Source organism: Chryseobacterium sp. WG14 (genome assembly GCF_024586945.1).
Classification (GTDB): Bacteria; Bacteroidota; Bacteroidia; order Flavobacteriales; family Weeksellaceae; genus Chryseobacterium.
The window spans coordinates 57,672-115,342 of sequence record NZ_JALCZD010000014.1 but is presented as its reverse complement, the minus strand read 5'-3'; the positions used below and the strand labels follow the sequence as shown (position 1 = coordinate 115,342).

The 57,671-nt window shown below is 37.0% G+C and carries 48 protein-coding genes (2 of these 48 cut by a window edge); 31 read left to right on the top strand and 17 right to left on the bottom strand.

Features of this window, described 5'->3' with window-relative positions; translation table 11 throughout:
- Positions 1 to 1,308 carry the 5' portion of a PQQ-dependent sugar dehydrogenase gene (locus MP478_RS19715; protein WP_257201410.1) on the bottom strand. Its footprint begins 57 nt before the window's first position, so the window shows 1,308 of its 1,365 coding nt (coding positions 1–1,308); the start codon lies at positions 1,306 to 1,308; its stop codon lies beyond the left edge, outside the window.
- 216 nt (positions 1,309 to 1,524) lie between these two features.
- On the opposite strand from MP478_RS19715, the gene secD reads away from it, so the two are divergent.
- The 8 genes from secD to MP478_RS19675 all read left to right on the top strand — a co-directional run bounded on the left by secD (position 1,525) and on the right by MP478_RS19675 (position 11,413).
- On the top strand, positions 1,525 to 4,419 hold the full coding sequence (gene secD, locus MP478_RS19710; RefSeq protein WP_230034715.1) for a protein translocase subunit SecD: 2,895 nt from the start codon (positions 1,525 to 1,527) through the stop codon (positions 4,417 to 4,419).
- 633 nt (positions 4,420 to 5,052) lie between these two features.
- Positions 5,053 to 5,625: a hypothetical protein gene (locus tag MP478_RS19705; protein WP_257191048.1), complete on the top strand. Its 573-nt coding sequence runs from the start codon at positions 5,053 to 5,055 to the stop codon at positions 5,623 to 5,625.
- Between the two features lie 83 nt (positions 5,626 to 5,708).
- Positions 5,709 to 6,977: a hypothetical protein gene (locus MP478_RS19700; RefSeq protein ID WP_257201409.1), complete on the top strand. Its 1,269-nt coding sequence runs from the start codon at positions 5,709 to 5,711 to the stop codon at positions 6,975 to 6,977.
- A gap of 211 nt (positions 6,978 to 7,188) precedes the next feature.
- Positions 7,189 to 8,409, top strand: coding sequence for a TCR/Tet family MFS transporter (locus MP478_RS19695; protein WP_257201408.1), 1,221 nt, complete (start codon positions 7,189 to 7,191; stop codon positions 8,407 to 8,409).
- 53 nt (positions 8,410 to 8,462) lie between these two features.
- Complete coding sequence (locus MP478_RS19690; RefSeq protein ID WP_257201407.1) at positions 8,463 to 9,365, top strand: AraC family transcriptional regulator; 903 nt, start codon at positions 8,463 to 8,465, stop codon at positions 9,363 to 9,365.
- A gap of 72 nt (positions 9,366 to 9,437) precedes the next feature.
- Positions 9,438 to 10,094: a hypothetical protein gene (locus tag MP478_RS19685; RefSeq protein ID WP_257201406.1), complete on the top strand. Its 657-nt coding sequence runs from the start codon at positions 9,438 to 9,440 to the stop codon at positions 10,092 to 10,094.
- A 41-nt stretch (positions 10,095 to 10,135) separates the two neighbouring features.
- The gene (locus MP478_RS19680; RefSeq protein WP_257191052.1) at positions 10,136 to 10,600 is read left to right on the top strand and encodes a DoxX family protein; all 465 of its coding nucleotides are present in this window, start codon (positions 10,136 to 10,138) and stop codon (positions 10,598 to 10,600) included.
- A 9-nt stretch (positions 10,601 to 10,609) separates the two neighbouring features.
- Positions 10,610 to 11,413 (top strand): arylamine N-acetyltransferase, encoded by an 804-nt coding sequence (locus MP478_RS19675; protein ID WP_257201405.1) that lies wholly within the window; start codon positions 10,610 to 10,612, stop codon positions 11,411 to 11,413.
- A 65-nt stretch (positions 11,414 to 11,478) separates the two neighbouring features.
- On the opposite strand, the gene MP478_RS19670 is transcribed toward MP478_RS19675, so the two are convergent.
- The gene (locus tag MP478_RS19670; RefSeq protein ID WP_257201404.1) at positions 11,479 to 12,423 is read right to left on the bottom strand and encodes a hypothetical protein; all 945 of its coding nucleotides are present in this window, start codon (positions 12,421 to 12,423) and stop codon (positions 11,479 to 11,481) included.
- Between the two features lie 326 nt (positions 12,424 to 12,749).
- On the opposite strand from MP478_RS19670, the gene MP478_RS19665 reads away from it, so the two are divergent.
- From MP478_RS19665 to MP478_RS19650, 4 genes are all read left to right on the top strand, one after another.
- Positions 12,750 to 13,085: a twin-arginine translocase TatA/TatE family subunit gene (locus MP478_RS19665; RefSeq protein WP_047485241.1), complete on the top strand. Its 336-nt coding sequence runs from the start codon at positions 12,750 to 12,752 to the stop codon at positions 13,083 to 13,085.
- A 3-nt stretch (positions 13,086 to 13,088) separates the two neighbouring features.
- Complete coding sequence (locus tag MP478_RS19660; protein WP_230034733.1) at positions 13,089 to 13,655, top strand: phosphatase PAP2 family protein; 567 nt, start codon at positions 13,089 to 13,091, stop codon at positions 13,653 to 13,655.
- Positions 13,652 to 14,467: a tetratricopeptide repeat protein gene (locus tag MP478_RS19655; protein WP_257201403.1), complete on the top strand. Its 816-nt coding sequence runs from the start codon at positions 13,652 to 13,654 to the stop codon at positions 14,465 to 14,467. Before MP478_RS19660 ends, MP478_RS19655 begins: the two co-directional genes overlap by 4 nt.
- 395 nt (positions 14,468 to 14,862) lie before the next feature.
- Positions 14,863 to 15,318 (top strand): tRNA (cytidine(34)-2'-O)-methyltransferase, encoded by a 456-nt coding sequence (locus tag MP478_RS19650; protein ID WP_257201402.1) that lies wholly within the window; start codon positions 14,863 to 14,865, stop codon positions 15,316 to 15,318.
- A gap of 75 nt (positions 15,319 to 15,393) precedes the next feature.
- Here MP478_RS19650 and MP478_RS19645 read toward each other — a convergent pair whose 3' ends face one another.
- Together MP478_RS19645 and MP478_RS19640 are read right to left on the bottom strand one after the other, a co-directional pair.
- Entirely contained in the window at positions 15,394 to 15,867 is a 474-nt protein-coding gene (locus MP478_RS19645) for a 23S rRNA (pseudouridine(1915)-N(3))-methyltransferase RlmH (protein ID WP_047485233.1), read from the bottom strand.
- 166 nt (positions 15,868 to 16,033) lie between these two features.
- The gene (locus MP478_RS19640) at positions 16,034 to 17,020 is read right to left on the bottom strand and encodes a GlxA family transcriptional regulator (RefSeq protein ID WP_257201401.1); all 987 of its coding nucleotides are present in this window, start codon (positions 17,018 to 17,020) and stop codon (positions 16,034 to 16,036) included.
- Between the two features lie 119 nt (positions 17,021 to 17,139).
- On the opposite strand from MP478_RS19640, the gene MP478_RS19635 reads away from it, so the two are divergent.
- Both MP478_RS19635 and MP478_RS19630 read left to right on the top strand, forming a co-directional pair.
- Complete coding sequence (locus MP478_RS19635; RefSeq protein WP_257201400.1) at positions 17,140 to 17,589, top strand: DUF1569 domain-containing protein; 450 nt, start codon at positions 17,140 to 17,142, stop codon at positions 17,587 to 17,589.
- Between the two features lie 252 nt (positions 17,590 to 17,841).
- Positions 17,842 to 18,855 carry a YihY/virulence factor BrkB family protein gene (locus MP478_RS19630; protein WP_230034744.1) on the top strand — a complete coding sequence of 338 codons (1,014 nt, stop codon included), beginning with the start codon at positions 17,842 to 17,844 and terminating at the stop codon, positions 18,853 to 18,855.
- On the opposite strand, the gene nhaA is transcribed toward MP478_RS19630, so the two are convergent.
- From nhaA to MP478_RS19570, 12 genes are all read right to left on the bottom strand, one after another.
- Entirely contained in the window at positions 18,852 to 20,030 is a 1,179-nt protein-coding gene (gene nhaA, locus MP478_RS19625; RefSeq protein WP_257201399.1) for a Na+/H+ antiporter NhaA, read from the bottom strand. The genes MP478_RS19630 and nhaA overlap by 4 nt on opposite strands.
- Before the next feature lie 2 nt (positions 20,031 to 20,032).
- Entirely contained in the window at positions 20,033 to 22,243 is a 2,211-nt protein-coding gene (locus MP478_RS19620) for a bifunctional (p)ppGpp synthetase/guanosine-3',5'-bis(diphosphate) 3'-pyrophosphohydrolase (protein ID WP_257191059.1), read from the bottom strand.
- Positions 22,244 to 22,353: 110 nt separating this feature from the next.
- On the bottom strand, positions 22,354 to 22,719 hold the full coding sequence (locus MP478_RS19615) for a hypothetical protein (RefSeq protein ID WP_230034751.1): 366 nt from the start codon (positions 22,717 to 22,719) through the stop codon (positions 22,354 to 22,356).
- Between the two features lie 634 nt (positions 22,720 to 23,353).
- Complete coding sequence (gene acs / locus MP478_RS19610) at positions 23,354 to 25,261, bottom strand: acetate--CoA ligase (protein WP_257191060.1); 1,908 nt, start codon at positions 25,259 to 25,261, stop codon at positions 23,354 to 23,356.
- A gap of 58 nt (positions 25,262 to 25,319) precedes the next feature.
- Positions 25,320 to 27,203 (bottom strand): AMP-binding protein, encoded by a 1,884-nt coding sequence (locus MP478_RS19605; RefSeq protein WP_257201398.1) that lies wholly within the window; start codon positions 27,201 to 27,203, stop codon positions 25,320 to 25,322.
- A gap of 179 nt (positions 27,204 to 27,382) precedes the next feature.
- Complete coding sequence (locus tag MP478_RS19600; RefSeq protein ID WP_257201397.1) at positions 27,383 to 27,745, bottom strand: response regulator transcription factor; 363 nt, start codon at positions 27,743 to 27,745, stop codon at positions 27,383 to 27,385.
- Positions 27,746 to 27,754: 9 nt separating this feature from the next.
- Positions 27,755 to 30,457, bottom strand: a complete 2,703-nt coding sequence (locus MP478_RS19595; protein ID WP_257201424.1) for an ATP-binding protein — start codon at positions 30,455 to 30,457, stop codon at positions 27,755 to 27,757.
- Positions 30,450 to 30,644, bottom strand: coding sequence for a hypothetical protein (locus MP478_RS19590; protein ID WP_230034759.1), 195 nt, complete (start codon positions 30,642 to 30,644; stop codon positions 30,450 to 30,452). Before MP478_RS19590 ends, MP478_RS19595 begins: the two co-directional genes overlap by 8 nt.
- A gap of 62 nt (positions 30,645 to 30,706) precedes the next feature.
- On the bottom strand, positions 30,707 to 30,934 hold the full coding sequence (locus MP478_RS19585; RefSeq protein ID WP_047485203.1) for a DUF6814 family protein: 228 nt from the start codon (positions 30,932 to 30,934) through the stop codon (positions 30,707 to 30,709).
- A 43-nt stretch (positions 30,935 to 30,977) separates the two neighbouring features.
- On the bottom strand, positions 30,978 to 32,558 hold the full coding sequence (locus MP478_RS19580; RefSeq protein WP_257201396.1) for an MFS transporter: 1,581 nt from the start codon (positions 32,556 to 32,558) through the stop codon (positions 30,978 to 30,980).
- Positions 32,559 to 32,664: 106 nt separating this feature from the next.
- Positions 32,665 to 34,044, bottom strand: coding sequence for a porin (locus tag MP478_RS19575; protein ID WP_257201395.1), 1,380 nt, complete (start codon positions 34,042 to 34,044; stop codon positions 32,665 to 32,667).
- Between the two features lie 319 nt (positions 34,045 to 34,363).
- Positions 34,364 to 34,780, bottom strand: a complete 417-nt coding sequence (locus MP478_RS19570; protein ID WP_257201394.1) for a helix-turn-helix domain-containing protein — start codon at positions 34,778 to 34,780, stop codon at positions 34,364 to 34,366.
- A gap of 160 nt (positions 34,781 to 34,940) precedes the next feature.
- Between MP478_RS19570 and MP478_RS19565 the strand changes: the two genes are divergently transcribed.
- From MP478_RS19565 to argH, 8 genes are all read left to right on the top strand, one after another.
- Positions 34,941 to 35,627 carry a GNAT family N-acetyltransferase gene (locus tag MP478_RS19565; RefSeq protein ID WP_257201393.1) on the top strand — a complete coding sequence of 229 codons (687 nt, stop codon included), beginning with the start codon at positions 34,941 to 34,943 and terminating at the stop codon, positions 35,625 to 35,627.
- Positions 35,599 to 36,798, top strand: a complete 1,200-nt coding sequence (locus MP478_RS19560; protein ID WP_257201392.1) for an argininosuccinate synthase — start codon at positions 35,599 to 35,601, stop codon at positions 36,796 to 36,798. The genes MP478_RS19565 and MP478_RS19560 overlap by 29 nt, the downstream gene beginning before the upstream one ends.
- Positions 36,799 to 36,850: 52 nt before the next feature.
- Complete coding sequence (gene argC, locus MP478_RS19555; RefSeq protein WP_257201391.1) at positions 36,851 to 37,816, top strand: N-acetyl-gamma-glutamyl-phosphate reductase; 966 nt, start codon at positions 36,851 to 36,853, stop codon at positions 37,814 to 37,816.
- A 106-nt stretch (positions 37,817 to 37,922) separates the two neighbouring features.
- Complete coding sequence (locus MP478_RS19550) at positions 37,923 to 39,062, top strand: aspartate aminotransferase family protein (RefSeq protein WP_257201390.1); 1,140 nt, start codon at positions 37,923 to 37,925, stop codon at positions 39,060 to 39,062.
- 345 nt (positions 39,063 to 39,407) lie between these two features.
- Entirely contained in the window at positions 39,408 to 40,367 is a 960-nt protein-coding gene (locus tag MP478_RS19545) for an N-acetylornithine carbamoyltransferase (protein WP_257201389.1), read from the top strand.
- A gap of 65 nt (positions 40,368 to 40,432) precedes the next feature.
- Entirely contained in the window at positions 40,433 to 41,227 is a 795-nt protein-coding gene (gene argB / locus MP478_RS19540) for an acetylglutamate kinase (RefSeq protein ID WP_257191072.1), read from the top strand.
- Positions 41,202 to 42,284, top strand: a complete 1,083-nt coding sequence (locus MP478_RS19535) for a M20 family metallo-hydrolase (protein ID WP_257201388.1) — start codon at positions 41,202 to 41,204, stop codon at positions 42,282 to 42,284. The genes argB and MP478_RS19535 overlap by 26 nt, the downstream gene beginning before the upstream one ends.
- 248 nt (positions 42,285 to 42,532) lie before the next feature.
- A complete protein-coding gene (gene argH, locus MP478_RS19530) occupies positions 42,533 to 43,837 on the top strand; it encodes an argininosuccinate lyase (RefSeq protein ID WP_257201387.1) in 1,305 nt (434 codons plus the stop codon).
- Between the two features lie 425 nt (positions 43,838 to 44,262).
- On the opposite strand, the gene MP478_RS19525 is transcribed toward argH, so the two are convergent.
- Positions 44,263 to 44,724, bottom strand: coding sequence for an Lrp/AsnC family transcriptional regulator (locus MP478_RS19525; RefSeq protein WP_047485178.1), 462 nt, complete (start codon positions 44,722 to 44,724; stop codon positions 44,263 to 44,265).
- A 241-nt stretch (positions 44,725 to 44,965) separates the two neighbouring features.
- Here MP478_RS19525 and MP478_RS19520 point away from each other — a divergent pair, with 241 nt between their 5' ends.
- The 9 genes from MP478_RS19520 to MP478_RS19480 all read left to right on the top strand — a co-directional run.
- Positions 44,966 to 45,856 (top strand): aspartate carbamoyltransferase catalytic subunit, encoded by an 891-nt coding sequence (locus MP478_RS19520; protein ID WP_257201386.1) that lies wholly within the window; start codon positions 44,966 to 44,968, stop codon positions 45,854 to 45,856.
- 156 nt (positions 45,857 to 46,012) lie between these two features.
- Positions 46,013 to 47,086, top strand: coding sequence for a carbamoyl phosphate synthase small subunit (locus tag MP478_RS19515; protein ID WP_047485174.1), 1,074 nt, complete (start codon positions 46,013 to 46,015; stop codon positions 47,084 to 47,086).
- Between the two features lie 45 nt (positions 47,087 to 47,131).
- On the top strand, positions 47,132 to 47,482 hold the full coding sequence (locus tag MP478_RS19510) for a four helix bundle protein (protein ID WP_257201385.1): 351 nt from the start codon (positions 47,132 to 47,134) through the stop codon (positions 47,480 to 47,482).
- A gap of 56 nt (positions 47,483 to 47,538) precedes the next feature.
- Positions 47,539 to 50,721, top strand: a complete 3,183-nt coding sequence (gene carB, locus MP478_RS19505) for a carbamoyl-phosphate synthase large subunit (RefSeq protein ID WP_257201384.1) — start codon at positions 47,539 to 47,541, stop codon at positions 50,719 to 50,721.
- Positions 50,722 to 51,330: 609 nt separating this feature from the next.
- A complete protein-coding gene (locus tag MP478_RS19500) occupies positions 51,331 to 52,170 on the top strand; it encodes a prolyl oligopeptidase family serine peptidase (protein WP_257191076.1) in 840 nt (279 codons plus the stop codon).
- Between the two features lie 276 nt (positions 52,171 to 52,446).
- Positions 52,447 to 52,944: a hypothetical protein gene (locus MP478_RS19495; RefSeq protein WP_257191077.1), complete on the top strand. Its 498-nt coding sequence runs from the start codon at positions 52,447 to 52,449 to the stop codon at positions 52,942 to 52,944.
- 236 nt (positions 52,945 to 53,180) lie between these two features.
- The gene (locus MP478_RS19490; RefSeq protein ID WP_257201383.1) at positions 53,181 to 55,349 is read left to right on the top strand and encodes a TonB-dependent siderophore receptor; all 2,169 of its coding nucleotides are present in this window, start codon (positions 53,181 to 53,183) and stop codon (positions 55,347 to 55,349) included.
- A 128-nt stretch (positions 55,350 to 55,477) separates the two neighbouring features.
- Complete coding sequence (locus MP478_RS19485; protein WP_257201382.1) at positions 55,478 to 56,752, top strand: PepSY domain-containing protein; 1,275 nt, start codon at positions 55,478 to 55,480, stop codon at positions 56,750 to 56,752.
- A protein-coding gene (locus tag MP478_RS19480; protein ID WP_257201381.1) for an alpha/beta hydrolase crosses the window boundary here: on the top strand, positions 56,736 to 57,671 show its 5' portion. The gene runs 123 nt beyond the window's last position; 936 of the gene's 1,059 nt are visible here — the first part of the coding sequence; the start codon lies at positions 56,736 to 56,738; its stop codon lies beyond the right edge, outside the window. Before MP478_RS19485 ends, MP478_RS19480 begins: the two co-directional genes overlap by 17 nt.

The window sequence follows — 57,671 nt, the reverse complement described above, 5'->3', positions numbered from 1 at the left end:
GAAATAAACTCCGGCAGGCAGGGTGGAAATATCAATACTTTTATCATTGATCACTTCATCAGTTTCCCAAATTTTTCGTCCTTCTGCACTCATAATTTCTGCACTTACTTTTTTATCTTTAACACCAGTAATGAAGATCTCTTTGGATGCGGGATTAGGGTAGATGTTTATTTTACCTAAAGAATTTTCTTCCTGTACACCTAAAGTTCCCGTTGAGATTTTAAAAATTTTTCCACTGCTGACAGCTGCTACATACAGTTCCTTTTGAGAATCCTGCCCGAAGGTAGAAAAATTATTTCCACTGTAAGCAGACGACCATGTGATAGCATTGTTGGTATCCAGCACACCGATTTGTGCAGAGCAGTAATCAGCAAAGAAATATTTGCCCTGAAGAGACGGATATTGGGATCCCCTGTAAACATATCCTCCTGTGATGGAACATTTCCCCCCGGAATGATCATATACAGCGATGGGGAATGTCATAGTTCCGGTACCTGGGCATCCTGCAGTATTATAAGCTGTATTTCCTTCATAGCAGCGCCATCCGTAATTAAGCCCGGCCTGGGTGATGGGCATTCGATTGATCTCCTCGATTGCTCCCTGGCCTACATCAGCAATTAAAGCATTCCCATTGGTTAGGTCAAAAGAAAATTTCCATGCATTTCGGAGTCCATATGCCCATATCTCATCAGCACCGTCAATACCTACAAAAGGATTGTCTGCAGGAATATTGTAAGGACCGGTAGCGTCTACATCAATTCTCAGCATTTTTCCCAGCAGTGAATTTTTATTTTGTGCATTATTATTGGGGTCTCCGGCACTTCCTCCGTCTCCGGTAATGATCCAGAGCTTTCCATCCGGTGCAAAATGAATGCTTCCTCCGTTATGGTTCGCAAAAGGTTTGGGAATATTCAATAGGATTTTTTCGGAGTTCGGATCGGCAATGTCCGGGTCCGTTGCACTTACACTGTATCTTGCTACAATAATATTTCCTGCTGGATTATTATAATAAACAAAAAAATACCCATTGGTAGAGTATTGAGGATGAAATGCAAGTCCCAACAGACCTCTTTCTCCGCCAAAAATAATTTTTGAAGCGATATTCAGAAAAGGAGTGGTATTAATAACTCCCGTTGGCTGGATAATTTTAATAATACCATTCTGCTGTACTACGAAAAGACGGCTGTCATTAGCGTTTGTAATCTCTACCGGGCTGGTAAGTCCGGTCACAAATTCTTCCAAATTAATACTTTGAGAATTAACGAATAAGGAAGAAAGGATACTCATAGTAAAAAGTAACTTTTTCATAATATTGTGATAGTTAGCGTGTTGATGAATGAATGAAAATTTTATACCAATCAAAATTTGAAAACTTCACTAAGATACCATGAAATAATTGTTAAATCTTAAATAGAAGTCGAAATACCAATATATCTGAAAATAAACCATTTCTGTTGTTAAAAATTCATAAAATACCAGAAAATCATTATATTTGCCGACTTAATTTAACGTAGTTATAACAAAATGCAAGGAAAAGGACTTATTACAATTGTTGCTATTGTCCTGGGGTTGATTTGCTTAAACGAGCTATTACCAACCTGGTACGCCAGCAAAATTGAATCGCAGATAGAAGCTGCGAAAGGAAACGAGAAAGAGATCAAACGCATCAAGGAAGATACTCTTAATCTTGGGTATACAAAGCTTTATTATTCAAAAGCTAAAGACAAGGAGATGAAGCTTGGTCTTGACTTAAAAGGAGGGATCAACGTTCTTTTGGAAATTAACCAAAGAGATCTGGTAAATGATTTAACTAATTATTCTACCAATCCTATCCTTATTGAGGCTTTAAACAAGACTGATGAAGTTCAGAAAAGCTCAATAAAATCTTACATCGACAACTTTTTTGAGCAGTTCGATGCCATCAACAAAGCGAAAGGTACAAACCTGAAGCTTGCAGATCCGGATCTTTTCGGAAATACAAATTTATCTGAAATCAAGTATAACACTACTGATGAGCAGGTAAGAAGTATTGTAAAAAGAAGAATTGATCTTTCTGTAGGTACAGCTTTCGAAGTAATCAGAACAAGAATAGATAAGCTTGGAGCTATCCAGCCAAATGTTCAGAGAGTACCTGGTACTGCTAGAATTTCTGTAGAAATGCCTGGTATGAAGGATATTGACAAGGTTAAAAAAATGCTTCAGACTTCTGCAAAACTTCAGTTCTGGGAAGTACAGCAGGTTCCTGAAATTGCGCCTTATTTCCAGACTTTGACAACTATGATCGGTGCAAAAGGAGATTCTATGGGAGTGGCAAAAAATGTCAACTTCATGAAGCTTATTCAGCTTGACAAATTAAGAAGTAATGGTGTTGCTAATGTAAAATTATCTGATACTGCGGTTGTTAATAAAATTTTAAACAGCAAAGTAGGTCAGGCTTTACGTCCTGCAAACATTAAATATACACAGTTCATGTGGGGTTACAAACCTGAAGCTACAAGTCCGGACGATTTGGTATTGTATGCAATCAGAAGTAACATCAATCAAAAAGCTCCGGTAGACGGTGCTGTAGAAACGGCAAGCATCAGCTATGACGAACTTGGAAGAGTAGTGGTAGACATGCAGATGGATTCTAAAGGAGCTAAAGAGTGGAAAACTTTAACGGAGAAAAACGTTGGAAAGCCGGTTGCGGTAACTCTTGACGGCAGAGTATATACTGCTCCTAATGTGGTAAATGCTATTCCTAACGGTAGAACTCAAATCTCTGGTAACTTCTCTCAGGAGGAAGCTAAAGAACTAGTTGACGTTTTAGGAGCTGGTAAATTGCCTGCTGGTGCTAAAGTAGTTCAGGCTACGCAGGTAGGTCCGTCTTTAGGACAGGAATCTATCAACGCGGGTATGATTTCATTTGCTATTGCATTTTTAATTATCATTGTTTATATCATTTTCTATTATGGTGGTGCGGGAGTATACGCTGTAATTGCAATGGTTATTAACCTTTTCTATATTTTCGGAATTATGGATTCCGGAGACTTTACGCTTACCCTTCCTGGTATTGCAGGTATCGTATTGACGATGGCCATGGCAGTGGATACAAACGTAATTATTTATGAAAGAACAAAAGAAGAATTATTTGCCGGTAAGAATATCTTAGAAGCTTATAGAGACGGTTTCAAACACGCATTAAGTGCGATTATTGATGGTCACTCAACTACGTTACTGACCGCTGTTGTGTTATTCTTCTTCGGTACAGGACCTATCAAAGGATTTGCTTTGACATTGATGATCGGTATTATCATGACATTATTTACTTCGGTATTACTTTCAAGAGTAATGATCTTCAGTAGATTAAATAAAGGAAAACACCTTTCAGTATGGACGCCTCCAACGAAAAACCTATTCAGAAATACATGGATTGATTTTATCGGAAAGAGAAAATATGCATACATTATCTCTGCAGTTTTAACAGTGATCTGTCTTGGTTCTATGTTTACCAACGGATTCAAATATGGTATTGACTTTACAGGAGGTAGAAACTATATCGTAAGATTTGATAAAGATGTTAATGCTAATGATGTTGAAGAAAAATTAGTAAAGATTTTCAAAACTGAAGATGGTAAAAACTCTTCTGTAGAGGCTAAAACTTTTGGAAATGCAAATCAGCTGAAAATTTCTACAGATTACCTTATTGAAGATGAGTCTTTAAAAGCTGACCAAACTATTGAGCAGAAATTATTTGAAGGGTTAAAAGGAGATCTTCCGGCTACTCTTACACTTCAGGATTTTAAATCTGCGGATAAAGACCATGCAGGGATTATTTCATCTGAAAAAGTAGGCCCTACAGTAGCTGATGATATTCAGACACATGGTATTCTTGCCGTTGTTGCTGCTCTTGCAGGTATCTTCATCTATATCTTGTTCAGATTTAGAAAATGGCAGTTCTCTTTAGGTGCTGTAGCAGCGTTATTCCATGATGCGGTTATTATTTTAGGAATGTATTCATTACTTCACAAATACATGCCGTTCAATATGGAAATCAACCAGGATTTCATTGCTGCAATCCTTACAGTATTAGGATACTCTATTAATGACACGGTAATTATCTTCGACAGAATCAGAGAATATCTGAGAGAGAAGAAAGCGTTAACATTAGCAGGATTATTCGATGACTCTATTTCAAGTACTTTAGGTAGAACATTTAACACTTCATTTACTACGATTTTGGTGATCCTTGCGATTTTCATTTTCGGTGGTGATAACTTGAGAGGGTTTATGTTTGCGATGTTAATCGGTATTGGATTCGGTACTTATTCATCCATCTTTATTGCATCTGCAATTGCTTATGATTTCCTGAAAAAAGGAAAAGAAGAGGAGGTACACGGAAAAAGTACTTCTGAAAAAGAAGTGCTTGCTTCAAAGTAATACAAACTACAATAAATAAGTAAAAAGCCTTTCGAAAGAAAGGCTTTTTTGTTTTTTGGCAATGGTGGCCCGGCAAATGAATTTTAAAGTGTGGGGATAATATAAACTTACATCAATACAGATTTTGATGAAGCTCACTTTTTATATCGCTTGTTCAGCGGCAAAGTGGCCATTCTTTGTTTTCTTAAAATAGAACATCCGAATGATTATTCCTTATTGCGTTAAAATAAAAAGTTATTTTCATCCATTTCTCAAGTCAAATAAAATCACATATTTTATTTTAGTGCAGCCTAGATTTCTGAATGTCATCCAAACAAGAGGCTTTATATTTAATTCAATTTGCTTAGCCCGAATTTATAACCTGATCCATTTAATTAAATAACTCAGAAAGTCTTTTTATAAAATGGGTACCCAGCTTTTTGTTTATTATTAAACTTTTTGGATGGCTAGTTTCATATTTAAAGTATTTTTTTTAATAACTGGGATTGCAGTGTTAAAAATTTTCATATTATGAGGGGTAAAAATATATTTTTTATAGGTTTTTCACGTGTTTTTGTATTTTGATGAAAAAAAAGTAAAGTAATATGTAAATGTGCATTAAATTATTATATATTTGCAAAAAACAAAGCAAATATGAAATTTAAAAAATTATTCATTGCTGCGGCATTAATTGCCAGCAGCATTACCTTTGCGCAGGTAGGTATTGGTATTGCTAATCCTGATAAAAGCGCAATGTTAGATGTCACTGGTTCTAATAAAGGAGTATTAATCCCCCGAATTTCTGATCTTACCACAATACCCACTCCCGCGAATGGTTTATTGGTCTATGATCTTAAAAGGCAGGCATTAGCTCAGAATATTGGAACACCCGCCAGCCCGAACTGGGTTCCGATCAGTGGAAATATAGTGAAGTTCTTCTATATGCCATCCATCAGTATTGATACCTCAACTACCGGAACAGGCAGAACGCTGGATTTATACCAATTGTATAAAACACAGTTTTCAACCCCGAAAGTTGTAAGTGCGGGAGCCCCCGCTGCTATTCCTTTTTTCTTGAATGCTTCGGATCTGTATTATTATGTAACAGATTTTGATGCTACTGTTTTAAGGAATGTGAGTATTGATGCCAATGGAATATTACGCTATGATGTCATTGGAACGGCTACAGCATGTTCTTTCGTTAATATTGTATTTGTAATCAAGTAATTTTAAGTGACATAACGTCACGCTATCATCCTTACACAAGGGTGAGTATTCTTCCGTGTATAATTAATTGCTTAAAATTATTAATGATGAAAACAAGTTCGATATTACGCTATATTTTTATAGCAATATGCCTTTTTGTGTCTGGCAAAATGGCATCTCAGGAGATGGTTTCCCTTCCGAATGGCGGTTGTGGCAGGCTGCTGGATACTAATACTTCCAGTGCCAACAATGGTGGACTGCTATGCTTCCGGCTGGGAAAAGAAGCAGCTAATCCTGCTAATATGACAGATATTGATGTAAACTCTTTTGCGTCTTTAAAACCGGGTACAGGAGCAGGTCTTTTTTGTAGTATGCATGTGGGCGTAGGAACAACAGGAGCCGATTTTCCGGCCAATAAACCTATTTATATAGATTTTGCTTCAGATGGATTCAACTTTAATCCCAGTTTTAACGGTGGTGAGTTTGTTTTTTACAGCAATGGTCAGGAGATCTATCGTACAGGTGTTAACGGACATTTTTTCTTTGATTTCGGAGACAACCAGGAGCGGCGGATCATCAAAGTAATTCCTCCTGTAGCATGGGATGAAGTACGGTTAACGTTTGCAGAGGTGATAGGTATTGGGTTTTCATTTAGCCAAATGAGAGTTTATAATATACTTTCAGAATATTACATAGATCCTATGACCTATTTGTCTCAGCCTTCTGATAAAACTGTGGCAGTGGGTGGATCTACCACCATGACTGCGGTTATTAACAATACTCCTACAGATGAGACCCCTGAAAATGTTACTTACCAATGGCAGGTCCTGAATGGAAGCACATGGACAGATCTTGCGAATGGTCCTAACTATAGTAATGTGACGTCTTCAACGCTTACTATCAACAATGTTCCGATAGGTTTTAACAATAATCAGTACAGGGTGGTTGCAAAATCAAGTTTTTATACCTGTTCCTTCCAGGCCATTTCTAGTATAGGAAGACTTTTTGTAAATTCGGTAAATAATCCCGGAACTATTGCTGCAGATCAGACATTATGTAGGGATATCAACAATGATCCGGCAGCATTTACGCAGGTTTCAGCTGCCCAGGTGACCGGAACTGCCGAATACCAATGGCAGAGTTCCACAGATAATATAACATTTGTAAATGTGGCTAATGCAACTTCTGCAACGTATGATGCTCCACCAGTTACGCAGACCACTTATTACCGTCGCGGTGTGAGGTCTGTTCTCAATGGAAATGTAACGGCCTATCAGTTTACCAATGTAGTTAAGATTACAGTTAAGCAGAGCTGTTTGATTAAATGTATTATAACCAACAGGATGATTTATACAAAGCTTAACAGCAACTAATACAGTATTCATAACTTTTATAATAACCTATTTCATACGGATGTTGAAATAGGTTTTTTTATCATCTGTTGCTGGAAATATTTATTCTTTTTCTGCTAATCATTAAGATAAAAGCTTTTTTAGGTACTCATCTATTGTTCAGGAGTATATTTATTTAATATAATGAAATTTAGAATCATTATTTTTAAGATTTGATTAATTTTGCAGAATCATGGAAAAATCAAAAAAAAATACAGCGATAAGCTTTATATTTATTACGTTACTTATTGATATTACAGGCTGGGGAATTATTATTCCCGTAGTTCCAAAGCTAATAGAGGAGCTTATTCATGCTGATATCAGTGAGGCTGCAAAATATGGAGGATGGCTGGGATTTGCCTATGCATTTACACAATTTATATTTTCTCCGATTGTAGGAAATCTGAGTGATAAATATGGACGCAGGCCTATTATTTTGATTTCTCTTTTTGGGTTTGCGGTAGATTATATCTTTCTGGCATTAGCCCCAAGTATCTGGTGGCTGTTTTTAGGAAGAATCATTGCAGGGGTTACAGGAGCCAGTATTACAACAGCCAGTGCCTATATTGCAGATATTTCAACAGATGAAAACAGAGCTAAAAACTTTGGAATGATAGGAGCTGCATTTGGGCTCGGATTTATTATTGGTCCTGTTCTGGGAGGTGTATTAGGACACTACGGAGCCAGAGTTCCTTTTTATGCGGCGGCGGGTTTATGTCTGCTTAATTTCCTTTATGGCTATTTTATTCTTCCTGAAAGTTTGAGCAAAGATAAAAGAAGGGAATTTGACTGGAAGCGTGCAAATCCTGTAGGTTCATTCAAGTTCCTGGGAAAGCATGCTGAAATTTCAGGATTGGTATTTGCACTGATTCTAATTTATATTGCAGGCCATGCTGTACAGAGCAACTGGAGTTTTTTCACCATGTATAAATTTGACTGGACAGAAAGAATGGTAGGAATTTCCCTGGGAGTAGTAGGTCTATTGGTAGGGTTGGTACAGGGAGGTTTAATCAGATGGACTACTCCAAGGCTGGGAGAGGAGAAAAGTATTTACTATGGATTGGCTTTTTATGCTGTGGGAATGCTTTTATTTGCTTTCGCATCTGAAGGGTGGATGATGTTTGTATTTTTGATTCCATATTGCCTGGGAGGAATCTGTGGACCCGCTCTGCAATCAGTTATCACAAAGAGTGTTCCAGCTAACGAACAGGGCGAGCTTCAGGGAGCATTAACGAGTCTGATGAGTGCCACTTCAATCATAGGACCTCCGATGATGACTAATCTGTTTTACTTTTTCACTCATGATGAAGCACCCTTCAAATTTTCAGGAGCACCATTTTTCTTAGCATTTATTTTAATGGCTATCAGTGTAATTGTTACTTATTCTGTTTTTCAGAAAAAAAAGAAAATCTAAAACTTTGCATTTTTAAGAGAAGGCCGGAAGGAATAAATCATTACTTTTAAGATATGAAGCGTATTCCTCAATATAAGCCGGATGAATTTAAACCGATCCTTAATCTGGACTGGGTAGGGAAGGCTATGTTGAAAAAAGGGCTGAACGAATTCTTTATAGAGCCACTTCAGGTTCTCAGCGAAGCAAAAACTCCTTCCCAGCCACATCGTAAAACGGTAAACGATTTTGTGTTTATAAAAAAAGGATTTCTTGAAAAAATGGTTTGTTCAGATACGTTTTCTGTACAGGAAAATATGATGATCCTTCTTCCTCCGTACAAGATCCGTACATTTATTAAAAAAACACCGGATATTGAAGGGTTCTACTGTCATTTTTCCGATGATTTTATTGCAGAAGGTCCCGGGTTGAAATATCTGCAGGATATTCTGAGTTATACAGAGGTTAAAAACAATCCTACACTATATCTGGATGAACAACATCAGGAAAGGATTTACCTGATTTTGCAGCAGATGGAAAGCCTTTATGCAGCCACTGATAATATGGAACTGCTGAGGCTATATCTTTTTACCCTATTGGGAGAGATCCGGCATTTTATAGAAAAGCTTCCGAAGCAGAATCTCTCGGTTAATGAAACCATTGCATTAAAATTCAGAAGGTTGATAACCAGTCAGATTCAGAATTTACACGCTGTAAAAGAATATGCAGATCTGCTTAATGTTTCCCCCAATCATTTGAATAAAACAATAAAGAAAGCAACCGGAAAAACGGCTTCTGAGATTATCACTGAAGCTCTTTTGATGGAAGCAAAGGCTTTACTCTCCTTACCGCAATATACTGTTTCTGAAGTCGCTATGGCCTTAGGAATAGAAGATATTTCTTATTTTTCCCGTCTATTTAAAAAGCATACCGGTATCAGTCCTTCAGAGTATAGAAAAGGGATTGATTTATCCTACTAATGGATGCATCTGTTCTAACCTTATCTTGTTGTATTTAAGAATTTTGTAAGTACAATTATGATGGATTAGAAAATGAAACAAATATTACTTTTCAGTGTTGGATTGGCACCCTTATTATTTTTTTCTCAAAATAATAAACAACTTCCCAATCCTCCTGTTGTCTTTGAAGCTTTAGCCGGCAATAAGGGAATTGCTAGCCAGATGACAATCAATAAAGGTTTTCAGGAGGTCAGAGGATTGGGGTTTTTTAGTGCTGCCAATATTTCTTCAAAATGGAATGAAGACCGTTCCAATGATGCGATGATTCAGGTGAATATAACTTATGAGGTGATAAGAAATATCCGGGTGCTGGGTGGAATGCATTACACGCCTACTACCGGGCTTAGACCCACCGCAGGATTATTATACTCATTAAGCACTCCCGAATTTTTACTGATTGTCAATCCCCGATTTATTGGATTTTCCGAAAAGAGTGTTGCAGAAGGGATGATATTATTGGAATATAAACCTGTAATCAACGAAAACTGGAAAGGATATTCGCGGGTTCAGGCCCTTTATTCGGAAACTATAAAAGATGGAGCACATGCCCGTAGCTATCTGATGCTTCGGCTTGGTGTAAGTTATAAACCCCTCACTTTTGGACTTGGCGCCAATTGGGATCGCTATGGACCCTTTAAGGAAAGTAAACAGAACTTTGGGGTATTTGCCGCCATCAGGCTATTTAACTAAAATATATACATTTTTACTCTAATTATTTTATTCTTATTACTATGAAACATTTAATTTTTCAAACGAATAATACCTGGACCGGGACTTTGCTGAGATGGACAATAGGTATTGTATTTATACCTCACGGGCTGCAAAAAACGTTGGGTTTATTTGGAGGAATGGGATGGAGCAAAACAATGGATTTTTTTACAGAAAGCTTACATCTTCCATATTTTGTAGCGTTTACGGTTATTTTGGTGGAATTTTTGGGCTCAGTATCACTGTTACTGGGTTGGGGAACCAGATTCTGGGCTTTATCATTTATAGGATTACTGACCGGAATTATGTTTACTTCTCATTGGGATAACGGATTTTTTATGAACTGGTTTGGTACCCAAAAAGGTGAAGGATGTCAGTTTGATATTCTTGCGATTGGAATAGTTGTAGCTTTGCTTATTGAAGGAGGAGGAAAATTATCCGTAGACCATTGGATTTCTTCTAAAAATATCCTGAACAAAGAATCATAAATGAAAGTCATGAATCAGTTAAAATTAGAAAAATATCTGGAAAGAATCCATTTTTCCGGAATCCCGGAAATGAATATGGAAACACTGAAAAGAATCCATCAGCTTCACCCTCAGTACATTCCTTTTGAGAATATTGATCCCTATACCGGAAATGTTCCGTCTCTGAATCCGGACGATATTTTTAACAAATTGGTAAATGAATCAAGAGGAGGCTACTGCTATGAGCAAAATTTACTTTTAAAGGAAGTTTTAACTTTTCTTGGATTTACGGTTGAGCTGCAGCTAGGAAGAGTGTTATGGAAGAGAGAGGAAAATGCTAAGTCTGCCAAAACACATGCATTGCTGACTGCTGAAATTGACAATCAAAAATATCTTGTAGACTGTGGTTTCGGAATAGTAACACTTACAGCTCCCTTGCTTCTAAATAATAAAGAACCCCAGGAAACCCCGAATGGTTTGTTTAAGGTTTCTCAGAAAGATGGATCTTATATGCTTTGGATATGGAAAGAAAAATGGCTTCCGATCTATCGTTTTGCTCTGGAAAACGTAGAACCTTTAGATTGGGAGATTGCCAACTGGTATCTCTCTACTTATCCCGAATCTATGTTTAAGAAAAACCTTGTACTCTCAAAAGTGGATGAAGAGGCAAGATATACTTTTAGCGATCACACATTGAATATACGGAGAGAAACAGAAGAAAAAGAATCAGTAGCCATAGAAAGTGATGAACAGTTATTTCAGATATTGAAAGACATTTTCGGATTACAAGAAAATGCAGTGAAGCTTTTAAAACAAAAAATAACTAGTGAATAATTTACAGAGCAAAAGGAAGTCCATGGACTTCCTTTTACCTTTTAAAAATTGAATTCTTATGAAAATTAAGGGTAGAGTGATTTTGTACCATTGCTTACAATATTGCTTCCCAATCCTGAAAAGGATACTGAGAAATTGCTTGTATTAAAACTTAAAGACCCGGTAGGAGTACAAAGACCTAAAGCATACCGACATTGCCCATATGCCCCGGTTCTTTTAATAACTTTACTTTCGCTTTTTGCTTTTCCTAAACTGATATTCCCCCAGTCGCTTACATCAACATTTGAAACAGTGGAACCTGAATAATAGATGGTAATCTGATATCCGATTTCTCCTCTTTTAGAGCCCCAAAGCCAATTGGCAGTCCACCATTGTTTATACCATTTGGAAACCACTCTTGCCGTTGAGCTGTTTGATACCTCAGAATTTCCTCTTGTATCCATCAGGACCAATCCACCAAAGACATTATCCCAGACAATACCCGAGTCATTATAAAAACAGAGTGTAGTAAATTTTCCATTTTTACCATCCCATGATACTTCCATGACATTAATACCTGCTTTTATCTCATCGGTAGCCATTTCTTTTAATCCTTTCTGAGCAGTGATCAGGGGGCCTCCTGAATATAAGTCTCCAATTTTACCAATTTTTACAGAAGAAGGATCCGCAATATTTCCCAACCCAATAAACTGATCCTTATCAGAAATCAGGTTTTGAGAGATTTCAAGACCTTTTTGAGTGGAAATTTTTCCCAGAACACTAATTCCTGTGATCTGAAGGTCGTTGTTTAAATGTTTTGCAAGATTTTTTCTGGATTCATCAAGCTGTATCTGAACCGTTTGGGGAACAGCCTGTACACCGGGAATAATTTCTTTCTTAAGATCAGTTACAGAGATTTTAGCCTGGGTTGTTTCCTGTTGTGGAGCTTCATTGCTTTCATTCTGGCAGCTGCTTAGTGCTAAGACTGACAAAACAGCAAGAAATTTAAAGGGGGTTAGTAATTTTTTCATATAAAAAGTATTTAGATTGTGTAGGGTAAATATACTAAAACAGACATTAAATCTCGTTATTTTGAATTAATTATTTGTTAATATGTTGTTCTCAGGGCGAAATAATTCAGGAATCGGAAATTGAATATGGGGGAGGAAACAAAAGGCAAGAGACCAGGAGACGTAGAGAGTGGAGATGAGAGATAAGAGAGATGAGAGGGTGGGTGTAGCTGATACCTATAAATTTCAAACTTTAAATGGTGAACGTTAGGATATGAAATCTTAAAATTTGTTTAAAATTTTAAATTACATTAAAGAGATGTTATAATCTTTCGTAATTTTACAGCATGGAATTAAGCATTGGAGAAATGGCACTCATTGCCATTGCAATCGTTGTATTATTCGGACCGGATAAACTTCCTCAGATTGCACGTGATTTAGGATCAGGTGTAAGAAAAATGCGTGGAGCAGTGGAAGATATCAAAACTGAGATTATGAAAGAAACGGATAATCCTGTTTCCGAAATCAAACGTGAAATTGAAAAGGTAAAAGATGCTGCCAAAGATTTCAACCCGGTTAATGATATCAAAAAAGATATTTTAACAGAACCTCTTGCATCTAATGAGCCTCCAAAACTAAAACCTTCTGAAGATGAAACTTATGAAGGACCTGTAAGCAGATAAGGTATGGAGGAGATTATTCAGGAAGATAAAACGGTATTTCTGTACCTTAATAATTTGGGAGACCCTTCTTTCGATCAGCTCTGGATGTTGATTTCCAGTACCTGGATCTGGGTACCTCTTTATATTATATTCCTTTATTTTTTATACAAAAACTATAAGCTGAGATCTTTAGTTTTTATTCTGATATTTTTGGCATTGGGAGCAACGGTTTCTGACCAGCTGGCTAATGTTTTCAAATTTGGGGTTGCCAGGCTGAGACCTTGTCATGATCCTACACTGGAACATTCTATGAGGATTGTGAAATGTGGAGGGCAGTATGGATTTTATTCTGCACATGCTTCCAATACCTTCTTTCTAGCGGCTTATCTGGGAATTTTATTAAAAAAGAAAATTAAATGGTTCCCATATGCTATATTTGTATGGGCTATAGTGGTTTCCTACAGCCGAATTTATTTAGGAGTGCATTTTCCGATAGATATTTTGGTGGGGGCGTTTGCTGGTTCTTTATTGGGAGTGATATTTGGTGCACTCGCCAAAAAAGTGATCAACAAACAAAATATAACACCATGAAAAAACCTTTATTACTTTTAGCTTCTATTTGTTTCTCCCTCAATTTCTATGCTCAGGATAAAAAACTGGCTGAAGAATGCTTTAAAAAGGCCGATTATAAATGTGCTGAGGAACAGTATTCAAAATTAGCAGAAAAAGAACAGATTCAGAAATTTCAATCCGAGTATTACAATAACCTGGGAACAGCACAAAGAAGGCTGGGAAAGGCTACAATGGCTTTTAAATCCTATGAATCTGCACTGATCGCCAACCCTATGTCTGCTCCTGTATATGCCAACCTGGCGTCATTACACAGCCAGAAAGGAAATAAAGCAAAAGCACTGGAATATGTGGATAAAGGTCTTCAGGTAGACCCTGAAAATACGGATCTGTACCTGACACGTTCCAAAATCTACGACAGCCAGGGAAAAAAAGATCTGGCTATTAAAGATCTTAATCAAATTCTGACCTTTGCACCGGATAATATTTTTGCGAAAACGGGATTGGCAAATCTGAAGAAGAGCAGTGGCGATCTTGACGGGGCTTTAAAAGATTATAACCAGCTTATTGCTGAAAAGCCGGAATCACTTTTGTACAATGGACGCGCAGATGTGTATCTTAAAATGAAAAAATACAAAGAATCCCTTACAGATGCCAATAAAGCAATTTCCATTGATCCCAAATTTGCCCAATCTTATGTAACCAAAGCATTGGTCTTATTTGATACTGCCAAACCTAAAGAAGCTTGTGAGAATCTTGATAAAGCAGTGACCTTTGGGTATGAAAAAGCTGTATTGGCAGATTATTACGCTAAATGCATCAGGAAATCATAATAATTTCAATATAAATTTTCGTTTCCCATCATGCCTTATGATTGGGTTTGATTAATAATTCATCTAGCCTGTTTAATTAATTAAAATTGAGTCACAAATGCTGAGTGAAATGCTATAGACACTTTAGTTTATTTTAAGTTTAAGCTGATTGAAAATAAAGAATACACTTAAGCAAAAAATCTTTGATTTTTTTTTAAAACTTACGTGAGCTTTAGTAAGCTTATTTTCACAGCTTTATTAAGCTTAAGTGTTCAAGAAACGTTGTGATTTTTGACTACGTCGAAATAACATTCATCGACTGAAAGGAGATAATCTTCGATTTGTGGTTAAAATAAAATTCATCAATAATAAAAATGTACTTCTAAAAAGTGAATGAAGTAGATAAAGAAAAATAAATGTTAAATATTGTTTTAGTAGAACCCGAAATACCCAATAATACGGGTAACATAGGAAGATTATGTGTAGGAACGGAAAGTAAATTACATTTGGTTCATCCTTTTGGATTTGTGATTAATGATAAAAACCTGAAACGTTCAGGGTTGGATTATTGGGTGCATCTTGATGTTTCCGAATATGCCAATGTAGAAGAATGGGTGAAAAATATTCCGGATCTTTCACGGGTTTTCCTGATGAGTTCGCATGCCGAAAAATCATATCTGGAAACCGATTTTCAGGATGGGGACTGGCTGGTTTTTGGAAAGGAAAGTAAAGGCTTAAGTCAAGAAGTGCTGGACCGTTTTGAGAATCATTTAACGATTCCTATGTCAAAATTAATCAGGAGTTTTAATATTGCCAATTCTGTTGCCTTTGTAGTAGGTGAGGCCAAAAGGCAGATTAACTCAAAAGCATAATATATTTCTTGTAAAAGTTATAATAAAGCTGTTGTTTACTGAAAAAACTAAAAAATGTTTCTACAATAGACCATTTTAGTCATTGTGATAGGGTTTTCCCTGCAGGATCTGATCAGCCCTGTAAAGCTGTTCAACAATAAATAACCGGATCATCTGATGGGTAAATGTCATTTTAGATAATGACATTTTTTCATTGGCCCTGCTGTACATTTCTTCTGAAAAACCGTAAGCACCACCAATCAGGATATGTACTTTTTTCACAGAGGAATTCATCCAGTTATCAATTTTCTGAGAAAATTCACGGCTGGTAAACTGTTTTCCTTTTTCATCAAGGATGACAACAAGGTCGTTTTTGTCTATATGGTTGAAGAATAGCTTAGCCTCTTCTTTTTTTAGAAGATCTGCAGATAAGTTTTTTGCATTTTTAACATCCGGGATTTCTGTAATTTCAAAATTCCAGTGCTTGGGCAGGCGATTGAGATAGTAATTGATCAGGGAAGTAATTTCTTTATCGTCCGTCTTGCCGATACAAAGTAAACTGATTCGCATTATAAGAAGTTTGAGGCCGCAAAGATAAGTCTTTTTAATTTATCCGGGATTCTGATGCTATCTCTTACGCTGTAAACTCCTGCTAACAACCCATTACTTTCACACCTCCAGTCCCATATCTTCAGTCTCCAATCTCAAGGTCTCCTGTCTTTACTCTCATTCCACATCAATCCATAACACGGCTTTTATATCTGTTCCTGTAATCTGCGGGGGTTAATCCTGTAACTTTTTTAAACAGGGTTCTGAATGTTTTCAAATCATTATAACCGATACTGTAGGTGACATCAGCAATATTACCTTCGCCGGACTCCAATGCCTTTTTTGCTGCCTCTACTTTTATCCGTTGAATGTATTCTATAGGATTCAATGTAGTAGCGGTTTTAAACCTTCGGATAAAGTTCCGTTTGCTCATATTTACCTGGTGGGCAATATGCTCAACAGAAATATCTGTTTTGAATTTTTTTTCGATATAGGTTTGTGCTTGATGAATTTCATGATCATTATGAAGACGCTGCCCCGAAAAAATGGTAAAAATGCTTTGAGAGGTCCGTCCGTAATCCAAAGCATAATACTTACTGAGTTCTATAGCAATTTCTTTGCTGCAATTTTTTTCGATGAAATATAACATGGCATTTAATGAGGAAAAGCCCCCGCCCCCGGTAATAATTGCTTTGGAGTGAGTAACTACATGATCGGGTTTAAAATCTATCTGTGGATACCTCTTTTGTAAATCTTCCATAGCTCCCCAATGTGAAGTAGCCGGCATGCCATTGAGCAAACCGCATTCAGCCAAAAAGTAAGCACCGGTACATAAGCTGATAATCTCGGCTTTTTCCTGATATTTTTTTTCTATCCAACCGATCAGTGAATGGTTTTGCTTAAGCAATACATCTATTTGCTGAAGGTCCATACTTGTTGGCGGAATAATAATGACATCAGTATCAAAATCATCTGATATTGTTTTTGAACACTGAAACTGTATGGGAAGATTGGATTGTACTGTTTTCTGATGAACTCCAATTAACTCTATAAGAAAAGGAGCAGGCATACCTCTTTCTACCGCAGCTTCGTTTGCACTGGACAATAATGCCGCTGTAGTGGATACGGCAGTAGACATGATATGATCATACACTATGATTGAAATATGTTTCATGATAGGATGAATAGATATCTTAAAAATAAGCAAATTTTGGCACAAAATACACTACAGAATGTCATTTTAACGTAGGGACAGTCTTTAAGAGGTGTTGTAATTTTACAAAAAGATATATTATGAAAACTATATTTAACAAACCGGAAAGGGAAGAGCTGATGGAAAGAATCAATACACTGAATTCCCAAAATACGGCCCAATGGGGTAAGATGAACCTGTATCAGATGATGAAACACTGTACCCGATGGAATGACTGGGTATTGGGAAACGGAGCGTATTCTTACAAACAGGAGTTTTTGGGAAAGCTGTTTGGAAAAATGGTTTTAAAAGGGATGGTAAAAGATGATAAGCCAATGAAAAAGAATTCGCCTGCCGGTATTTTTACAGTTAAAGAACAAAGTGGAGATATACAGCATCAGAAAAAGATATGGCTTGAGCAGATGGCTGCTTATGAAAACTTTTCAAATCCGGAATTTATCCATGATTTTTTTGGCAAAATGAAAACAGAGGATATCGGTATTTTTGTGTACAAGCACATGGATCATCATTTAAGACAGTTTAACGCCTGAGGCTAAAACGTGATTTGTATTATTTCAAATCCTTTTTGCCTGGGTTAAAAAGTATTGCATCAATAACGATGAATATTTTATGATTTTAATACTTCTTGTTTATCAACCTCAGTTCTACACAATTCAGTGTTGGAAGCAGGAGGCAGAAAATGTTTATATTTGTAATGAGAGATGGATGAAATTTATGAGATACTTATTAAAATGAGTGTTTCAGTTTTTTATTGCTTTCTTAATTACCAAATTATAACATAGATGAGTATAAAGGTTCCCAAATTTATCCTGAAAGTTCAAGAGTTTTTTGATGACATCCATATTCCTGTTTTGGGAATATCGCTGTGGCAGATGTTTCAGATTTACATCTCAGGAATTTTTAAAGGTAAAATAGGCAGAAAAGCAGCTGCTATTTCCTGGAGCTTTACCATCAGTTTATTTCCGTTTCTTCTGTTTTTGCTTTCGGTTTTACCCTATATGCCGCATTATGATAAGCTTCAGTTTTATATTTTTGAAGTATTGATGCATAATGTTTTTCCTTCCAATATGGAAGGGGATGTCAGGGGATATATAGAAACCAACATTATTCCCAATATGAAGGGTATCAGTAATCTTACCATTGTACTGGCGCTGGTTTTTGCTACCAACGGTACATTTTCCCTTATCAACGGATTTAATGAAAATACGGATGAAAAGCTCAGTGATGTTAAAGAATTTATTCTTTCATTTTTTATCACCATTGGCTTTATTACCATCGTATTTCTGGCTCTGTTTGGAGTTTATTATGTGGAAGTGGTGATGAAACTTTTCACACCTGCCTATGATGTTACGTGGCTGGTGGATAACCTTTCCAGTATTATTGGATTTGTGTCCTTCCCTCTGTTTTATTTTATTCTACTCACCTTATTTTACTGGCTGGGCACAGTGAAAATTACCCGTTTCAGACAGGCGGTTCCCGGAGCGGTTCTCACGACGATATTATTTGTCCTTACGACTTATATTTTCGCTATTTACGTCAAAGATATAGCCCGTTACAATGTGCTTTACGGCTCGATTGGAAGTATGATCCTGCTGATGGTTTGGGTGAATGTGAATGTCTATCTTCTCCTGTTCGGAAACGAACTCAATATGGCTATCAGAAAGCTTAGAATAGAGAAGCTGTTGTCTGATGAAATTCAAAAAGAGACCACTCATTATCACAGCCAGATTACAGAACCTGATTTTGAGAATAATAAGGAACACCAATGGAAAATGGAAAACCGGAAGAAAGATTAATTTTCTTCCAGTTCCGGATGTTCTTTAGAGCTCATGCTTAATATGGTATATCCTAACACTGCAGCTAAGAATGAAGCGATCAGAATAGCAAATTTAGCTTCATCCTGGATCGGAATTTCGTTTTTAAAGGACAGCAATGCTATAAAAATAGACATGGTAAATCCGATTCCGGCCAGTAAACCTACACCAATCATTTGAGTCCAGTTGCTGTTCTGAGGTAAGGAACTCAATTTCATTTTGATCGCAATGAAGGAAAATAAGTTTATTCCAATCAGCTTTCCTAAGATCAGCCCACAGATAATTCCCAGTCCCAGAGTACTTGTAATGCCGGCAACCATTTCGCTGGAGAAAGTAATATTGGTATTGGTTAATGCAAAAATAGGCATGATCAGAAAACTTACAGGGACATGGAGCTGGTGCTCAAGCTTTTCCAGAGGTGAAATATCTACATTGGAAGCATTCGTAGGAATTGAAAATGCGAGTAAAACTCCCGCTATCGTTGCATGGATACCCGAATGATGGAGGAAATACCATAAAAATAATCCCGGAATAATATAAAATATAATGCGGGTAACTTTTAAAAAGTTTAGCAGGAAAAGGAGAGCCGTTATTCCCAGTGATAACAGAAGATAGCTCCAATGGATTTGCTCTGTATAAAAGATGGCGATGACAAGAATTGCTCCAAGGTCATCTACAATAGCTAATGCCGCAAGAAATATCTTAATTGAATTGGGAATTCTCTTTCCCAACATTGAAATAATAGCCAGTGAGAACGCAATGTCTGTAGCCATAGGGATACCCCAGCCGCTGCCATATTCTGTTCCTGAATTGAACAGACTGTAAATAGCTGCGGGTACCAGCATCCCGCCTACCGCAGCAAAAATAGGCAGTGAAGCATTCTTAAAAGAGGATAGCTCGCCTTCTACAAGCTCTCTTTTTATTTCAAGACCTACCAAAAGAAAAAATACAGCCATCAGACCATCATTGATCCAGATGCTGACAGGATATTCCAGTCCAAATAGGTGAGTTCCCACTTCCTTGTCTAAAAAGTGCTGAAAAGCTTCTGCAGTTGATGAGTTAGCAATTAATAATGAAATAAGCACACAGAAAATAAGAATAATTCCTGAAGCTTGGCTGTTGTTGAAAAATTTTTTAAAATAAAGAGATAAATTCATATTTATGATTGAAGGCGTCTTACAATGGAAACGCCGTTAATATTTTTAAGTTTTTTGAAAGTTTCTTCCAGCTGACCCTTGTTTTTTACTTCAAGGTTGATATTTCCTGTAAAAACTCCGTTGTTCGATTCAATAGACATGCTTTTCATATCCATTCCCATACTTCCACTGATGACAGCAGTAATATCATTAATCATTCCCATCCTGTCTAGCCCTTCAATTTCGATCTTCACTCTGTCTTTGAAGCTTTCTGCATTCACCCATTTGGCAGGGATCACACGGTAATCGTATTGGGCTCTGAGGTTGATGGCATTTGGACAGTTGTCACTGTGCACTTTGATTCCGTCAGAAATGGTAATAAATCCGAAAATTTTGTCACCGGGAATTACCGTACAGCATTTTGCGTAGCTGTAGTTCAGTTTTTCTTCATCCTTACCAAAAACAATCATATCCAGATTTTGCTCTTTCGGCTCTTCGAAATGTAGATTTTTTGTCGGAGATTTTCTGAATCTTGAAAGTAAATTATTGAATACATTTTTACTTTCAATATATTTTCTTAAACTGCTTACATCCAGTTCATTACTTTGGAATTTAAGGAAGAGCTCCTGTGATGATTTTAAATTAAAGAATTTTTGAAGTTTATTGATTTCTTCATCATTAAAGTTGATCTTCGCATGGCGCAGTTTTCTTTGTAAAATTTCTTTTCCATCTTCTACCAGCTGGTTTTTCTGGGAATTCAGGTAACTTTTAATCTTGGATTTGGCCTTGGAAGTCACTACAAATTCCAGCCAGTCAGATTTTGGTTTCTGATTTTGTGAAGAAAGGATATCTACCTGATCACCGTTTTGAAGGGTATAGGAAATCGGAACCAGTTTCCCATTAATCTTAGCTCCCAGGCATTTCATCCCTAAATCCGAGTGAACGGAAAAAGCAAAATCCAAAGCGGTCGCATTAGTCGGAAGAATCTTGATTTCTCCTTTTGGCGTAAATACAAATACCTCTTTAGAATATAAATTAAGCTTAATATTATCCAAAAGTTCAGAAGTAGAAAGGTTCTGCTGCTGTTCCAGCACATCGCGGATCTCCGTTACCCATTTTTCAAAATTCCTGTCATCGGAGCTTTGTTTATAGCCCTCTTTGTATTTGTAGTGGGCAGCAACTCCTTTTTCAGCAATTTCATCCATCCTTTCTGAACGGATCTGCACTTCGATCCATTTTTTATCAGGCCCCAGAACAGTCAAATGTAAACTTTCATAGCCTGTGGAACGCGGTTGTGTAATCCAGTCCCGCATTCTTGACGGATTACTGTGGTATACATCGGTAACGATAGAATAAATCTTCCAGGCCAGGAATTTTTCGTTTTTGGCATCAGATTTATAAATAATTCTGATCGCATAGTTATCAAAAACCTCTTCAAAAGAAACCCCCTGCTTCAGCATTTTCCTGTAAATAGAGGAGATTGCTTTCGCACGTCCTTTGATAGTGAAATTTAGACCTTCTTCCTTGAGTCTTTCTGAAACCTCGGTCTTGAATTCTTCAATATATCTCTCACGGTTTTCCTTAGCCAGTTCCAGCTTTTCTGTAATTTCGTTATATACCTCCGGATTGTTGTACTTTAATGAAAGATCTTCCAGCTCAGATTTAATGTTATATAAACCTAAACGGTGGGCCATTGGTGCATAAATATAAACTGTTTCTGAAGCTATTTTTTTCTGCTTATCCGGAGCCATGCTTTCCAGGGTCCGCATATTGTGAAGACGGTCCGCAATTTTAATCAGAATTACCCTGAAATCTTCAGAAAGTGTCAGTAAAAGTTTTCTGTAATTTTCAGACTGTACAGAGATGTTCTGATGGTTCATGATGGATATTTTGGTCAATCCATTCACGATACCTGCGATTTTTTCTCCAAAGATTTTCTTCAGATCTTCATAGGTATAGTCGGAATCTTCAATAACGTCATGAAGAAGAGCACAGGCAATGGAGGTAGCTCCCAGGCCTATTTCAGTCGCTACAATTTTAGCAACGGCAATAGGGTGGTAGATATAAGGTTCTCCGGATTTTCTCCTTTGATCTTTATGGGCATCCAATGCAATGTCGAAGGCTTTTCGAATGAGTTTGTTGTTTTCCTCATCCAAAGTCCTGTAGGTGTTAGAAATCAGATCTTTATATCTCGCAAGGATTTCTTTATTCTCTTGTTCTAAGTCGTAACTCATTTGTGTAAATACCTATATTTAGACGAAAATACGAAAAATTTTACGTTTTTCAAGCATAAAAAATCCGTAGAATATTTCTACGGATTCCCGGTTACTAGGTTTTATGTTGATTAGAACTTCACTTCAGAATTCATACCGTCACTTGACATTTTGAACTTAATGTCAGGACTGTTATGAATTTCAGCCCTGTTTCTTGCATCTATATATTTTTTTATAGTATCGTAATGGGCCTGATCGATGCTCATATTTTCAAACAAATACGTCTTTAAGACAATGTGCTGGTCGAAAATATTCCGGGCACTGTCTGTCTGGCTGCTATCTTTCACCGCCACACTTGCCAGATATTGTGCGTGATTATTTTCATTGTTAAGGTATATGATATAATCCGAATTTTCGAATCCTGAGTTTTCCAGATCATTTTCCAGTTTTTTGTAATCGCTGTTGTGCTCAAATAGCCCAGCTAATATATTTGACATAATTAATGGGTTTTAAAGTTGTTATTAAAGTTAGTAATAATTTTCCGATTTATTTGAATAAAAATCAATAAAAATTATCTATTATTATTCTATCTATAAAACATTGTTAAAATATTTGAGGATATCTATTGAACGCGTGTTTAATATTGTGATTGAAATAATGAAATAGCTCAGGGTAATTAAAAAAAACGCAAGGCTCGCCAAGTTCACCCCTTGGTATGTTTTTATTTTCGATCGCAAAGGCACTTCGTTCAGCAATGTGATGCATTCTTAGCTAAATGTCATGGCTTTGCAATCTTTTTTACAGTAATTTTTTTGTAAAACTCTTAGCGTTTCTCTGCTTTTAAAAATAAAATACAATTCAGGGTAATAAAAAACGCAAAGCTCGCCAAGTTCATTCCCTGGTATATGTTTATTTTCGATCGCAAAGGCACTTCGTTCAGCAATGTGATGCATTTTTAGCTAAATGTCATGGCTTTGCGATCTTTTTTACAGTAATTTTTTTGTAAAACTCTTAGCGTTTCTCTGCGTTTAGAAATAAAATATAAATAACCTGAAAAGTTTAAGGTAAGCAATATAAAAAGAGACCGGTTCGATGGTTGAAACGGTCTCTCTATTTATGTTCTGAAAGTAATTAAATTCTTTCATTCTTAATTTCCTCTACAATCTCCGGGTTCAGTAAAGTACTGATGTCTCCGAAATTGCTGAAGTCACCTTCTGCAATTTTTCTCAGTATTCTACGCATAATTTTTCCGGAACGGGTTTTAGGAAGTCCTGAAACGAATTGTATCTTATCGAGCTTGGCAATAGGCCCAATCTGATCTGAAATCAATTGGTTGATTTCTTTCTTAAGGTTTTCCTTATCACGGCCTTCTCCTGTTTCTTTAAGGGTTACATACCCATAAAGTGCATTTCCTTTGATATCATGCGGATACCCTACTATTGCTGATTCTGCAACGGCAGGATGCTGGTTGATACTGTCTTCAATCGGTGCTGTTCCCAAATTATGGCCGGAAACAATGATCACATCATCCACACGGCCTGTAATTCTGTAATATCCCACCTCATCTCTCAAAGCACCATCTCCGGTAAAATATTTTCCGGGGAAAGCTGTAAAATAAGTTTCTTTATACCTTTGGTGGTCTCCCCAGATCGTTCTTGCGATTCCCGGCCATGGAAAGCGGATGCAGAGGTTTCCTGTCACCTGATTTCCTGTAATTTCGTTGCGCTTGTCGTCCATTAAAACCGGCTGTATTCCAGGTAAAGGAAGAGTAGCATACGTAGGTTTTGTAGGAGTTACAAATGGAAGAGGCGAAATCATAATTCCTCCTGTTTCAGTTTGCCACCAGGTATCCACAATCGGACATTTTTTCTTTCCAACATGATCATTAAACCAGTGCCATGCTTCATCATTAATAGGTTCACCTACAGAGCCTATTACTTTTAAAGAGCTTAAATCATGCTTGTCTACCCATTCTGCACTTTCTTTGGCTAAAGAACGGATAGCTGTAGGGGCGGTATAGAACTGGGTGATCTTATGTTTTTCAATCACTTCCCAGAAACGGTCCGGTTCAGGGTAGGTGGGAACTCCTTCAAAGATAACGGTAGTGGCTCCGTTTAACAGCGGTCCGTAAAGAATATAAGAATGTCCTGTGATCCATCCAATATCTGCTGTACACCAGTAAATATCATTTTCTTTATAGTTGAATACATTTTTAAAAGTATAGGCGGTGTATACCATATAACCGGCGCAGGTATGAAGCATTCCTTTTGGCTTTCCTGTAGATCCGGAAGTATAAAGAATGAAAAGAGGATCTTCGGAATCCATAATGACAGTCACGAAATCAGGAGATGCTTTTTCGTACAGGTCGGCCAGCCAATGATCTCTGCCGTCCTTCATTTTAATCTCGTTATGGGTTCTCTTTACTACCAGTACATTCTCTACAGTCGGAGTTTTTTCCAATGCTTCATCTACAATGCTTTTTAAATCCAAAACTTTATTACCCCTGTAGCTTCCATCCGAAGTAATAACCATTTTAGCGCCACAGTCATTCACCCTTGAGGCCACTGCAGAAGCAGAGAATCCAGCGAAAATAACAGAATGAACAGCTCCTAATTTGGCGCAGGCCAGCATGGTAACCGCTAATTCAGGAATCATAGGAAGGTAAATACAGACTCTGTCTCCTTTTTCAATTCCCATATCCCGTAAAACATTGGCTGTTTTATTGACTTTGGTGTAGAGTTCATTATAAGATATATGCTGTGCTTCTTCTTTAGGATCATTAGGTTCCCAGATTATAGCTGTTTTGTCTCCTCTTACGGCAAGATGTCTGTCTATGCAGTTTTTAGTGATATTGAGTTTGGCATTTTTGAACCATGTGATCTTAGCTTCATTCATATCGTACTTAACAACCTTGCTCCATCGCTGATACCACACGAAGTTTTGATCAGCTACCTTGTCCCAGAATTTTTTAGGATTTTTGATAGACTTTTTATAATCTTCAAAATATTGTGGTAAATCTTCTATTAAGTAATTTCTCATATCCCTTTCGTTTTTTTTGAAATTTTATTATACTTTAAATTTATGTTTAAATTATCGTTTAAGCTTTATAAGCCTCGATTTTTTCCTGAATTTCTTCAATAATTTTCTCATCGTCAATGGTAGATGGAATCTGAAAATCTTTCCCGTCAAGTAATGTTCTGATAAGCTTTCTTAAAATCTTTCCAGATCGTGTTTTGGGTAATCGCTTGACCACCATAGCGTTCTTTAAAAAGGCAACCGCACCAATCTTTTCACGAACCATTCGGATGATTTCTTTTTCTATTTCTTCTTCTGATACCGCTGTTCCGTTTTTTAAAACCACTGTTGCAAAAGGAATCTGACCCTTTAAATCATCGTCAATGCCCACGACGGCACATTCTGCTACATCGGGATGGGAGGAAACAATTTCTTCCATTTCCGAAGTGGAAAGCCTGTGTCCGGCAACATTGATTACATCATCCACTCTTCCGGTAATAAAAATGTAACCGTCTTCATCCTGGATAGCGCCGTCTCCCGAAAAATAATAACCGTTGTATTGGGATAAATAACTGTCCTCAAAGCGTTCATGATCTTTCCATATTCCGAGTAATGCACCCGGAGGAAGGGGAAGCTTGATCACAAGGTAGCCTTCATGATGTGGGCCAAGTTCCAATCCGTTTTCATCAAAAATTTTAATATCATATCCCGGAATAGGTTTTCCTGCAGAAGCTCTTTTGATGGTGTACTGATCTGAGGTCAGTAATCCCAGCATGGGCCATCCTGATTCTGTTTGCCACCAATGATCAATGGCCGGAACTCCTATATGCTCTGCAAACCAGTCCAGTGTTGCTACATCACAGCGCTCACCTGCTAAAAACTGTTTTTTAAAATGGAAAAGATCATATTTTTTGACTAATTCCCCATTGGGGTCTTCTTTCTTGATAGCTCTGATAGCGGTAGGAGCCGTAAACATAGCGGAAACCTTATATTCTGAAATAATCCTCCAGAAAGTTCCTGCATCAGGCGTCATGATGGGTTTTCCTTCAAAAATAATAGTCGTATTTCTATTGATTAGCGGCCCATACACAGAGAAACTATGCCCAACGGCCCATCCGAAATCCGAGGCTGCCCAATAGGTTTCTCCCGGTTCAACTCCATATACGTATTTCATGGAAAATTGTAAGGCTGTAGCATAACCACCGGTATCACGAACGATCCCTTTAGGTTTTCCTGTGGTTCCAGAGGTATAAAGAAGGTAAAGAGGGTGGGTGGATTCCACTGAAATACAATCAGCCGGTGCTGACTTCTGTACCAGCTCCTCATAATCAATGAGTCCGTCAAACATTTCATGCTGGTTATCTACCAATTTTCTGTTGTAAACGACAATATGGTCCACTTTATCCTGTGCCAGTTCAATTGCTTTTTCTACCAAAGGAAGATAGGGTATTCTTTTAGCGATTTCTATGCCTGCTGTTGCGGTGATTAGCACTTTAGGTTTGCAGTCGTCAATTCTTACCACCAATTCATGAGGGGCAAAACCCCCGAAAACTACATTATGAATGACCCCAATTCTTGCACAAGCCAGCATGGCAAAAAGAGTTTGTGGAATCATGGGCATGTAGATTACTGCAGTGTCTCCTTTTTTTAATCCTAAAGAAAATAATCCTCCTGCAAGCTTTGAAATTTCTTCCTTGGCCTGGTTGAAAGTATAGGTTTTCTTTACACCTGTTACGGGTGAATCATAAACAATGGCATCCTGATCCCCAAAACCATCTTCAATATGCCTGTCAATGCATAAATAACACATATTGAGTTTTCCGTCAGAAAACCATTGAGGATAGCCGTTACTATCTTTTGAAAGGATCTTTTGCGGGAACTCGAACCATTGTATTTCTGCGGCCTGGTCTTTCCAGAAGCTTTCTTTATCTTCTATGCTTTGTTTAAATAACGTATCTGTCTTCATAAGAATAGTCGTGTGTTTGGTTTAATACGCTTGTCAAGGTTTTAAACCTTGACAAGCGTAAGTAGTCGTTTTAGTGTGATCTAAAGGTGAAACAGTCCCTTCTTTTCATCTCATGTCTCATATCTCATATCTCGTGTCTCTTATCTCTTATCTCTTATCTGAAATCCGGCATCACACCTCTATCCAAACATCTCCTCAATCTGCTGCATCAGTTTCTTAATCGAATAAGGCTTCGTTACATAAGCGTCAGCTCCCATTTCAAGCCCTTTTTCAATATCTCTCGGATTGTTTTTGGCACTGAGAAAGATAACTTTTGTGTCTTTCATTTTATTATCCTGTTTAATGAGATCCAGCGTGCTGTATCCATCAAGGTTCGGCATCATGATATCGAGAAGAATCACATCGGGAATCATTGTCTTTAAAAATTCCAGAACTTCTGTTCCGTCGCGTGCAATATAGACGTCATATCCGTTTTTCTTAAAGCTGTATTCCAGCGACATTAATATTTTGTGTTCGTCATCTGCAATGATTATCTTTTTCATAGGTGCTTTTTAAGAATGTTCAACTTCATTTTTAATCTCTTTTATTATTATCTCGGGAATGCTGATGGTGAAAGTGACACCAAGTCCGCTGTTTTCAGCTTTGATACTTCCGCCGTGAGCCTGTACAATTTTTTTAGAAATAGCAAGCCCAAGTCCGCTTCCCGTAGGCTTTAAAATATTCTGGTTTTTAGATTGATAAAACTTGTCAAAGATCATTTCCAGGTCTTCCTCAGGAATATGTTTTCCTGTGTTGAAAATAGAAATGATTAACTGGTTTTCCTTTTCAAAAAGTTTGGTTTGTATAGTACCTTGTTCATCAGTGAATTTCAATGCATTTCCCCAAATATTCTGAAAAAGCTGGATCATCCTTGCTTCATCATATTCAAATATAAACTGATTCAGAAGATTTACTTCACTTAAATGAATATTTTTCTGCTGGATCAGGTGGAGGAGTGGATTCAATGCTTTTTTATAAGTCTCGATGATGTTACTTTCCTGAATACTTAACAGGATTTCTCCATGTTGTAGTTTATCAAGATAAAGAATATCGTTGATGATTTCACTTAATCTGTCAGATTCTGTGATGATATTATTTAAAAACTCCTGTTTGATATCAAAAGGGATATCGTCGTCATCCGCTAAAATCTCTCCGGCGGAACGGATAGCTGTAATCGGAGTTCTCAGTTCATGGGCAACAGAATCCAGAAAATCGTCTTTCTGGCGGTCTTTGACAATCAGGCTTTCGTTGGCGGTACGCAGATCATCAGAAAGTTTCTGGAGTTCCTCAGACTGCTCTGTCAATTTTTTATTTAAGCTGATATTTTCCTGTGATTCCTCAAGGATATTCAATACCTCTTTTAAAGATATTTTATCCTCTTTGGTTACTCCTTCAATCAATATTTTTGCGGAGGCGGTACCAATTCTTCCTGCTAAAAGGTTTTCCGAGAATTTAATAAACCTTGAGTCTGCCGTTTCTGTGTTAGAATCGATATTATATTTCAGGTTGAAAATCCTTAGAGCCTGCTCTGTTTTACTTTTACCTAAAAACCTTTCGAGGATATTCTGAATGTCGGAAATATAGGCTGTTCCCCGCCATATAAAAGCGTTTTCGTGATTTTGAATATATTTGTCGATATCTACATACAGTTCAGCAAAGTTCCTTTCTCTGTAATTTCCTTTGGTGCTGACGGAAATAATGGTAAATAAGCCTGTATTTACCAAAATTGACCAGAAAAAAATCTGTGGAATTCTTCCTAAATAAGGGATGGTGAAAAAACCGAAAGCATCATACATGTCTCTCAATACACCTTTGAACTCCTGGTTGTACGAAAAATAGTACTGAGGAATAATCAATCCGAAATAACAGATTGCCAATCCGGCGATAAGCCCAATGACAGCACCTTTATAGCTCCCTCTTCTCCAGAATAGAGCACCAAAAAATGAAGGTGCCAGCTGGCCGATCACTACAAATGAAATTAAGCCTACAGAATCAAGAGAGGTCTTCAGTATAAAATATTTATAGAAGGCAAAAGCCATGATAATCAGTGCGAAAATGCTGAATTTCCTGATGTTGGTAATATTTCTTGTATTCTGCTCTTCACTTTCGGATTTGAACTTTCCAAGCAAGCCATAAGGAATGATCAGGTTATTGGATAACATGATGGATAAAGTAATAGCTGAGATAATGATCATTGAAATGCAGGAGCTTAACCCGCCAAGGAAAACCAAGACCGTAATCAATGTGTTGTCAAAATGTTGTGGAATTAAAATAGAGTAGAACTCCGGATTTACTTTCTGTCCATCAAAAATCAACCTTCCGCCCCAGGCGATTGGGAAGATAAATACAGTGAAAATCAACAGGTAAAGAGGGAAAAACCAAATAGCCGTTTTAATGTGTTTTTCCTGTCTGTTTTCTACAATAGCAGTATGGAATTGTCTGGGCAAAATACAGATGGCTGTAGCGGAAATCATGCACAGAAGCATCCAGTTCATAGCGCCCTCAGTTCCGTTGAATGTATTTTTTTCTTTAAAATCTTTAAACTGGCTTGCTTTCTGATAGATATCTGAAAAACCATCAAATACATAATAAATGACAAAAAATCCAAGAATGATAATAAAGAATAATTTTAAAAAACTTTCCAGGGCAATGGCTGAAATAATTCCCAGCCTTTTTTCTGAGGCATCTACGTATCTTGTTCCGTAATATGAGGCAAATAAAGCAATTAAAACAACCACAAAAGTAGCGTTGTCCGTAAGGATGTCTTTTGACATCGGTGTTTCTGTAACCAAATGGAAGGTCTCGGAAATCGCTTTGATCTGCAGTCCGATATAAGGAACAATACCAAGAAGGCACACTATTGTAATAATAGCACTGAAGCTTCTGCTGTTTCCATATCGCAATGAAATGAAATCTGCAAGACTGCTGATTTTATTGACTCTTGAAATCCTTACAATCCGTGTATTGATATAAATCCATGCAGGAATAATCATGATGGGACCGATGTAGATCGGTAAATAGTTTAATCCGCTTGTAGCCGCTACACCAATACTTCCATAGTAAGTCCATGCCGTACAGTATACAGCAAGAGACAAAGCATAAATGTAAGGATTGTTGATCCAGATCTTGCTTTTCTTCTTCTCTGCCAGATAGGCAACTAAGAACAAAAGGGCCAGATAAAACAAGACTACAAAAAATAAAGCGAAACTACTCATCATACTTTTTTACGATTACAAAAGATATCACGATGGAAATCATCCAGACCGCAAACAGGTAGATCAGAATCATTGGGTAGCCCAAAACACTTTTCTCACTGTTGAAAATCAATGAAATGGGAATGCTGAAAGCAATCATCAGCCCGATGCTTAAGATAATAAGTTTCTGTTCGTGTCTTTTTTTCATAAATGATGATTGATAAAAGATAATTGATGAATGCTGCATCCATCAATTATCCATATTATTTTTTAAATTTTGTCGTCCGAATATTCTCCCGTTAACGCATAATAACCGAAAACGGCCATTCCACCCGAGACAATGGGCATCAGTACAAATAAAATGATGATGCCGAAAACCAGGTCTTCCTGTTTTCCGGAAGTGATTTTGGGAATTCCCATTACCGTGGTTCCGAAATATCCTACGATCACAGCAATTGCGATCCAGAGAATGCCTAATATTTTTTTTAGTCCGTTCATTTTAATAGTTTTAAAATTAATAAAAATTTGAGTGATTCCATACCTAATCGTGAAGATTATTGTTCTTATTTTTAAGATAAATTAATCCGATGAACAGACAGACTGCTGCCACTCCGATGGGATACCAAAGTCCTTCAAGATACCATGTTGCATGTCCAGCTTCTTTTCCTGTAGTCACCAGATACGTGGCAACTGCCGGAAGGAGACCTCCAAATACCCCATTTCCAATATGATACGGCAGAGACATGGAAGTATAGCGGATTCTTACAGGGAACATTTCCACTAGGAATGCGGCAATAGGCCCATAAACCATGGTTACAAATATCACCTGGATAAACACCAGGAAGACCAGGTACCATTTCGTGTCATCACTTAATTTTACGGTTTGGGATACTTTTGCTTCTTCAGCTTTTCCGTCTTTCATAACCGGACCGGTCGGTGACCAGTGGACAATACTGTCTTTTTTAACTAAGGTTCCGTCTGTAAAAAGGGTCTCTTTATGAATGGTAACCAAGCTGTCTGTAGCAATGTCATTATGGATTTTGGCTGTTCTTTTTTCTGTAATTCCATTGGCTGCTACTGTTTTATTTTCAAGATTTACGCTTTTAAACATGCTGTCGTATATTGGTCTGTATGCTAAAATAGCGACAAGCATTCCGGTCATCATGACTGCTTTTCGGCCTATTTTATCAGAGAGCCAACCGAAAAACACAAAGAAAGGAGTTCCTAAAAGCAAGGCTGTTGCCATCAGTAAATCTACCTGGGAAGATTCCACATTCATTACCTTTTGTAAAAAGCTCATAGCATAGAACTGCCCTGTGTACCAGATGACCCCTTGTCCCATTGCAGCTCCAAATAAGGCAAGTAGAACAAATTTGAAGTTAAACTTATTGCCAAAACTTTCTTTTAAAGGATTTTTGGACGTTTTTCCCTCGCTCTTGGCCTTGGCAAAAAGCGGAGATTCTTTCATATTTTTTCTGATGATATAAGAAACCCCAACCATGAGAATAGAAATCCAGAAAGGAACCCTCCATCCCCAAGTGTCGAAATCTTCAGGAGAAAGAGTTTTTCTTGTGATCAAAATAACAATTAAAGAAATGAAAAGTCCGGCAGTAGCTGTAGTTTGTATCCATGAAGTCCAGTAACCTCTTCGATGAGGCTGTGCATATTCTGCGACATACGTTGCTGCACCACCATATTCACCTCCAAGCGCTAAACCCTGTAGTAGTCTTAAGATTAGAACTAAAACCGGAGCCATAAATCCAATGGTTTCATAACTTGGGATACATCCGATAAGGAAAGTGGAAAACCCCATAATCAGTAAAGTTACCAGGAAGGTGTATTTTCTTCCGATTAGATCTCCCAGTCTTCCAAAGAATAAAGCACCGAAAGGCCTTACTACAAATCCGGCAGCAAATGTTGCCAATGTAGATAAAAAGGCAGCGGTGGGATTATCTGCAGGGAAAAATTTTGTTGCTAAAACGATGGCTAAACTTCCGAAAATGTAAAAGTCATACCATTCTATCAGGGTTCCAAGGGATGAGGCGGTAATAACGCTCCATATGGTGCGGTTTTTCTGCCTGTCGGACATATTTTCGTAGCTTTCGTAGTGCTTTTCGCTCATATTGATTAGTTTTTGATGTTAGTAGAAAATGATAATAATTCAGTGAAATTTTTTATCAGGTTATATTGTTTTCATTGCCTTAATGTTGTACTGTGTTGGCGGTGGATTATAGATAAATCTGAAACTGTACAATGAACTCACCTTTTGAAGAAGGACTTTCCGTGGGGCTTGTATAGACCGGTCGTGTTGAATACTGTGTGGTGATTTTTGCATGATGACCATCGATAAACCAGTTGGCTCCAACATCAAACTGGGAGGAAGACTTGTCAAATGCTTCAAAACTTTTGTGTGTGTAAGCTGCAAAAGGCTGTATTCTGATTTTTGGTTTCTCAGCCTGGCTGGGTAAAAGTAAACCAGCCTGAGCGTAGATAATATTACCTGTTCCAATAGTAGGCTGTAAGTTTCCCGGTCCTGCAATGGCTTTGTTACCTATAAAATTGGGGTCTGTGGCGGCAATGTTCATTGTTCCCAGATTTCTTATATAATTGGGTCCGAAATTGTAGTTGTAATATCCGGCATACGCAGAAACGGCCATTTTATTTTTGGCTTCTCCCAATGGAATATCTGCAAAAGCATCTACAGCGAAAAGAGTGATATCGTGTTTTTCAATATTGGAATTAATGGAAGTTCTTGTTCCGTCTGCCTGATGATAAAACCCAGCCCCTACATTGAAAACTTTCTTTGTTCCCAGATAAGAACCTACTTTGAAAGGTAGTGTATTGGACTCTTCATCAAGGAATTGATATTCAAGATAACCTGCCTTTGAAAAACTTGGATTTCCATTATTATCTACCGCTACAGCTCTCGCAGGATCAGTGACATTCACTGGTGTCAGATCTGTTGCAAAAGGTTTATTTAAGCTGAGGCGATATTCCAGTTTTCCATATTTTCCCTTGGCAAACATTCCAAGCTGTCTGGCAAACTGGTCTGAATTGTCAATCAGAGGCCATGAAAAAACAGGGGAGTCTACAGTCAGGAAATTAAGGGTAGAAGCCATCGTCATTCGGGAAAGTCCCATATAGTAATGGAGCCCTGCCCCTAAAGATAAACTGAATTTTCCCGCTTCTCCAGGTAAAATAACTGCATATTCATTCCAGGCATCATGGAAAAACAGCTGGGTTTTCTTTCCGTTTCCGTAACCTCCTGTTCCTGAAGTTCCTGTTGCTCCTCCATTGATGAAGGTCTGATTGTTAATTCCGAAATGAAGGAGGATCATATATCTTTTGGAGATCTGAGCATACGTTAAAGCCCGTAATCTTCTGTTTCCTATGCTCCAGGAATTGTCTGTGGGTTCACTTCCCACCATACTCCCGGGGTTCATAGAGGTGTTTCTTAACCAGAGCTGGTCCCATAAAATAAATCTGATGAACTTGTCTCCGTCCGGGTTGAGGTTGACTTTTAATCCGCTGCCGTAATCAGGAGAACCTTGCGAGTATAAAGAACTGCTGATTAAGGCTACTCCAATGAATGTAAGTAATTTCTTCATAAATTATCAATTTTTGGCGTTGTTTTTTGTGAATGCCAAATTGGAATTAATAATTTATTTATAAAAATTTAATATATATTAGTGGTAATGATATAGTTTTTTTTGGTAAAAGGCTGACGGTTATGAGTTATGAGTTAAGGGTTAAGGGTTAAGAGTTAAGAGTTAAGGGTTATTAGTTAGGGGGGTAGGTGTTTATTGAAATGTAATAATTTGTAAATCAATAAATTTAGGGTCTCAAGTCTCCTGTTTAATACCTGATGTCTTTATTCTTGGTTCTTGGCTCTTGGTTCTTGGTTCTTTGTTCTCTTCTCCCTTCTCTCTACTTCTTAAATCTCTCCCATTTGATCAACATGTACTTGTCAGCAAACTGGGTGATGATAATTCCGGAGTTTTTAATGTTTTCTTCCTGAGCAATATATTCAATTAATTCATTTTGTTTTAATATTTTATAAACAGGATGGAATTCAGAATGGGGAGGTCTGGTAATATTGTATTTTTTGATCCATGAGCTGATCGTAACATGGGAAACCCCGATAATTCTTTCGATTTCACGGTAGCTTAGACCTTCCAGGTAGAGCTGTAAAGCTTTGGTTACATAGTAGTCGTCAATCTGCTTTCCCAGTTTTTTAACTGTGAAATAATACTTGCAGTTCTTACAGCGGAACCGTTGTTTTTCATTGATGATCCCGCTTTTAACTATTTTATTACTACTGCATTTAGGACATGTATTTTCCATAGCTATACTTTTTTAGCAAATATATAATAAATTAGCAAAAATATAATTTCTAATAAAGATAATTTTACCTGTATAATTTTTTAAAACAAAAAAAATATCTTTTTTATTTGGTTTTTATAGAAATTATATTTTAAATTTGCCAAAAAAATTAGATAAATAAATGGAAATAGAAATTTCCTCATGCGAACATCTAATGTATGTGAGTGAAATACAGCAGGAAATGTATGATTCTGCACAGCGCAGAGGAACGGGTATCGCAAAACGTTCCATCGAATATTTAAGTAAAAAGATTTCAGAGGGCAATGCTGTGGTAGCTACTGAAAACGGCGAGTGGGTGGGTTTCTGCTATATAGAGACCTGGTCGCATGGGAAGTTTGTTGCCAACTCAGGATTAATTGTATCTCCGAAATTCAGGAATGGAGGAGTAGCGACGCAGATCAAACATAGAGTGTTCCAGTTATCTAGAGAAAAGTATCCGGAAGCTAAAGTATTTGGGCTGACTACAGGTCTGGCGGTAATGAAAATAAATAGTGATTTAGGATACAAACCGGTTATCTATTCTGAACTGACTCAGGATGAGGAATTTTGGAGCGGTTGTAAAAATTGTGTCAATTACGAAATTTTAATGAAAAAGGAACGTAAAAACTGCCTGTGTACGGCAATGTTGTTTGTTCCGGAAAATATAACAAAAAATGAGGCTGTGAATGATCAGCCTAACAATAAATATGATGAAATAAACCAAACAGGATTGGGGCATTCTGCTCAAAGTTCTCCTGGTGAATTTCATCTGGCCATTAACAAAAATAAAAAGAATTCAGATGAAAAAGAAGGTCATCTTAGCGTTTAGCGGAGGTTTAGATACTTCCTACTGTGCGAAATATCTTAGTGAAACACTGGGGTATGATGTATATGCAGTAACTGTAAACACCGGAGGTTTTTCTAAAGAAGAAGAAAAGGAACTGGAGAAAAAAGCCCTTAATCTAGGGGTGAAAGCATACAGGTGCGTAGATGCTCAGGAAGACTATTATAATTCTTGTGTGAAGTATTTGATTTTTGGGAATGTATTGAAAAATAATACCTATCCTCTTTCTGTAAGTGCTGAGCGCACTATTCAGGCACAGGAGATTGCAAAATATGCAATTGAAGTTGAGGCAGATGCTATTGCTCATGGAAGTACAGGGGCCGGAAATGATCAGGTTCGTTTTGATTTGATATTTCAGGTAATGTGTCCAGATGTGGAGATCATTACCCCGATCCGGGATATGGCTTTATCCCGTGAAGAGGAGATTGAGTTTTTGAAAAGCCATGGCTATGAAATGGAGTTTCATAAAGCGCAATATTCAGTGAATAAAGGGCTTTGGGGAACTTCTGTAGGAGGAAAGGAGACTTTGACATCAAGAAATTACCTGCCGGAAGAAGCGTTTCCTTCTCAAATTCAGGAAACTCAGGCTTCAGAGCTGGAGATCGAATTTAAAAACGGAGAAGTGGTTGCTGTGAATGGGGAGAGTTTTGAACATTCCGTATATGCTATTCAGAAAATAGAAAAATTAGCTTCTGTGTATGGTATCGGCCGGGATATCCATGTTGGGGATACTATTGTAGGGATAAAAGGAAGAGTGGGTTTTGAAGCAGCAGCAGCTTCAGTAATTATTAAAGCACACCATTTATTGGAAAAGCATACCCTTTCAAAATACCAGCAGATGATGAAATCTCAATTGTCCGATTGGTATGGAAACTGGCTTCATGAAGCATTGTTCTTAGACCCTGTGATGAGAAATATTGAATCTTTCTTAGTAGATTCTCAAAAAACAGTAAGTGGAAAGGTATTTGTAACCCTTCATCCTTACAGATTTGTTTTAAATGGAATTGAATCTGTTCACGATTTAATGTCTGATCAATTTGGAAGCTATGGAGAAGCGAACAGAGCTTGGACAGGAGAAGATGTAAAAGGGTATACAAAAATTGTAAGCAACTCTTTAAATATATACCACCAAATTAACCAAAATATCAACAACTAGTTCCGAAGGAACGATTTAGCCCAAAATAGGATGTAGTCCTATTAGTTTGAATATGAAGAAAACAGTAGGAATTGTAGGAGCCAACGGCTATACAGGAAGTGAGTTGATACGCTTACTGGCTTTTCATCCCCATGTGACATTGAGTTTTTTATATAGTCGTTCGAATTCGGGAACAAGAATATCGGATTTGTACCCGGATTTGACGACGGTTTGCGAACAGATTTTAACGGATCAGCCTGAAGAGGTGGATATTCTTTTTCTGTGTCTTCCCCATAAGGAAAGCCAGAATTGGCTAACCCAGAATCCTGTGAAAGAGGAGACTTTGGTGATTGACCTGGGAAATGACTTCCGTTTGCAAGGAGATTTCGGAAACAGAGATTTTATCTACGGATTGCCTGAAATCAATAAAAAACAACTGTCAGGGTCAAAGAGTATTGCCAATCCGGGATGCTTTGCAACCGCGATTCAGTTAGCTCTTTTACCATTAGCTGAAAAAGAATTGCTGGATGAGGTTTTTACAACAGGAATTACAGGATCTACAGGAGCAGGGCAGTCTTTACAGGCGACTACGCATTTTACCTGGAGAAACGATAATGTCTCTGCGTACAAAACTTTATCTCATCAGCATGTGGATGAAATTTTACAACAAATAGTTTTGTTTAATCATAAAGAGGTCAGCCTGAATTTTGTACCATGGAGAGGGGATTTTGCAAGAGGAATTTTTACAAGTTCTACGGTAAAAACAGATTGGGGACTTTCTGACCTCTATCAGTTGTATCAGGATTTTTATGCAGGAGAGCCTTTTGTAAAGGTAAGTGAAAAAGCAATTGATTTAAAACAAGTTGTCAATACCAATCGCTGTGTGATTCAGATCGAAAAATGTGGAAATGTAGTAGTGATCCACTCAGCGATTGACAATTTGTTGAAAGGCGCTTCAGGACAGGCAGTACAGAATATGAATATTGCCATAGGCTGGGAAGAAAATGAAGGACTGAATCTGAAGCCGATAGCTTTTTAATGTACAATGCATAAAGTACAATGTATAATGTTACAAAGTAAAATGTATTAATGAGGTAGCAGATCCTATTAACTCTCAACCATCAACTAACAACTAGCAACAAAAAATGAATTTATTCAACGTATATCCATTATTTAATATAAACCCGGTTAAAGCTCAGGGATCTTTCCTTTGGGATGATAAGGGAGAACAATATCTTGACTTTTACGGAGGTCATGCGGTAATTTCCATTGGACATAATCATCCTCATTATCAGACAAAACTAAAAGAGCAGTTAGAGAAAATTTCTTTTTATTCTAATTCTGTTCAGAATGAATTGCAGACTGAGCTGGCAGAGAAACTTGGGAGGCTTTCAGGCTATGAAGATTACAGTCTTTTTTTATGTAATTCCGGAGCTGAGGCGAATGAGAATGCCTTAAAACTAGCTTCTTTTCACAATGGAAAAAGCAAAGTGCTTTACTTCTCCGGATCATTTCACGGAAGAACTTCTGCAGCGGTTTCTGTAACCGATAATCCCAAAATTGTGGCATCGGTTAACTTTTCAGAACGATTTATCAAATCGGAATGGAATGATATCGAACAGCTTGAAAAGACTTTTGAAGTATCTGGAAATGAAATCTCTTCTGTAATTATCGAAGGAATTCAGGGTGTGGGAGGAATTATGATTCCAACGGCGGAGTTTTTATCTAAAATTAAGGAATTGTGTGATCAGTATGACAGTGTTTTGATTTTAGATGAGGTACAATCCGGATACGGAAGAAGCGGATATTTCTTTGCGCATCATGAATTCGGAATACAACCGGATATGATTACCACAGCAAAAGGAATGGGGAACGGTTTTCCGGTGGGAGGTGTTTTAATTCATCCTAAATTTCAGGCAAGCTATGGTTTGTTGGGAACAACATTTGGCGGAAATCACCTGGCTTGTGCAGCGTCTATTGCAGTTCTGGATGTTATGAAGGAGGAAAACCTTATCGAAAATGCTCAGCAAATGGGCGAATATATTGAAAATGAAATTAAGGATTTACCACATATTAAATCAATCCGAAGGAAAGGACTGATGATCGGAATAGAACTCGACAGGGACTGTTCGGAAGTAAGGAAAAGCCTGCTGTATGATCATCATATTTTTACAGGAAACTCAAATGATAAAAGTGTTTTAAGGATTCTTCCGGCACTTACTATCAAAGAAGAGGAAACCGACCTTTTCATCAATGCTTTGAAAATAGTATTGGAAAAAATTTAAACAAAACTGCAGAGAGCAAAATTGCAAAAAGCCTAAGATCCAAATTATAATGCAAGTTTGTCATTCCGTAGGAATCTAGGCGAAATAGTCAAAACTTGAATTGAAAATATGTTAACCACAAAAGTCACAAAAGACTTAACACTTTAGTGATTTTAAGTAACAACTAAGCGTTAATAAGAACATTTAAGTTCTTTGAAAATCTTTGATTTTCATCTTATGTAAACTTTAATGTTTTCAAGGTGTTAAACTTTTTAAAATTAAGTGTTTAAATAAAAAACTTTTGTGTCTTTTGTGGTTTAAGTTATCACAATTAATAGGTCAATCAATTTTTAAAACATTCATTCAATGAAGAATTTTACCGCTGTAAGTGATGTTGAAAACTTACAGGAAATCATAAAAAAAGCTTTAGAGATAAAAGCAAACCCGCTTTCAGAAACAGAAAAAGGAAAGGGGAAAACTATAGGACTTGTATTTTTAAACTCAAGTTTAAGAACCCGTTTGAGCAGCCAGATTGCAGCGCAAAATTTAGGGTTAAATGTTTTGACACTGAATGCAGCACAGGAAGCATGGAATCTTGAATTTGCTGATGGAGCGGTAATGAACGGAGATACAGTGGAGCATATCAAAGATGCTATTGAGGTATTAAATCAATATTGCGATATTATTGCTGTGCGTTGTTTTGCAGGAATGAAAAGCAAAGAAGATGACGTCAATGAAAGTATTTTAAGCCAGTTTCAGCAGCATGCCAAAGTTCCTGTTATCTCTTTGGAATCAGCAACCCGTCATCCGTTGCAAAGTTTGGCGGACTGTATTACCATCACCGAAAACTGGAAAAAAGATCATAAACCAAAAGTAGTGCTTACATGGGCTCCGCATATCAAACCCATTGCTCAGGCTGTAGGAAACTCTTTTGCAGAATGGATGCAGGAAATGGATGTTGAATTGGTGATTGCAAATCCTGAAGGCTATGATCTGGATAAAAATTTCACAAAAGATGTAAAAGTAATCCATGATCAGAATGAAGCATTAAAGGATGCTGATTTTATCTATGTGAAAAACTGGTCTTCTTTCGATGAGTATGCAGCCATGCCGGAAGTACGGGAAGATTGGATGCTGACGAATGAAAAACTGGCGAATACCAATCAGGCAAAAGTAATGCACTGTCTCCCTGTTCGTCGTAATGTAGAGCTGAGTGATGAAGTGATGGACGGAGCGCATTCTATTATCTACCAACAGGCAAAGAACCGTATTTTCTCGGCGCAGGCAGTATTCAGCGAAATTTTAGATGAATTAAAAGCCAAATAATCCTTGTCAAGGTTTTAAGCCTTGACAAGGATCAAAAAGAGCAAGTATCTCAAAACGTTTACAAAATGAAGGAAAAGTTATACATCATAAAAATTGGAGGAGCTTTAATTGATGATGAGGAATTATTAACTCAATTCTTAGAACAATTTTCTGAAATCCAGGAAAAGAAAATCCTTGTTCACGGCGGTGGTAAATTGGCAACAACTTTGGCTGATAAACTGGGTATTGAGCAGAAGATGATTAATGGAAGGCGGATTACGGATAAAGATACATTGGATATTGTAACGATGGTATATGCGGGAGGGATCAATAAGAATATTGTTGAAAAATTGCAACAAAAAAACTGTAATGCAATAGGCTTTTCCGGTGCGGATGGCAATTTGATTAAAGCTAAAAAAAGAGAACATCCGGATATTGATTTTGGTTTTGTAGGGGATATTAATAAAAAAAGTGTGAACAAGAAACTGGTTTCAAAATTCATGAAGCTCGATCTTATTCCTGTATTTTCAGCGATTACTCATGACAAAAAAGGAAATCTTTTCAATACCAATGCAGATACCATTGCATCAGTGATGGCGCAGGCTTTATCATCGAAATTTGAGGTCGAATTATTATACTGTTTTGATAAAGAAGGAGTGCTTGAAAATGTAGATGATCCGGAATCATTGATCAAAAGTATGAACGGTGAAGATTTCGATGTATTGAAAAAAGAAGGAAAGCTGCATAAAGGGATTTTACCCAAACTTGAAAATGCTCTTGGAGCGATAAAAAATAACGTAAATAAGGTGTTTCTGATTAAAGAAACCCAATTGAAAAATCATATAGAGAATCATCATGCAGGAACTGAAATCTGTTTATAATAAAGAAGAATTACTGAATAATGCAGTTGAATTGCTGAAAAATCTGATTGAAATTCCTTCATTCAGTAAAGATGAATTCAATACATCGGTGGAGATTGAAAATTTCTTCAAAAAACATCAGATTCCGACCAAGCGTTTTAAAAATAATATCTGGGCAGTCAATAAAAATTTTGATATATTTAAACCTTCTGTTTTACTGAATACCCATCATGATACAGTAAAACCTAATAAAGCCTATACTTTGGATCCGTTTGTGCCGATCGAAAAAGACGGGAAACTTTATGGTTTGGGAAGCAATGATGCCGGAGCTTCTCTGGTTTCTATGGCACAGGTTTTCCTGTATTTTTATGATAAAGAAGATTTAAAATATAATCTGGTAATTGCTTTAACTGCAGAGGAGGAGATTTCAGGATTTGATGGAATAGAAGCTTTATTTCCACAGTTACCCAACATAGAATTTGCTATTGTAGGAGAACCCACACAGATGAATTTGGCGATTGCCGAAAAAGGACTGCTTGTGATAGATGGGGAAATGATGGGAACTCCTTCCCATGCTGCTCATCCTAATCATGATAACTCGATTATAAAATGTATGCAGGATCTGCAGCATATTTTAGAATTTAAATTCCCAAAAGTTTCAGAATATCTGGGAGAGGTAAAAGTGACTTTATCAGGCATTAATGCCGGAGTACAGCATAATGTGGTACCTGAATCCTGTCATTTTACACTGGATGTAAGGGTGACAGATGAATACTCCAATAAAGAAGCTTTTGAAATGATTCAGTCTCAAATGAAATCAACACTTACAGCGAGATCTTTCAGACTCAATTCTTCGAAAATTGAAATGGATCACCCGTTTGTACAGGCAGGTCTTGAAATTGGCAGGACAACATACGGTTCTCCAACTTCTTCAGATCAGGCCATTATTCCATGTACATCAGTGAAAATAGGCCCCGGAGACAGTAGGCGCTCTCACACTGCGGATGAATTCATCTATGTTCATGAAATAGAAGAAGGGATTGCGATCTACATCCAAATTCTGGAAAAAGTGTTATAAAGATATCAGATACTAAATCTCAGATCTCAGATACAAATCAAAGAGTCTGACATTTGAATATCTAAAAAAATATGTTTTGACAACGCTCAGCAGGTAGAAAGTTTAAGTTTTTAATAAGGATTTATGCAAAAAAGAAAATTAAAAACGGAAACTTTTATTAAGGAAATGTTTTTTTATAGTTAATAGTAATTTTTAAGGAATGCCTGGCTGGGCATGTCAAAACCAATTAATATTTTAAATAGTTACATATGAAAAAGATATGGCAGAAGGATAACCTTGCCACCAATATATTAGTCAATCAGTTCACCGTAGGAAAAGATCTTGATTTTGATGAACGTTTAGCAAAATACGATGTAAAAGGGTCTATGGCCCATTGTAAAATGCTTGCAGAAACAGGGATTATTTCCGATGAAGAATCAGAGCAGATGTTATTTGTTTTGAATGAAATTTTAGAAAAAATTGAAAAAGGTAGTTTTGAAATTGATAAAGAAGCTGAGGATATCCATTCTCAGATAGAAGCTATTCTCATTGAAGAATTAGGCGATACAGGAAAGAAAATCCATACTGCAAGATCAAGAAATGATCAGGTGTTGCTGGATATCAAACTCTATTTACTGGATGAGATCCGTGAGATAACAGCGCTTACAGATGAGTTTTTTCAGATTTTAATCAAACTGGCAGATCAGCATAAGGATGTTTTACTGCCCGGATATACTCATCTTCAGATTGCTATGCCTTCGTCTTTCGGGCTTTGGTTTGGAGCTTATGCAGAAGCACTTTTAGATGATGTTGAAATGCTGTTTTCAGTGAAAAATATCATCAATAAAAATCCATTGGGATCTGCAGCAGGTTATGGTTCGTCTTTTCCTATTAACCGTGAGAGTACGACGTATAATTTAGGCTTTCAGTCGATGAACTATAACTCGGTGTATGCACAGATGACCCGTGGGAAATCAGAGAAATTACTGGCAATGTCAATGGCAACATTGGCAGGAACACTGGGGAAGTTTGCTTATGATGTTTGTCTGTATTTGAATCAGAATTTTGATTTTATAAGTTTTCCAAAAGAATTTACAACGGGCAGCAGTATTATGCCCCATAAAAAGAATCCGGATATCTTTGAATTGGTTCGTGCAAGATGTAACAGAATACAGTCTCTTCCGAATGAGCTTATCATGCTAACGAATAATCTTCCGTCGGGATATCACAGAGATGTACAGCTGACTAAAGAAATTCTTTTCCCGGCAATTGACTCTCTGAAAGAATGTCTGGAGATTTTGAGTTATACTTTACCTAATATCCAGGTAAAAGACGGGATTCTGGAAGATGAAAAATATAAATATCTTTTCAGCGTAGAAAAGATCAATGAAGAAGTGAAAAATGGAAGTTCTTTCCGTGACGCCTATGTGAAAGTAGGACAGGAGATTGAAAATAATGCATTCGATTTTGAACCGGGAAATCTTGATCATACGCATCAGGGGAGTATAGGAAACCTCTGTCTGGATAAAATAGAATATCAGTTCAATAAACTGAAAAATAAATTATTGGGTTAGAATCTAAGCCATTGAGGTCATCAAAAACTTAAGCAAAAAAATCAGTAGAATTTCTAAAATTATTTTAGCCTGCTGCCTTTTCGTTGTGAAAGCCTTAATCTTATAAATCTTACCTGCTTAAATGATCTTAATGGTTAGATTTTATTCCGCTCTTTGAATTTGATGATTGATTTTAAAACTTTGAAACTATTGAGTATAGTTGGAAATTAAGAAATTTTATCGGAGATAAAATCTTTGCGCCTTATAGCATAAAGGATATAAATTTCTTTTGCGTCTTTGCGTTTTTCTAACAAAATAAGAGATTATAAAAACCAAAAAATGTTGGTATACGCAAAGACGCAAGGAATAATAAGTATTATTTTTAAGGTGCAAGAAAATCAAAGATTTCAGCAAGTGAAATTAATTTAAGTTTAAAAATGAAAAAATTATTCCAGGTCAATTTTGAATTTGGTGGATTTTTTTACCTCATGAAGAACAATGGAGCTATGGTATTGTCCGATATTGGGAAGGTTTGAGATGACATTGACTGCAAATTCATTATAGGAGTTAATGTCTTTTGCAATGATCTTTAGCATATAGTCATATTCCCCGGAAAGACTGGTGATTTCCTGTACTTCATCATATTTTCCGATGTTTTTCTCAAAGGTTTCCAATACTTTCTTGGATTGCTCTTTAAGACGGACATTACAATAGACTATGATATTCAAACCCAGTTTTTCACGGTTTAAAAGACCTACATATTTTTCAATAATTCCGTGCTTCTCCAGTTGTTTGATCCGCTCATAGGTTGGAGTAAAGGTAAGGCCTATCTTTTCTGAAATTTCCTTAACAGATAGAGTAGAGTCTTCCTGAATAATGCTGAGAATCATTTTGTCTTTTAAATCCATAAACTAATTTGAGTGATAACAAAAATATTAATTTAAAATGAGAATAGGAAAATACTGAGGTTTTTAATTTTTTTAAAACTTTGTTTTTGTAGATTCGTAAAAATACTGTATCTTTGCACCTAATGAATAAAAAAGCATTTATATCATTAGATTTACCGGGCGAAAGCGCCCTTTACGATATTTATTGTTATTAAGCGAAGATCTTGTCTTCGCTTTTTTTATGCTCAAAAATTAAAGAATTATGTTTACGATTACAGAACTAAGCACCGAGAGAATCAACAGTATACTGACAGAAGCAATGGCTTTTGCGAATGGAAAAACTGCTAAAATTGAAGGAGAAGTTTTTTGCTCAAACCTTTTCTTTGAAGACAGTACAAGAACAAAGACGAGCTTTGATATTGCAGAAAGAAAACTGGGACTTCAGGTTGTTCCTTTTGATGCTTCACACAGTTCGGTAAACAAAGGCGAGAGCCTTTATGATACGGTGAAGACTATTGAAAGTATAGGGGTAAACTTAGTAGTGATCCGCGATAAAAAGGACAGGTACTTTGAAGAATTACAAAATATTAAGATTCCTGTGATCAATGGAGGAGACGGAACAGGAAATCACCCTTCACAGTGTATGTTGGATCTGATGACGATCTATCAGGAATTCGGAAGGTTCGAAGGATTAAAAGTAGGGATTGTAGGGGATGTAAAACACAGCCGTGTTGCCAATTCAAATGCTGAAGCCCTAAGAAGATTAGGAGCTAAAGTATACTTCTCAGGACCGGAACAATGGTTTGATGAAGGAGCTTTGATCAACGGAACTTACCTTTCAGTAGATGAACTGATTGCTGATGTAGATGTTCTGATGCTCTTAAGAATACAACACGAAAGACATGATGACGCGATGAGCTTTACAGCTTCCGACTATCATAAAAGATATGGCCTCACCAAAGAAAGGGAACGAGCGATGAAAAAAGAAGCAATTATTATGCATCCTGCACCTATCAACAGAGGGGTAGAAATAGATTCGGATCTTGTAGAATGTGAACGTTCAAGAGTTTTTAAACAAATGCAGAATGGCGTTTTCGCAAGAATGGCGATCCTGAAGGAAGCGCTGGAAGAAAAAGGGTTTACGTTTAAGTAAATTGTAAAAAGTATAATGTACAAAGTAAAATGTACAAAATACAGATCGGAGAGAAGTACATTATACATTGTACACCCGACATTGTACAAAAAAAAATAATATAGAACAAGGAAGTCTGACTTCTAAGTTCTAAAATCTAAAATCTAATTTTTAAAAATGAAGAAAAAATTAATACTGGAGTCCGGTGAAGTGTTTCATGGAGAAGGTTTCGGAGCAGAGTTGGAAACTGCAGGAGAAGTAGTTTTCAATACCGGAATGACAGGGTATCAGGAATTGATTTCTGACCCGTCGTACTGCGGTCAGATAGTTTGTATGACCTATCCGCTTATCGGAAATTATGGTATTAACCGTGATGATTATGAAAGTATCGAGCCTGCAATTAAAGGACTTATCGTAAAAGAACTTTGCGATCTTCCTTCTAATTTCCGTACTCAGATTACTTTAGATGAATTATTTAAAAAGAAAAACCTTTCAGGAATCTCAGGAATTGACACCAGAAGACTGACAAGAATTCTTCGTAACTATGGAGTAGTGAAAGGTAAAATTGTAAATGCTGATGCTGATGAAAGTGCAGTTGCTGCAGAACTAAAAACTACAAGTTTCCCTATCAACCAGGTGGAAACAGTTTCTACAAAAACACCTTATGCTAACCCTAATCGTGGGTTCAAAGTAGTCTTAGTAGATTTTGGAGCTAAACTGGGGATCATCAGAGAGCTGTCACAAAGAAATTGCGACATTATCGTTGTTTCTCAGGATACAACAGCAGAAGAGATCTTACTGATGAATCCTGATGGAATTATGCTGTCAAATGGTCCTGGAGATCCGGAAGATGTACCACACGCTTTGGATATGATCCGAGGTTTACTGGGGAAAGTTCCCATCTTTGGAATCTGTTTAGGACACCAGCTGATCGGATTAGCTTGCGGAGCAAAAACCTTCAAACTAAAATTCGGACACAGAGGAGGAAACCACCCGGTATTGGATCTGGAGAAAAACAAAGTGGCTATTACTTCTCAAAACCATGGGTATGCAGTAGATCAGGAAAGCTTAAAAGGAACAGATCTTATTGAAACCCACATCGCCTTGAACGACAGAACAAATGAAGGATTAAAGCACAAAATCCACCCTTGTTTCTCCGTTCAGTACCACCCTGAAGCGAGCCCAGGCCCGGAAGATGCAAACTACCTTTTTGATGAGTTCATTGAAATGATGGAGAATTTTAAAAAGTAGGAATCAAGAACCGAGAACCAAGAACCAAGACGAAATAGAGTACAAATGCACAACTTTGAAAAACTACTTTTCTGGCAAAAGTCTATTGTATTGGCAAAGAATATCTATGTTGTTTGTCAAGAGATTAACAATGACGAAAAGTATGGGATAATTTCTCAGATTAAAAGATGTACTATTTCCATTCCGTCAAATATAGCTGAAGGTTCAGGAAGAAATAGCACTAAAGAATTTAATCATTTTCTTGCTATTGCTTTGGGTTCTGCATTTGAATTGCAAACCCAGTTGATTTTGGTGAGAGAGTTAAATCTTTTGCCTGAAGAGAAGGTAAATACTTTGCTTAGTGAAGTATCTGAAATTCAAAAAATGATTTACTCATTCAAAAATAATTTAAAATAAAGTCTGGAAAATCTTGGCTCCTGGCTCTGGATTCTTGACTCTAATAAAAAAGAAAAATGGCAAAACGTACAGATATAAAAACAATTTTAGTAATCGGTTCAGGACCTATTATCATTGGTCAGGCAGCTGAATTTGATTACGCAGGAACGCAGGCTTGTCTGTCTTTGAGAGAAGAAGGCTACAAGGTTATTTTGATCAACTCAAACCCTGCAACAATTATGACGGATGTGGAAATCGCAGATAAAGTATATATCGAGCCGATTTCATTACAGTTTGTAAGCCACATCATCAGAAAAGAACGTCCGGATGCATTGTTACCAACACTGGGAGGCCAGACAGGGCTGAACATGGCGGTAGAATTGGAGAAATCAGGAATTCTTGAAGAATGCAAAGTGGAAGTATTGGGAACTACACTTTCTGCAATTAACAGAGCAGAAGACAGAGACCTTTTCCGTGAACTGATGAGAGAGCTGAACGAACCGGTTCCGGAGTCTGATATCGTTAATACAGTAGAAGGAGCAATTGCTTTTGCTGATAAAATCGGATATCCTGTAATTGTTCGTCCTGCCTTTACCATGGGAGGAACAGGAGGTGGTATCGCTTCCACGGAAGCTGAATTGAAGGAGATTGCTGAACTGGGATTGAAATATAGTCCTGTTACACAGTGTCTTATCGAGAAATCAATTGCTGGATTCAAAGAAATTGAATATGAAGTAATGCGTGATGCAAACGACAACGCGATTGTGGTTTGTAACATGGAAAATATAGACCCGGTGGGAGTTCATACCGGAGATTCAATCGTAGTAGCACCTTCTCAGACCCTTTCAGACAGAGAGTATCAGTTATTGAGAAATGCTTCTTTAAAAATCATCAGAGCATTAGGAATTGAAGGAGGATGTAACGTACAACTAGCATTGGATCCACATTCTTTCGAGTACTATATCATTGAGGTAAACCCAAGAGTTTCCCGTTCTTCAGCACTTGCAAGTAAAGCAACAGGATATCCTATTGCCAAAATTGCTGCCAAAATTGCTGTAGGATTGACACTTGATGAAATTATGAACCCGGTGACAGGAAAAACATATGCGTGTTTTGAGCCGGCGCTGGATTATGTAGTTACTAAATTCCCAAGATTCCCATTTGATAAGTTCGAAACTGCTGACAGAAGACTTTCTACTCAGATGAAAGCAACAGGTGAAGTAATGGCTATCGGAAGAAATTTTGAGGAGTCTTTACAGAAAGCAATCCGTTCATTAGAAACAGGAATCAAACACCTTGGATTAAAAACAAAACAGGCTGAGGCTCTTACAGCAGAAGAAATTGAAAGAAGAATCAGAGTTTGTGATGACGAAAGATTGTTCATCATTGGAGATGCTTTAAGAAGAGGATACGATTGGGAACAGATTGTAGAATGGAGCAAAATAGATAAGTTCTTCATTTGGAAACTGAAAAAGTTAGTAGATTTTGAAAAAGTGATTGCTGATCATAAATTTGATAAAGAAACTTTAATTCAGGCTAAGAAACTAGGTTTTGCAGATATCAATATTGCTGTTCTTTGGGATGTAACGGAACGTGAAATTTTCAATTTCAGAAAAGAAAACGGAGTGATGCCGGTATACAAAATGGTAGATACCTGTGCCGCAGAATTTGAAAGTGAAACTCCCTATTTCTACGGAACCTATGAAGAAGAAAATGAAAGTGTTGTTTCCAATAAAGAAAAGATCATTGTGCTGGGTTCAGGACCTATCAGAATCGGACAGGGGGTAGAATTTGATTATGCTACAGTTCACTCGGTTTGGGCAATCAAAGAAATGGGTTACGAAGCGATCATCATCAATAACAACCCTGAAACAGTTTCCACAGACTTCTCTATATCTGATAAATTATACTTCGAACCTCTTACGGAAGAAGATGTAATGAACATCATCGACCTTGAAAAACCTAAAGGAGTAGTGGTTCAGTTCGGAGGGCAAACTGCGATCAACCTTGCAGATAAGTTAGCATCTCACGGAGTACAGATCTTGGGAACTTCCCTGGAAGATCTTGACAGAGCTGAAAACAGAGATAAATTTGAAAAAGCATTACAGGAGCTTGGAATTCCTCAGCCAAAAGGAAGAACTTCAACCTCAAAAGAAGAAGCAATAGAAATTGCCAACGAAATCGGTTATCCGGTATTGGTACGTCCAAGTTATGTTTTAGGAGGTAGAGCAATGGAGATTGTATACACAGAAGCAGAACTTGCACACTATATGGAATTCGCGGTTGAAGCAAGCCCAGAACATCCCATTTTGGTTGACAAGTACATGGTAGGAAAGGAGATTGAAGTAGATGCAATCTGTGATGGTGAAACAGTAATAATTCCCGGAATTATGGAGCACATCGAAAGAGCAGGAGTTCACTCCGGAGACTCTATTGCAGTGTATCCGCCACAAAATATTTCACAAAGCGAAGTTGATACTTTAGTAGACTATACAAAGAGACTGGCAAAAGGACTGAAGGTTATAGGATTAATGAATATCCAGTACGTACTTTTCGAAGGAAATGTATATGTAATCGAAGTGAACCCGCGTTCTTCAAGAACAGTTCCTTTCTTATCTAAAATCACTGAGGTACCAATGGCTAACCTTGCTACAAAAGCAATATTAGGACAAAAACTGACAGATCTTGGTTACAAAGACGGGCTGGTTCCTAATAAAGAAGGTGTATTTGTAAAAGTTCCTGTTTTCTCTTTCTCAAAACTAACGAAAGTTGATATCTCTTTAGGACCTGAAATGAAGTCTACAGGAGAGGTTATGGGTAAAGATACAACGCTTGAAAAAGCACTTTACAAAGGTCTTGTTGCAGCAGGAAGAAAAGTTCCTATGCATGGTTCCATCCTGTTTACAGTGGCAGATAAGCATAAAGGAGAAGCCGCAGCTTTAGCAGCAAGATTCCATGAAGTAGGATTCAGAATCTGGGCTACAGAAGGTACCGCGAAGTTCTTTGGAGAAAAAGGAATCCCTTGCAAAATTGGATATAAAATAGGAGAAGAAAGTGTAAACCTTATCGATCTGATCCAGAAAGGAAAAGTTCAGTATGTTGTGAATACCACTACAAAAGGTAAACAGGCAGAAAGAGACGGTTTCCAGATCAGAAGAATGAGTGTGGAGAACGGTGTTCCTTGTTTAACGTCAATGGATACGGTAGAAGCTATTCTGAAAGTAATTGAAAGCATGAGTTTCAAAATGGAAACGATGTAATTTTCAGAAAATATAACACTATAAACCTCATAGATTTTTGAAATCTATGAGGTTTTTTTATCTCAATCAATTATATATCAACGCTAGGTTTGCCAGAGCTCTACCTTACCTAATTTTTACTTTCTGTTATTGTGGCTAAATCTTCAATGAACAATACGTTTATCCAAATCAATTTGTTGATTTATTTCTTACATAGACTTCTGCAACAGAACTTTTTACTTTTAATTAAAACAATCTCCTGTAAACTATTAAAATTTGATTGTTGAAATACGTAAATTTGAGAACCACAAGTATCAGTGATTATTATGGTGTTTACAGTTTCAATTATATAAATGATATTGTAAAACCTAAAGCTTTAAAAAAAATTGAAAATTAAAAATCAGTTAATAAATCGGTTGTGGACAGTTCCGGTATTATCTTGGAAATTGCTCCGCAATCAACAGTATGAATTGAAAAAATGCATAATTCCCGATGGTATTGGAAATTGATAATGTTGAGATAGATGGTGAAAAATTTAGCATTCAGGAATTAGAAAAAAAGTCTGATAAAATTAGATATGACTACGTTTACAAAATCAAATAAAAATTAATGATAATTTTTAAAAACACCATGCAAAGACAAATTTTACAACCTATTTTGATTATTATTTCCCTGATTTTAACCACAAACTCTATAGTTGGTCAGAAGAAAGAATTCAGGGATACTCAGGTGGATAGCCTGACTTTTTTAAATAACCGGAAAGTTGTAAACAGTTTAAATACTGAAGTTTTCAGGAAAAAAATATTCTCAAAAGATAGTATGCAGATTCCTTACAGGCTTTTAACTCCAAAAAATACTGCTAAGGGTAAGAAATACCCGTTAATCATCACTTTCCACAATTCAACCAGAATTGGCAATGATAATGAAAACCAGCTTGAACCGTTTGCCAAAATGTGGTTAAGGGACGAGATTTACAGTAAATACCATTGTTATGTAATAGCACCACAGTTCAGTAAGCGCTCTTCAAATTATGAAAAGAACAATGATAGTATTCAAATTTCAAAACCTTCTCATGAAGTTTTTGCTTTATTGGACTTGATAAAAAATGTAGAAAAAGAATATCCGGATATTGATAAAGATAGGATTTATTTGATAGGGTACTCTATGGGGGCATCAACGGCACAAAACCTGATGAATATTCAGCCGGACAAATTTGCGGCCCTGGTATCGGTAGCTGCTGTTCCGGATTTTTCGAATCTTAGAAAGATAAATAAGAAAAATATCTGGTTGATTCACGGAGAAAAAGATACTGAAAATCCGTACATCGGAAGTGTAGAATTATTTAACAGGATGTCTTCAGATCCTAACCTAATTTTCACCACCTTCACTTATCTCAATCACAATACTATTGTTATTCCGTTTTTACTGACGGAAGAAATTCCAAAATGGTTGTTTAAAAAACATAAATAGAAAACTGTAGATAGATATAAAATATAGTAAATTCAATTCAAATAAATGCTGTTAATTTTCTTTCAGTCTTTCGATTTTAAGATAGTTGGCTTGCTGAAAACATATTTAAATTTCTATTTTTTTGTGTTTCCATAAGAATATGTCTTCTGGTGTATAAAACATCTTATATTTTTTTTGCTGATTTATGTAAGAGATTGTAAATTAGGGGGTCATAAATACTTTGTTTTTAAATATATTTTAGAAATTAATAAAAACTCCACCAAATCAGAAATAACCATGGCAGAATATCTTGCAAAATCAAATAATTCTTTATCCTTTGAGGTGACACAGGGTGGCCAGTTGATAGGAAAGCTTACGTACGGAAGCTGGTTTAATTTTAATGCGATAGCAGAAATTGCAAACGTAACCTATCAGATTGAGCCTAAGGGTTTTTGGGGGACCACTATTGAGCTGAAAGATAATGAAAAAGTACTCTTAAAGTTCAGAATGAACTGGAACGGAGAAATTGTAGTCCAGACTTATTTTAATGGGATAAAAAATGGATTTCTTTTTAAACACAGAGGTATTTTTAAAGAATCATTTGTATTGACTGATCAGGAGGGAATTGAGCTTTTAGTAATGAAGCCCAACCTCAAATGGAGTACCTTAAATTACGAATATGATATCACAACCTCTGATGCCTTTGAAACATTTCCTGATAAAGAAATTGTACTGATCAATGCCTTACACTGTGCCAATTATTATATGTCGATGATGATGTCTGCAATAATATAGCAACATAACTACAATAAATATACTGAAGATATTATTATACTTACTCCATTCATTATGGAACAAACAAGAAAATATAGAATTAAATATCATCAAACGATGGAGTAAAGGGTTTCTGAAATTTCAGAAACCCTTTATTTATGGCCTTTTTTATTCAGATAATTTTATGATTTGTATCATATTTTTATTTAGAATTAATAAAAATAATATAGTTTTGCAATACTAAACTTAATTATACAATGAAAAGGACAATTATTTCTGCGGCTTTATTAGCCGTATCTATGCTGAGTGCTCAGGAAAAAGATACGGTTAAAATAGCTGAAATTCAGGCAGTATCTCTGCAAGGGACTCACAATTACAGAACCAAGAAATCAGAATCAGTAGCAAGGCTTCCATTGGAAAATCTTGAAAACCCTACTGTTTATAACCTTGTTCCGAAAGAAATTATCAGTGAAATGAGTGCTGTGGATTTCAATACAGCAATGGCTTCAGCTCCGGGAGTGGTAGTGAATAACAGTGTGAACGATAGTGGAAATGATATTTTCCTGAGAGGGTTCAGTTCTTCCGCGAATTTTAGAAACGGGTTGATCCAAAATCCTAGAGTGCAGGCTGAAATTGCTAATGTAGAAAGAATAGAAGTAATCAAAGGACCTTCAGGAACGCTGTTTGGAGGAACATTAGCTAATTATGGAGGAGTAGTAAATGTAATAACTAAAAAGCCACAGGAAAATTTTGGTGGAATCATCAACTATACTACCGGAAGCTGGGGAATGAACAGAATCACTGCAGACATCAATACTCCGTTGAATAAAGAGAAAACAGCTTTAGCAAGATTTAATGTGGCTGCCTATTCTCAGGACTCTTTCCAGGATGCAGGGTACAATAAAGGTTTGTTTTTCTCTGGAAGCATTCTATACAAAGTCAGTGATAAAACTACCGTAACATTGGATACTGAATTCCATTCGCCGGAAAAAACACTGAATGCCTATGTGAGACAGTCTGAAAAGCTGACCCTTCACTCTATGAAAGACCTTGCAGCTATTCATGGCAGATCATTTACAAGCAATGACATAGGATCAAAGAGAACCAATTTCGTTACCATGGCTGAAGTTACCCATAAATTTAATGATCAGTGGACTTCCAGAACGTCCTATCAGAGGGGAGAAGCTAACGAAAACGAATCTATATTTTTAGTATTGAATTATTTAAATGACAATTCTGTAAGCAGAAGTATCCGCCCTTTTGATAATTATAAAATTACCACAGATAATATTCAGCAGAACTTTATTGGAGACTTTAAAATAGGAAAACTGAGAAACCGTCTGGTTGTAGGATTTGATTATTTCCACCAGAATAGTAAAAATCAGTATCCTGTCTATAAAGTGGGTAAGAATGATTCTTCCGTATTTGTTCCGTATCCTTTAAACGGTGTCATTGTAGACAAAGATAAGCCACAGCCTGCAGATGTCGTTTTACTCAATGCTGCTTCCGACTGGACTTCGATTTCCCGTGATGTAGTGAAGGCACTTCCAAGAAATGGCACCAAATACGAGATATCACAATACAGTACGTACAGTGCCTATGTTTCCGATGTTTTAAATATTACAGATAACTTCCTTGTAATGGCAAGCTTAAGAATGGATCATTACAAAAATGATGATAGTAAAAGAAACGGGGTTCCCGGAAATGACGGGTACAATCAGACCCAGTTTTCCCCGAAATTTGGGTTAGTCTATGAAATCAAAAAAAATGAAATTTCGTTCTTTGCCAACTACGTAAATGGTTTTAAAAATATAGCCCCTTCACCCAACCAGGATGGAATTCTTACGAAATGGGATCCTGAGCAAGGGAATCAGTTTGAGGCCGGTTTTAAACTGGATCTATTCGGTAAGAAATTACTTTCAACCATTACCTATTACAATATGAAGGTTAAAAACAGGGTGATTGCTGATCCAGGCGGTTTGGGAAGCAGACAGGACGGAAATATCAAAAACCAGGGGTTTGAAATGGACGTGGTCATAAACCCGGTGAAAGGATGGAATATCGTAGGAGGATACGGGTATAACGATAACCGTTATGATGACAGAGGTAAAGATGCCGGAAAAAGAATTGCATGGACACCTAAACATGTAGCCAATTTATGGACCAGCTATAAAATTATGGACGGTGCTTATGAAGGCTTAGGTTTCGGAGCCGGGTTCAATTTTGTAGATAAAACTTATATTAATATTACCAACCATTTTCTGGCACCTTCATACACTTCTGTAGGCGCTACCATTTTCTATGATAAGAAAAAATACAGAATCGGTCTGAAAATGAATAATGGCCTGAATGAGACTTATTGGAACTTTTATGGCCAGCCACAAAAGCCAAGAGAGGTTCTTGCCAACTTCGCATTTAAGTTTTAATTAAAAATAAAAATTATTTAAAAAAGATATAATTTGTTGGGAAAGCCTTACAAGCAGTATGTATGGTAATCTCTTGCTCCTTTGTGCTTTCCAACAATTATAGTTATAGATAACCGGATAATTTAGATATGGATAATAAAAAAACTAACCCCAAGAAAAAACAGGGAAAATCCCTGGCCAAACGGATTACAGGCTGGTTGCATCTCTGGCTGGGACTTGTTTCCGGAATTATTGTAATGACTGTAACACTTTCAGGAACAGTATTCGTCTTTTGTGACGAAATTATAGATCTGTGTGGTGGAAGTGCCAAATATGTTCAGGTTCCTGCCGATGCAAAGAAAAAGTCTCCTGAAGAACTCCTTGCCCAATTTCATCAGCAGGTTCCGGACCGCAATGCATTTTATTTTGATACCTATAAAGAAGCAGACCGAAGCTTTAGAGTGGCTTCTGCCACCAAACCTCCTAAAGATAAAAATACAGAAAAAGCAGGAAAACCAAAAGGAAAGGGCCGTGGTCCCAGAGGAGTATTCGCCTATCATTACCTTGATCCTTATACCGGAAAAGTGATGGGCTCTACAAAGAGCTATGAGTTTTTCTATGTTGTTGCCCACATCCATGCTCAGCTATTGGCCGGAAAGTTCGGGAAAACGGTGGTAGGAATTGCTTCTATTATATTTTTTATCCAGCTTATCGGTGGGCTTATCCTTTGGTGGCCCAAAAAATGGAATAAAACCACCAGGACAACTGCATTTAAAATAAAATCAGGAACAAAATGGCGCAGGAAAAATTATGATTTCCACAACGTATTCGGTTTTTATTCATTGCTCCCGGCAGTATTTATCACAATCACAGGGCTTATTATGGCTTATAAAGTGCTTGCAGATCTTACACAAACCGTTTTTGGAGGCGTAGCTGATGCCCATAAAATTGCTGAAAAATTTGATCCTAAGTTTGATCCTGAAAAAAAAGCATTGCCTTTTACGGCGTTTATAGATAGAAATTTTAAAGAAATTCCTGAAGCAAAACAGATCAGGATGAGTGTTCCAAGAAATGACTCAGCGACTGCTTATAATGTAGTGGCAGCCCAATTTATCGGCTTAAAAAGCATTACAAACGGCAAAAGCAGAGAAATCAATAAATACACAGGAAATGAAATCATCTATCCGAAAGAAGTTCTGATGCATGAAGCGATTGAACATATGAATTTTGACCTGCATGTCGGCTATTGGGGCGGAATGTTTGGGAAAATCTTCACTTTCGTTATCGGAATCATCTGTACAAGCCTTCCGGTAACGGGATTCCTGATCTGGTGGGGAAGGAAAAATAAATCAACGAAAAAGACAAAGGAAATCAAAACTATTCATCAACACACAAAAGACGAACATCATGAACAACTGGTTTAAATTTTTATGCCTTTCCCTATTTTTAATTCTTACTTCAAAGGCCAATGCCCAGGAAAAAGTAATAGTGGGAGAGAAGCAGGTTTTATTTTCAAAAATTTTAAATGAAAACAGAGAAGTTTGGATTCATCTTCCTAAAACCTATGACGACATCACAATTAATCCTGCAAAATATCCTGTAATCTATCTTTTAGATGGTGAAATTAATTTTGAATATTATGTCGGGATGACTGATTTTTTGGCCCGGACACCTTATGCTGATATTCCGGAATGTATTGTGGTAGGAATTAAAAATACAGAACGCACAAGAGATCTTACACCCACAAAGGCTCAAAAGAAAAGTCCGGTAAACCCTAATCTTACCCTTTTTGCCGACAGTGGAGGAAGTGAGAATTTTGTGAAATTCATGCAGGAAGAACTGAAACCTTTTATCAGTAAGAATTACAGAACTCAGGAGTATTCTTTGCTGGTAGGCCATTCTTTTGGAGGACTGTTCGCCATTAATACTTTTCTTACCCATCCCGATTATTTCAATGCCTATGTTGCCAACGATCCCAGCTTATGGTGGGATAATAAGGTGATGATCTCCAGAACTAAAGATTATATTGAAAAGCATAAGAAATTTCCGGCGAAGAAGTCTCTGTTTGTATCCCAGGCAGATAATGAGGAACAGCAGAAAAACTGGAACTCCGATATGACCCAGGCCATAGAAGAGTTTAAAATAATAGTGGAAAACAATGGTTCGCTGAATTATAAACACCGTTTTTTTGAAGGAGAAGTACATGGTACCGTTTCTTATCCTGCAAATTATGAAGCCCTGAAGTTTATATTTAGAGGCTTCAGAACAGATATTAAACAGCTTGCCAAAAGTCCGGAATTGTTGGAAAAAGACTATAAAAAGCTGTCTGAGAAAACAGGAACA

Bases quoted from the DNA above. Each gene is read 5' to 3' on its own strand.
- secD (WP_230034715.1), top strand. From the start codon at position 1,525: ATGCAAGGAAAAGGACTTATTACAATTGTTGCTATTGTCCTGGGGTTG.
- MP478_RS19705 (WP_257191048.1), top strand. From the start codon at position 5,053: ATGAAATTTAAAAAATTATTCATTGCTGCGGCATTAATTGCCAGCAGC.
- MP478_RS19700 (WP_257201409.1), top strand. From the start codon at position 5,709: ATGATGAAAACAAGTTCGATATTACGCTATATTTTTATAGCAATATGC.
- MP478_RS19695 (WP_257201408.1), top strand. From the start codon at position 7,189: ATGGAAAAATCAAAAAAAAATACAGCGATAAGCTTTATATTTATTACG.
- MP478_RS19690 (WP_257201407.1), top strand. From the start codon at position 8,463: ATGAAGCGTATTCCTCAATATAAGCCGGATGAATTTAAACCGATCCTT.
- MP478_RS19685 (WP_257201406.1), top strand. From the start codon at position 9,438: ATGAAACAAATATTACTTTTCAGTGTTGGATTGGCACCCTTATTATTT.
- MP478_RS19680 (WP_257191052.1), top strand. From the start codon at position 10,136: ATGAAACATTTAATTTTTCAAACGAATAATACCTGGACCGGGACTTTG.
- MP478_RS19675 (WP_257201405.1), top strand. From the start codon at position 10,610: ATGAATCAGTTAAAATTAGAAAAATATCTGGAAAGAATCCATTTTTCC.
- MP478_RS19670 (WP_257201404.1), bottom strand. From the start codon at position 12,423: ATGAAAAAATTACTAACCCCCTTTAAATTTCTTGCTGTTTTGTCAGTC.
- MP478_RS19665 (WP_047485241.1), top strand. From the start codon at position 12,750: ATGGAATTAAGCATTGGAGAAATGGCACTCATTGCCATTGCAATCGTT.
- MP478_RS19660 (WP_230034733.1), top strand. From the start codon at position 13,089: ATGGAGGAGATTATTCAGGAAGATAAAACGGTATTTCTGTACCTTAAT.
- MP478_RS19655 (WP_257201403.1), top strand. From the start codon at position 13,652: ATGAAAAAACCTTTATTACTTTTAGCTTCTATTTGTTTCTCCCTCAAT.
- MP478_RS19650 (WP_257201402.1), top strand. From the start codon at position 14,863: ATGTTAAATATTGTTTTAGTAGAACCCGAAATACCCAATAATACGGGT.
- MP478_RS19645 (WP_047485233.1), bottom strand. From the start codon at position 15,867: ATGCGAATCAGTTTACTTTGTATCGGCAAGACGGACGATAAAGAAATT.
- MP478_RS19640 (WP_257201401.1), bottom strand. From the start codon at position 17,020: ATGAAACATATTTCAATCATAGTGTATGATCATATCATGTCTACTGCC.
- MP478_RS19635 (WP_257201400.1), top strand. From the start codon at position 17,140: ATGAAAACTATATTTAACAAACCGGAAAGGGAAGAGCTGATGGAAAGA.
- MP478_RS19630 (WP_230034744.1), top strand. From the start codon at position 17,842: ATGAGTATAAAGGTTCCCAAATTTATCCTGAAAGTTCAAGAGTTTTTT.
- nhaA (WP_257201399.1), bottom strand. From the start codon at position 20,030: ATGAATTTATCTCTTTATTTTAAAAAATTTTTCAACAACAGCCAAGCT.
- MP478_RS19620 (WP_257191059.1), bottom strand. From the start codon at position 22,243: ATGAGTTACGACTTAGAACAAGAGAATAAAGAAATCCTTGCGAGATAT.
- MP478_RS19615 (WP_230034751.1), bottom strand. From the start codon at position 22,719: ATGTCAAATATATTAGCTGGGCTATTTGAGCACAACAGCGATTACAAA.
- acs (WP_257191060.1), bottom strand. From the start codon at position 25,261: ATGAGAAATTACTTAATAGAAGATTTACCACAATATTTTGAAGATTAT.
- MP478_RS19605 (WP_257201398.1), bottom strand. From the start codon at position 27,203: ATGAAGACAGATACGTTATTTAAACAAAGCATAGAAGATAAAGAAAGC.
- MP478_RS19600 (WP_257201397.1), bottom strand. From the start codon at position 27,745: ATGAAAAAGATAATCATTGCAGATGACGAACACAAAATATTAATGTCG.
- MP478_RS19595 (WP_257201424.1), bottom strand. From the start codon at position 30,457: ATGAGTAGTTTCGCTTTATTTTTTGTAGTCTTGTTTTATCTGGCCCTT.
- MP478_RS19590 (WP_230034759.1), bottom strand. From the start codon at position 30,644: ATGAAAAAAAGACACGAACAGAAACTTATTATCTTAAGCATCGGGCTG.
- MP478_RS19585 (WP_047485203.1), bottom strand. From the start codon at position 30,934: ATGAACGGACTAAAAAAAATATTAGGCATTCTCTGGATCGCAATTGCT.
- MP478_RS19580 (WP_257201396.1), bottom strand. From the start codon at position 32,558: ATGAGCGAAAAGCACTACGAAAGCTACGAAAATATGTCCGACAGGCAG.
- MP478_RS19575 (WP_257201395.1), bottom strand. From the start codon at position 34,044: ATGAAGAAATTACTTACATTCATTGGAGTAGCCTTAATCAGCAGTTCT.
- MP478_RS19570 (WP_257201394.1), bottom strand. From the start codon at position 34,780: ATGGAAAATACATGTCCTAAATGCAGTAGTAATAAAATAGTTAAAAGC.
- MP478_RS19565 (WP_257201393.1), top strand. From the start codon at position 34,941: ATGGAAATAGAAATTTCCTCATGCGAACATCTAATGTATGTGAGTGAA.
- MP478_RS19560 (WP_257201392.1), top strand. From the start codon at position 35,599: ATGAAAAAGAAGGTCATCTTAGCGTTTAGCGGAGGTTTAGATACTTCC.
- argC (WP_257201391.1), top strand. From the start codon at position 36,851: ATGAAGAAAACAGTAGGAATTGTAGGAGCCAACGGCTATACAGGAAGT.
- MP478_RS19550 (WP_257201390.1), top strand. From the start codon at position 37,923: ATGAATTTATTCAACGTATATCCATTATTTAATATAAACCCGGTTAAA.
- MP478_RS19545 (WP_257201389.1), top strand. From the start codon at position 39,408: ATGAAGAATTTTACCGCTGTAAGTGATGTTGAAAACTTACAGGAAATC.
- argB (WP_257191072.1), top strand. From the start codon at position 40,433: ATGAAGGAAAAGTTATACATCATAAAAATTGGAGGAGCTTTAATTGAT.
- MP478_RS19535 (WP_257201388.1), top strand. From the start codon at position 41,202: ATGCAGGAACTGAAATCTGTTTATAATAAAGAAGAATTACTGAATAAT.
- argH (WP_257201387.1), top strand. From the start codon at position 42,533: ATGAAAAAGATATGGCAGAAGGATAACCTTGCCACCAATATATTAGTC.
- MP478_RS19525 (WP_047485178.1), bottom strand. From the start codon at position 44,724: ATGGATTTAAAAGACAAAATGATTCTCAGCATTATTCAGGAAGACTCT.
- MP478_RS19520 (WP_257201386.1), top strand. From the start codon at position 44,966: ATGTTTACGATTACAGAACTAAGCACCGAGAGAATCAACAGTATACTG.
- MP478_RS19515 (WP_047485174.1), top strand. From the start codon at position 46,013: ATGAAGAAAAAATTAATACTGGAGTCCGGTGAAGTGTTTCATGGAGAA.
- MP478_RS19510 (WP_257201385.1), top strand. From the start codon at position 47,132: ATGCACAACTTTGAAAAACTACTTTTCTGGCAAAAGTCTATTGTATTG.
- carB (WP_257201384.1), top strand. From the start codon at position 47,539: ATGGCAAAACGTACAGATATAAAAACAATTTTAGTAATCGGTTCAGGA.
- MP478_RS19500 (WP_257191076.1), top strand. From the start codon at position 51,331: ATGCAAAGACAAATTTTACAACCTATTTTGATTATTATTTCCCTGATT.
- MP478_RS19495 (WP_257191077.1), top strand. From the start codon at position 52,447: ATGGCAGAATATCTTGCAAAATCAAATAATTCTTTATCCTTTGAGGTG.
- MP478_RS19490 (WP_257201383.1), top strand. From the start codon at position 53,181: ATGAAAAGGACAATTATTTCTGCGGCTTTATTAGCCGTATCTATGCTG.
- MP478_RS19485 (WP_257201382.1), top strand. From the start codon at position 55,478: ATGGATAATAAAAAAACTAACCCCAAGAAAAAACAGGGAAAATCCCTG.